The following is a 57,671-nucleotide window of genomic DNA, read 5'->3' on the forward strand; positions in this document are numbered from 1 at the left end:
GCGATAACAGAGGATCATTTATTCAAAAAAACAAAAAAAAACAAGCATCCATTAGATACTTGATATTTGTGAAATATATGGCGGAGAGGGTGGGATTTGAACCCACGGAAGAGTCCCCCCTTCGCTGGTTTTCAAGACCAGTGCCTTAAGCCGCTCGACCACCTCTCCTTGCGTCACAAGAAGTATTGTAACACAGATCTTTTACTAAATGCAAGTCTTATTTTATAGAAATTTCACTTACATGATTCATGTATGGTTGAAGTACTTCTGGAATTTTTACAGTACCGTCTGACTGCTGATAATTTTCTAATATGGCAGCAACTGTTCTGCCAATCGCTAAACCAGAACCATTTAATGTATGAACAAATTCTGGTTTGGATTTATGATCCCTACGGAAGCGAATACCAGCTCTTCTAGCTTGATAATCTTCACAGTTGCTACATGAAGAAATTTCACGGTACATATTACTTTGTGGCAACCACACTTCTAAATCGTAGGTTTTAGCCGCTGTAAAACCGATATCTCCTGTACATAAAGATAAAATACGATATGGCAATTTAAGAAGCTGTAAAACTTTCTCTGCGTTCTCTGTGAGCTTTTCAAGCTCATCGTAAGAATCCTCTGGTTTAACAAACTTTAATAATTCTACCTTATTAAATTGATGTAAACGAATTAAACCTCTTGTGTCTCTACCTGCTGAGCCAGCCTCAGACCTAAAGCAAGCACTATAGGCTACATAATTTTTAGGAAGATCATCTGCTGACAAAATTTCTTCTCTATAAAAGTTCACTACAGGTACTTCAGCAGTAGGAGTCAAAAAGTATTCATCATTTTCTAACTTAAATGCATCTTCTTCAAACTTAGGTAATTGCCCAGAACCAACCATGCTGTCGCGATTCACAACCATTGGTGGTAACATTTCTTCATATCCATGCTCCGTACAATGTAAATCCATCATAAAGTTGATTAGAGCGCGTTCCAATCGGGCACCTAAACCTTTATAAAATAAAAATCTAGAACCAGATACTTTAGCACCTGCTTCAAAGTTTACTATATCAAGTTTGGTAGCAATATCCCAATGAGCCTGTGGTTCAAAATCAAATGTTGGAATATCCCCCCATTTACGTATCTCTACATTATCATCTTCATCTTCTCCAACCGGAACGGAGTCATGTAGAATATTGGGTAACGTTAATAAGAGTTGCTCTAGTTGTGACTCAATTCCTCTTAACTCTTCATCTAACGTTTTAATTTGATCAGAAACCTCTCTCATTTCTTTGATGAGATCATCAGCATTTTCCCCAGCTTTTTTCTTCTTTGCAACATCTTGTGAAACAACATTGCGTTGGTTTTTCAACTGTTCAACTTGCTGAAGCAACTCTCTTCGTTTAATATCTAATTCCGTAAAACTACCCAAGTCATCCAGTGGATGACCACGATGTTTCAATGCAGTCTCTACTGTTTCAAGATCATTTCTAAATCGTTTAATATCTAACAAAAAAACCCTTCCTTCCACAAATAGCATTTACTTCACTAAGGAAAATTGTTTCACCATATTAATAAAATAGCTATGCAAACGAAAATCATCCGTAAGTTCTGGATGAAAGGAAGCAGCTAATAGGTGCCCCTGTCTAGCTGCTACAATTTTTCCGTTATATTCTGAAAGCACTTCAACCTCTGAACCTACTTTTTCAATTAAAGGAGCGCGAATAAATACCGCTCTAAGTGGTGATTCAAGACCTTTAATTGGTAAGTCAGCTTCAAAACTTTCTCTTTGACGCCCAAAAGCATTTCTAGCTACTTTCATATCCATTAACCCTAAATGATTCTCGCTTTTTCCCACAACTTCTTTAGCAAGTAAAATCATACCGGCACATGTACCAAAAATAGGTTTTCTTTGTTTAGAGAACTCATTTAACTTCTCAATAAAACCATATAATTTCATTAAACGACCAATTGTTGTACTCTCCCCACCTGGAATGATGATTCCATCAATCTCATCACATTGATCTGCTGTTTTAATGACAATCGCTTCTGCACCGGCATCTTCTATCATTTTCAAATGTTCTTTTACTGCTCCCTGGAGAGCAAGTACACCTATTTTCACAGCTGTCCCTTCTTTCTTGCATGAAAAAAAATAAAGTGTTAATTACCAACCGCGTTCTTGCATTCTTTCTGATTTATCAAGTTTTGAAATTTCGATTCCCTTCATAGGAGTACCAAGATCTTTAGATACTTTTACTAACAATTCATAATCAGTATAATGTGTAGTCGCTTCTACAATCGCTTTTGCAAACTTTTCAGGATTATCTGATTTAAATATACCTGAACCTACAAATACACCGTCTGAGCCAAGATGCATCATTAGAGCAGCATCAGCTGGAGTTGCAACACCACCTGCAGCAAAATTAACAACAGGAAGTTTGCCTGTTTCATGTACTTCAAGGATTAACTCATAAGGAGCACCTAAATTTTTAGCTTCTGTCATTAATTCATCTTTTGACATATTTTGAACTTTACGTATTTGTGAAACCATCATTCTCATATGACGAACAGCTTCAACAATATTTCCTGTTCCTGGTTCACCCTTTGTTCGAATCATGGATGCACCTTCTCCAATACGTCTTAGCGCTTCCCCTAAATCTCTAGCTCCACAAACGAATGGTACAGTGAATTCACCTTTTTGAATATGGAATACTTCATCGGCAGGAGTCAGTACTTCACTTTCATCAATATAATCTACTCCCATTGCTTCTAACATTTTTGCTTCAACAAAATGTCCAATACGAGATTTCGCCATAACTGGTATAGAAACAACCTTCATGACTTCCTCCATAACTGTTGGATCCGCCATTCTAGCTACTCCGCCAGCTGCACGAATATCAGATGGTACTCGTTCTAATGCCATAACTGCTGATGCTCCAGCAGCTTCTGCTATTTTTGCTTGCTCTGCATTCATAACGTCCATAATGACGCCACCCTTTTGCATATCTGCCATACCTCTTTTAACACGTGATGTACCTGTTTCCATATTCTTTCCTCCCAATATATATAAATAATAAAATTAACATAAATCTCTAAAAAATAATTTTACCTTAAGCCTTCTCATTATACAACTAAACAGATTATTTATATTTGTTTAATTGATTAAAAAATACCTTTTATTCCTTCAAAAATATCTGCAAAAAAGTCTTTAATTGCTCTTAGTAAAAGTCTAAACCAGCTTGCCTTTTCTACATCCTCTGCAGCGATTAGATTAATCGTACCTTCAAAAGGTTCAGATAACTTATCATATTTTACTTTTAATGTTCCTACTACTTCACCTTGTTGAATAGGAGCAATCAAATCTTCTTCAGGAAGTATTGTAGTTTCAAATTGAATATTCTCCATGGATTCACCTTTTTCAACAACTAATTCCATGCCAGATTCAGTTTGGATCGCAACTTCCAATTCAACCCCTTTTTTTACAGGAACTGTTTTAATGTCATCCAATTCACTTTTTGCAGCAACTACCGTTTTAATTTCAAAATTGTTAAAACCATAATCCATGAGCTTTCTTGTTTCTTCAAAACGGGCTGGCTTTGATTCAGCATTCATTACAACACTAATTAATCGAATACCATCACGTTCAGCCGTCCCTGTAAAACAAAATCCAGCCTCTGTTGTAGAACCAGTTTTTAAACCGTCTAAACCTTCATAAGCAATGCTGCTAAAGTTATTATTATAAGATTTCCAACCTTCAAGCATCCAGTTCCAATTATCAAATTGGCGTGTACTGTTATCCCCTTTTCTTAAATAAGCTTTTGGAGTGCTTGACACTTCTAATGTTTCTGGGAAATCTAACACAATTCTTCTTGCTAATTTAGCTAAATCCTTAGCAGATAAAATAGTTTTGCCTGTTGTAGGAGCTAATTCTTTTAATTCTTCATTGGGCAGACCTGTTGCATTCGCAAAATATGCTGCGTCAGACATGCCCATTTCTTTTGCCTTCTGATTCATCATATTCACAAAGTTCTCTTCTGATCCCGCAATAAATTCAGCTAATGCTACTGCACCATCATTCCCTGAATAAATTGCCATGTATCTAAATAAATCTTCAACTGTATAAGTATCACCTTGTGCTAATAATGCACCTGATCCTGGTATTGCATCAGCATTAGAAGAAATGGATACTGAATCTTCCCACTGAATTTTACCTTCTTTAATACTTTCTAATACTAAGTATTCTGTCATCATTTTTGCCATGCTTGCAGGAGGTAAGGCTACGCTTGCGTTGTTCTGGTATAACACTTGTCCAGTGCTTGCTTCGATCAAAATAGATGATGCTGCATTAATATTTAGTGGTGGTTGAGTATTTTCTTCAGCATAGGACGCAGATCCTGAAAACATAGACAACACAAAAAGATTTAACATTAAGGATAAACATAAATAAATTTCAATTTTTTTAAGTACTAACGATTTCAAATGTGTCACTTCCCCCATAAGCATTTTTCTACATCTTTTTCATTGTATCATATGGATATGCACAAAAAAAGACAGGTACAATGCCCTGTCTAAAAGAATATAACGGTAATTTATGGTTGAGATACTTTTCTCTCTTTTTTAATTAACTATCATAGTATTTTAAAGTGAATAATTTGGAGCTTCTTTCGTAATCTGTACATCATGAGGATGGCTTTCTCTTAGTCCTGCCCCTGTTATTTTAATAAACTGTGCATTGTTTTTTAACTCTTCTATGCTTGGTGTACCACAATATCCCATACCTGAACGCAATCCGCCAATAAGTTGATATATTGTATCTGCTAATGGTCCTTTATATGCAACACGTCCTTCAATACCTTCTGGAACTAGTTTGCTTTCATTTTCTTGGAAGTATCGATCTTTACTCCCCTCTTTCATAGCACCTAATGAACCCATACCACGATAGACTTTAAATCTTCTTCCTTGGAAAATTTCTGATTCTCCTGGACTTTCTTCTGTACCAGCAAACAAACTACCTATCATCACAGCACTAGCACCTGCTGCAAGTGCTTTTACAATATCGCCTGAATACTTTAGTCCCCCATCTGCAATGATAGGCACATTGTATTCTCTAGCCACCGTAGCACAATCATAAACTGCTGTAATTTGAGGGACTCCAATCCCAGCAATTACACGTGTTGTACAGATCGAACCTGGACCAATACCTACTTTTACCATAGTAGCTCCTGCTTCGATTAAATCCTTAGTTCCTTGACCTGTGGCTACGTTACCTGCACAAATAGGCAGTTCAGGATACTTCTGACGAATTTCTTTCACTGTGTTTAATATATTAATATGCTGACCATGAGCGGAATCCACTACAATCAGATCAATTCCAGCTTCGACTAAAGCAGCCGTTCTCTCCTTCACATCACTTGAAACACCAACAGCAGCAGCACATAATAATCTGCCTTGTTTATCTTTCCCAGCGTAAGGGAATTGAATGGCTTTCTCAATGTCTTTTATCGTTATAAGACCCTTTAAGACGTTATGATTGTCAACTAGAGGTAGCTTTTCAATTTTATGTTTCTGCAACAATACTTCTGCATCCTGAAGTGTTGTTCCAACTGGTGCTGTGACTAAATCTTCCTTTGTCATCACTTCACTAATTTTAATAGAATAATCATGAACAAATCTCAAATCACGATTCGTTAAAATTCCAACCAGTTTATTTGATTCATCTACAATTGGAACTCCAGAAATTCTATACTTGCTCATTAATTCTTCCGCATCATAGACATGATGATCTGGTGTTAAAGAGAAAGGATTGGTAATGACTCCACTTTCAGAACGTTTGACTCGATCAACTTCTAAAGCTTGTTTATCGATTGACATATTTTTATGAATAACCCCTATACCACCTTCTCTAGCAATAGCAATAGCTAACTTAGATTCTGTCACTGTATCCATTGCTGAGCTTATAAATGGTATATTGAGCTGAATAGGTCCAAGTTTAGTTTTAATATCAATTTCTTTTCCAAAAACCTCTGACTTAGATGGTATTAGCAATACATCATCAAAGGTTAAGCCTTCTTTTGCAAACTTTGTTTCCCACACGATTATAAAATCCTCCTTAAAATTAAATACCTTCCCGTAAGTATTGTTACATATCATAACAAAATGGCATTTTTAATGTCAAGATCTTTTCAAATCAGGATGATTTGATGCATCGTTGACCACACGGATATGGTCGATCTTAGATGTAATCCTTCAGATAGGTTGTAGATTAATCCTATACCATTTGCCGAGCATTAAGCCAACATGAAGATGGATAGTTTTACTCCAATAACAAAAAAGACACCATAGTGAAAGTATCACTACAGTGTCTTTGGTTAGCTTGGCAACGTCCTACTCTCCCAGGACCTTGCGGTCCAAGTACCATCGGCGCTGGAGGGCTTAACGGTCGTGTTCGGTATGGGAACGCGTGGTACCCCTCCGCCATCATCACCAAACGTGTAAATAATTAATGAAGGTCGACTAAGTTCGGACACATCCATGTGACCAACGTCGACATCAATTCATCCTTGAATTGAAAAACTAGATGCGAAACAAAGATAAGCATGGAATCTTTTCCCTAAGCAATGTTTGCTCGGGGTACCCGAAAAAGTACTCGAATTCACCTGTAAAGGTTAATCTCCACTTTTTGGGGTATATCTTGGATAAGCCCTCGACCGATTAGTATTCGTCAGCTCCATGCATTGCTGCACTTCCACCCCGAACCTATCAACCTCGTCGTCTTCAAGGGGTCTTACTAAATTGGGAAATCTCATCTTGAGGGGGGCTTCACGCTTAGATGCTTTCAGCGCTTATCCCTTCCGTACTTGGCTACCCAGCTATGCTTCTGGCGAAACAACTGGTACACCAGCGGTACGTCCATCCCGGTCCTCTCGTACTAAGGACAGCTCCTCTCAAATTTCCTACGCCCACGACAGATAGGGACCGAACTGTCTCACGACGTTCTGAACCCAGCTCGCGTACCGCTTTAATGGGCGAACAGCCCAACCCTTGGGACCTACTTCAGCCCCAGGATGCGATGAGCCGACATCGAGGTGCCAAACCTCCCCGTCGATGTGGACTCTTGGGGGAGATAAGCCTGTTATCCCCAGGGTAGCTTTTATCCGTTGAGCGATGGCCCTTCCATTCGGTACCACCGGATCACTAAGCCCGACTTTCGTCCCTGCTCGACCTGTACGTCTTGCAGTCAAGCTCCCTTATGCCTTTGCACTCTTCGAATGATTTCCAACCATTCTGAGGGAACCTTAGGGCGCCTCCGTTACGCTTTAGGAGGCGACCGCCCCAGTCAAACTACCCGCCTGACACGGTCCCCGACCCTGATTCAAGGGCCTAGGTTAGAACTCGAATACGATCAGGGTGGTATCCCAAGGGCGCCTCCACCGATGCTTGCGCACCAGCTTCCAAGGCTCCCACCTATCCTGTACAAATCGTACCCCAGTTCAATATCAGGTTGTAGTAAAGCTCCATGGGGTCTTTCCGTCTTGTCGCGGGTAACCAGCATCTTCACTGGTATTAAAATTTCACCGGATCTCTCGTTGAGACAGCGCCCAAATCGTTACGCCATTCGTGCGGGTCAGAATTTACCTGACAAGGAATTTCGCTACCTTAGGACCGTTATAGTTACGGCCGCCGTTTACTGGGGCTTCGGTTCATAGCTTCGCCTAAAACGGCTAACCATTCCCCTTAACCTTCCAGCACCGGGCAGGCGTCAGCCCGTATACTTCGCCTTACGGCTTCGCACAGACCTGTGTTTTTGCTAAACAGTCGCTTGGGCCTTTTCACTGCGGCTCCCTCGGGCTATACACCCTAACGGAGCACCCCTTCTCCCGAAGTTACGGGGTCATTTTGCCGAGTTCCTTAACGAGAGTTCTTCCGCGCGCCTTAGAATTCTCTTCTCGCCTACCTGTGTCGGTTTGCGGTACGGGCACCTTCACCTGGCTAGAGGCTTTTCTTGGCAGCATGAGTGCGAGTTCTTCGGTACTACAATTTTCCCTCCTCATCACAGCTCAGCCTTATCAGTGTGCGGATTTGCCTACACACCAGCCTTACTGCTTGAACAGACTTATCCATCAGTCTGCAACTGTTCCCTTCTGCGTCACCCCAATTGCTCATAACGGTTTACGGTGGTACAGGAATTTCAACCTGTTGTCCTTCGATTACGCCTTTCGGCCTCACCTTAGGTCCCGACTTACCCTGAGCGGACGAGCCTTCCTCAGGAAACCTTGGGCTTTCGGCGGACAAGATTCTCACTTGTCTTTTCGTTACTTATACCGGCATTCTCACTTGTGTACAGTCCAGCACTCCTTACGGTATACCTTCAATCCATACACAACGCTCCCCTACCCCTGATACCATTGTATCAAGCCATAGCTTCGGTGGTGTGTTTAGCCCCGTTACATTTTCGGCGCAGAGTCACTCGACCAGTGAGCTATTACGCACTCTTTCAATGGTGGCTGCTTCTAAGCCAACATCCTGGTTGTCTGTGCAACTCCACATCCTTTCCCACTTAACACACACTTGGGGACCTTAGCTGATGGTCTGGGCTGTTTCCCTTTTGACGATGGATCTTAGCACTCACCGTCTGACTCCTGGGGTTTAAAGTCTATGGCATTCGGAGTTTGACTGAGCTTGGTAACCCTTGACGGGCCCCGCACCCAATCAGTGCTCTACCTCCACGACTCACCCCCAAGGCTAGCCCTAAAGCTATTTCGGGGAGAACCAGCTATTTCCGAGTTCGATTGGAATTTCTCCGCTACCCCCACCTCATCCCCTCATTTTTCAACATAAGTGGGTTCGGGCCTCCAGTGAGTGTTACCTCACCTTCACCCTGGACAGGGGTAGATCACACGGTTTCGGGTCTACGTCAACATACTCATACCGCCCTATTCAGACTCGCTTTCGCTGCGGCTCCAGCTCTTCACTTTAACCTTGCATGCTAACGTAACTCGCCGGTTCATTCTACAAAAGGCACGCCATCACCCATTAAACGGGCTCTGACTTCTTGTAAGCACACGGTTTCAGGTTCTATTTCACTCCCCTCCCGGGGTCCTTTTCACCTTTCCCTCACGGTACTGCTTCACTATCGGTCGCTAGGGAGTATTTAGCCTTGGCAGATGGTCCTGCCAGATTCATACGGGGTTTCACGTGCCCCGCACTACTCGGGATCCACTCCGGAGAGAATGATTTTTTAGTTACAGGACTTTTACCCTCTTTGGTTCGCCTTTCCAGACGCTTCACCTAAATCATTCCTTTGTAACTCCATGTGGAGTGTCCCACAACCCCAACAGGCAAGCCTGTTGGTTTGGGCTAATCCGCGTTCGCTCGCCGCTACTGACGGAATCACTTTTGTTTTCTCTTCCTCAGGGTACTTAGATGTTTCAGTTCCCCTGGTCTGCCTCCGCTAGACCTATGTATTCAGTCTAGGGTACGTACCTATTACAGTACGTGGGTTCCCCCATTCGGACATCCCCGGATCGAGGTCTGCTTACGACTCCCCGAGGCATTTCGTTGTTCGCCACGTCCTTCTTCGGCTCCTAGCGCCTAGGCATCCTCCGTGTGCTCTTAATAGCTTAACCATTAAGTTCGATGTTTTATATGATCACTCATAATTGAGAATTCCATTTGCTAATTAATGCTTCTTTGCTTTCGCTATCTAGTTTTCAAGGAACAATTCTTACTTTGAGAGCTTGCACTCTCAAAACTGAAAACGAGTGAACTATTTTCTCCATAGAAAGGAGGTGATCCAGCCGCACCTTCCGATACGGCTACCTTGTTACGACTTCACCCCAATCATCTACCCCACCTTCGGCGGCTGGCTCCCCAAGGGGTTACCTCACCGACTTCGGGTGTTGTAAACTCTCGTGGTGTGACGGGCGGTGTGTACAAGACCCGGGAACGTATTCACCGCGGCATGCTGATCCGCGATTACTAGCAATTCCGACTTCATGCAGGCGAGTTGCAGCCTGCAATCCGAACTGAGATCGGCTTTGTTGGGATTGGCTCCACCTCGCGGCTTCGCTGCCCTTTGTACCGACCATTGTAGTACGTGTGTAGCCCAGGTCATAAGGGGCATGATGATTTGACGTCATCCCCACCTTCCTCCGGTTTGTCACCGGCAGTCACCTTAGAGTGCCCAACTTCACTTGCTGGCAACTAAGATTAAGGGTTGCGCTCGTTGCGGGACTTAACCCAACATCTCACGACACGAGCTGACGACAACCATGCACCACCTGTCTCCTCTGTCCCGAAGGAAAGCCATATCTCTACAGCGTTCAAAGGGATGTCAAGACCTGGTAAGGTTCTTCGCGTTGCTTCGAATTAAACCACATACTCCACTGCTTGTGCGGGTCCCCGTCAATTCCTTTGAGTTTCAGTCTTGCGACCGTACTCCCCAGGCGGAATGCTTAATGTGTTAACTTCGGCACCAAGGGTATCGAAACCCCTAACACCTAGCATTCATCGTTTACGGCGTGGACTACCAGGGTATCTAATCCTGTTCGCTCCCCACGCTTTCGCGCCTCAGCGTCAGTTACAGACCAGAGAGTCGCCTTCGCCACTGGTGTTCCTCCACATCTCTACGCATTTCACCGCTACACGTGGAATTCCACTCTCCTCTTCTGCACTCAAGCTCACCAGTTTCCAGTGCGACTCGGAGTTGAGCTCCGAGTTTAAACACCAGACTTAATGGGCCGCCTGCGCGCCCTTTACGCCCAATAATTCCGGACAACGCTTGCCCCCTACGTATTACCGCGGCTGCTGGCACGTAGTTAGCCGGGGCTTTCTTCTCAGGTACCGTCTAAGCAAATGCAGTTAACATCTGCCTTCTCTTCCCTGGCAACAGAGCTTTACGATCCGAAAACCTTCTTCACTCACGCGGCGTTGCTCCGTCAGACTTTCGTCCATTGCGGAAGATTCCCTACTGCTGCCTCCCGTAGGAGTCTGGGCCGTGTCTCAGTCCCAGTGTGGCCGATCACCCTCTCAGGTCGGCTACGCATCGTCGCCTTGGTGAGCCCTTACCTCACCAACTAGCTAATGCGCCGCAGGTCCATCTCTAAGCGAGAGCTTACACCCTCTTTCTTCATCTCATCATGCGATCAAATGACCTTATCCGGTATTAGCTAATGTTTCCACTAGTTATCCCAGGCTTATAGGCAGGTTACCTACGTGTTACTCACCCGTCCGCCACTAAGAACATTAAAAAGCAAGCTTTTTAATCTCTTCGTTCGACTTGCATGTATTAGGCACGCCGCCAGCGTTCGTCCTGAGCCAGGATCAAACTCTCCATTAAAGGTTGCAATCTCTCGATTACAACTATGTTAGAGCGCTTGGCTCATTCTTTGTTACATGTTATATCCGGGTTCCCAAAAGTTTAAAACTTTTGAGCTATTTGTTTGGATTCCTGAAAAATTTCAAGTCTCCGTAAGTTCACTCGTTATTCAGTTTTCAAGGTGCAAGTTGTTTTACTTTTTTGTCGCTATTTGTTTTATGGCGACTAAATCATTGTATAACATTTACCCGATTGTTGTCAAGGTTTTTTTATTTGTATCTGCCGTCTCAGCGGCGACTTGATAAATATACCACGAATGAATGAGTTAATGCAAGAATTTTTTTAAAAAATTACAATCTACCTATTATTTTGTGCTTATTATGTATTTTACTATATTTTAGTCTATTACATTTTTATTAAACCAAGTCACTTATTTTTCTTTAAATATTGTTCAATATACAAATCACGTTCTTGATCTAAATTAATAATTTGTCCTTCTACATTAACCCAAGGCCTTGTTGGATTGTTTTGATCAAAAAAGACGATTTCCCCAATCATTTTATTATTTAACTTTACTATACTCCCACTTTGAAATTCAGTTAGTTTTTTGATAAAGGTATGGACCAAGCTAGGATCCAATTTCCCAAAGGACAACTTTTGAATTTCCTCTAATGCTAGATATGGTGAAATCTTTTCTTTATAGTTCTTATTACTAGTCATTGCATGAAATATATCTGCTACTGCTACAATTTTCGCATATAGATGTATTTTGTTTTTATCAGAACCCAAGGGATACCCGCTGCCATCACTTTTTTCGTGATGTTGAAGAGCTGCTAACTTTACTCCTTCATTAATCCCAGTGACATCTTTAAGGATATGATATCCATGAATAGTATGTTTTTTAATCTCTTGAATCTCCTCGGAAATTAATCTCCCTGACTTATGTAATATAGCAGGATCAATTTTTGTATTCCCTATATCATGAAGTAACCCTGAAATACTAACTTGAATCCATTCTCTTTGAGGTAAATTACTCCATTTAGCTAGTAAATAAGAGGTCATACTTACTTTGATGCTTTTATGAATAAAATAATCTGTAGAATCTGTTATTGGTGGTGCAAATGATAAAATATCATATTGATCAATTAAGGAAATGAGTGACTCTAACTTTGTGCGCACTTCTAATAAGGGTATGTTGTCAGAGTGAACATTCAAAAACACTTTTTTAATAAAAGAAAATACCTCTTGATATTCATATGTCAATTCATTATTGAGTATGGATAATTCCTCATCGTTTATCTCTTCATCTTGTTCCATTTCTACAACCACGTTATTCACTAAAAATGCAGTTAAAATCTCAATCTCTCTATCTCGTAAAATAGTCCCCTTATGAAATAAAGTTCCACCTAGCATTGTAGTCACATCTTCTACTAATTGATCTCCCTGTTGTATTTGCGATACACCTACTCTTTTCATTAAAATTCAACACCCCTTAACTGACTTTAAGGACAGAATAAATAAATATTCTGTCCTTTGTTTTTTAAACTTCTTAAGCTATATTAAAACCTTTTATTCCGTTGCTTCTGAATCAACTTCTTCATTTTCTTCACTTTTTTCGACCTGAGTTACCGTAGCTACTTGGTCTTCTTCTCTGATATTAATCAATCTAACACCCTGAGTGTTCCTACCCATTGTTGAAATCTCTGACATACTTGTACGTATGATGGTACCAAGAGAAGTGATAATCATTAAATCCTCATCATTATGGACAATTTTCAAACCAACCACTGAACCATTTTTGTCGGTTACATTGATTGTTTTTATACCTTTACCACCTCTAGTTTGAGATCGGTATTCAGACATTGGAGTTCTTTTACCGTAACCTTTTGCTGTGACAATCAATACATCATTGTCATCATCTACAACATCCATATCAATGACTTGATCATTTTCTGAAATCGTTATTCCTTTTACACCTGAAGCTGAACGCCCCATAGTACGAACATCTTTTTCAGAGAAACGAATGGACATTCCTTGCTCAGTACCCATTATAATCTCTTGATTCCCATCTGTAAGTTTTACTCCAATTAGTTCATCGTCTTCACGAATGGTAATCGCAATGAGCCCACCTTTACGAATATTTTTATATTCTTCAATATTCGTTTTCTTTACAATCCCTTTTTTCGTAGCGAAGAATAGGTGGTGATCACTTTCAAAGCTTTCAATCGGGAATACAGCATTCACATATTCACCAGGTTCAATTTGCATTAAGTTAATAATCGGTGTTCCTTTCGAAGTCCTGCTTTGTTCAGGAATTTCATATCCCTTCAAACGATATACCTTTCCTTTATTGGTGAAAAACATTAAATAATGGTGGGTATTGGTTGCAAACAGATGTTCAACAAAATCATCATCTTTTGTTCCCATTCCAATTACACCTCTACCGCCTCTTTTTTGGCTGCGATAAGTTGTAACAGGTATTCGTTTAATATAACCAGTATGTGAGATAGAAATAAGAACATCTTCTTGTGGGATTAGATCTTCATCTAGAATATCTAAATCACCAGCTATAATCTCGGAGCGTCTTTCATCTCCAAATTTATTTTTAATTTCTAATAATTCTTCACTAATAATGTTTAACACCAATTGCTCATCAGCTAATATTGCACGTAATTCTGCAATTTTCTTTAAAAGTTCCTGATACTCGTCTTCAATTTTATCTCTTTCTAAGCCTGTTAAACGTTGGAGACGCATATCCAAAATGGCTTGAGACTGCTCATGACTCAAGTCAAATTGAGTCATTAAGCCTTCTCTAGCTTCTTCTGTTGTTCTGGAGGAACGAATTAATGCAATCACTTTGTCTAAATGATCTAACGCAATTCGCAATCCTTCTAAAATGTGCGCTCTTGCTTCTGCTTTCTTTAAATCAAATTGCGTTCGTCTTTCAATTACTTCTATTTGATGCTGAATATAGTGATGTAAAATATCTTTAATATTTAAAACTTTTGGTTCACCATTAACTAAAGCCAACATATTTACACCAAAATTAATCTGCATAGACGTTTGTTTATATAAGTTATTGAGAATAACATGAGGGTTTACATCTCTGCGAAGTTCTATTACGATTCTCATTCCATTTCGATCTGACTCATCTCTAAGATCAGTAATACCTTCTATTTTTTTCTCTCTAACTAACTCAGCAATTTTTTCTATTAATCTTGCTTTTATGACTTGATATGGTAATTCGTTTATAATGATTTTTGCTTTATTTGTACTCTCATTCTCTTCAATTTCTGCCTTTGCTCTCATAGTAACTGAGCCACGACCTGTTGTGTAAGCTTGTCTAATTCCTTGTCTTCCTAAAATATAACCACCTGTAGGAAAATCAGGACCGTTTATATACTCCATTAAATCTATTGGAGTTAGATCAGGATTTTTAATTAATTCCAGTACACCATCAATCACTTCACCAAGGTTATGAGGTGGAATGTTTGTAGCCATTCCTACAGCAATTCCTGAAACTCCATTTACTAATAAAGTTGGAAAACGAGCTGGTAAAACAACAGGTTCTTTTTCTTCACCATCATAATTGTCAGCATAATCTACGGTTTCTTTATTGATATCTCTTAACATTTCCATTGCTATTTTTGAAAGCCGTGCTTCTGTATAACGTTGGGCTGCAGCAGAATCTCCATCAATAGAACCAAAGTTTCCATGTCCTTCAATTAGCATATACCGAAGTGAAAAGTCCTGTGCCATCCTCACCATAGTTTCATAAACAGCGGAATCTCCATGTGGATGGTATTTACCTAAAACCTCACCAACTATACGAGCAGATTTTTTAAAAGGTTTGTCAGGTGACATCCCCAGTTCAGACATTGCATATAATATTCTTCTATGAACAGGTTTTAAACCATCCCTTACGTCTGGTAAGGCTCGGCTTACAATAATACTCATCGCATAATCCATAAAGGAGGTTTGCATTTCTGTACGAATATCCCTATTTTCTACATTTGAACGTATTTCATCAGCCATGTTCTCACCATAACTTCCTAATTTTAGATATCTATATTACTAACATACTTAGCATGTTGTTGTATAAAATCTCTTCTTGGTTCTACATTGTCTCCCATTAATGTATCAAATACAGCGTCCGCGTCCATTGCATCTTCAATTGTTACTTGTAATAATGTTCGACTTTCTGGATCCATCGTTGTTTCCCACAATTGTCCAGCATCCATCTCTCCAAGACCTTTGTAACGTTGAATGTTTACTTTACCGCTTAATTTCTCAATGATCTCATTCTTCTGAGTGTCATTATACGCGTATTGAATGACTTTTCCTTTTTCTATTTTAAATAAAGGAGGTTGTGCGATATAGATGTACCCTGATTCTATAACAGGTCTCATATATCGATATAAAAAAGTCAATAGTAATGTGCGTATATGTGCACCATCTACATCGGCATCAGTCATGATAATGATTTTATGATACCTAGCTTTTTCTATATTAAATTCTTCACCAATCCCTGTACCTAGCGCGGTAATAATAGCGCGAATCTCTGCATTTCCTAAAATTCTATCTAACCTTGCTTTTTCAACATTTAGTATTTTTCCTCGTAAAGGCAGTATCGCTTGAAAATGTCGGTCTCTTCCTTGTTTGGCTGAACCCCCCGCAGAATCTCCCTCAACGATATACAACTCACTAATGGAAGCATCTTTGGAGGAGCAATCTGCTAATTTACCTGGTAAGGAACTAACCTCCAATGCACTTTTTCGTCTAGTGGCTTCTCTTGCCTTTCGTGCAGCTTCTCTTGCTCTAGCAGCTTGAAGTGATTTTTCAATAATTTGTTTGGCAATTGAAGGATTTTCTTCTAGAAACTCAGACAACTTTTCAGAAAAAACAGATTCAACAATACTTCTCGCCTCACCGTTACCTAGTTTAGTTTTAGTTTGTCCTTCAAACTGAGGTTCAGGAATTTTCACGGAAATAATGGCTGTGATTCCTTCACGAACATCATCTCCAGAGAAATTAGCATCATTGTTTTTTAATAATTGATTTTTTTTAGCATAGTTATTTAAAATTCTAGTTAACGCACTTTTAAAACCTGACTCATGTGTCCCACCTTCGTGAGTATTGATATTATTGGCGAACGAATAAATATTTTCACTATAACCATCGTTATACTGAAGGGAAATCTCAACATTAATGTGATCTTTTCCACCTTCAACGTAAATAGGCGGTTCATGTATTGGTTCTCGATTTCGATTTAGATATTCAACAAACGAAATAATTCCACCGTCATATTTATAAGAATTTTCTTTATCAGTACGTTTATCTATTAAATTGATTTCAATGCCTTTGTTTAAAAATGCTAGTTCACGAATTCGAGATTGTAAAATATCGTAATCATATATTGTGGTTTCTTTAAAAATTTCATCATCTGGTACGAAAGTAGTTTGGGTCCCCGTTTCTTCTGTTTCACCAACGATCTTTAAATCATATTGAGGAACACCGTAACGATATTCTTGTTGATGTATTTTACCGTCTCTTCTAACTTGCACTATGACTGATTTGGAAAGTGCATTCACGACTGATACACCTACACCGTGTAACCCTCCAGAAACCTTGTATCCTTCACCACCAAACTTACCTCCAGCATGCAATACCGTCATAACAACTTCTAAAGCCGGACGTTTCATTTTTGGATGTTCACCGACAGGTATACCTCGTCCATTATCCTTTACGGTAATACTGTTATCTTCATTAACGATAACGTCTATCTTTGTACAAAACCCTGCCATAGCTTCATCAATACTGTTATCAACAACTTCCCATACTAAATGGTGAAGTCCTTTCACTCCAGTTGAACCGATATACATCCCAGGTCTTTTTCTTACAGCTTCAAGACCTTCTAGTACTTGAATTTGATTTTCATCATACGTATTTTGTGGTTGATTCAATGACATTTTGCTTCACCTACTTGTGTAGAATAAAAAACAACTTAAATATGTAAAAAATTTGCTCTTTTTTTTAATGTTGCAGAAGAAATGGGTGAATAATATATTTTTGTAGTTGAAATGATCAGTGATTTTGGTTTTTCTTTAGATATCTTTTCAACTCTATTTAGTAATGTAAAATGATTGATAAAAGGTTCTAAAACAACAAATGATTTATCAATGGATAAATCAAATATAGCAACTAACTCGGATGCCTTTAGAATCTTATCTCCTCCAAGGTGAATAAACAACCTCATCACTCCAATCCTAAACAGTCACTGTGCCTTCTAACACATGAAATAATTTGGCTTCATTTAGTTTAGATAAATTCACACTTTCAATACCTGTAGTAGTAATAAAGGTTTGAACTTTGTCTTGAAAAGTTTCAATGAGTTGTGTTTGACGATATTGATCAAGTTCTGACAATACATCGTCTAATAGAAGAAGAGGATATTCACCAACTTCTTCGTGTATGAGTTCAATTTCTGCAAGTTTTATAGATAATGCTGTTGTTCTTTGTTGACCTTGGGATCCGAATGTTTGAACCTCTTTATCATTAATTAAAAAAAGAAGATCATCACGATGTGGCCCTATCAGGGTGACTCCCCTCTTTATTTCCTGTTCTCGCATCTTTGTTAACTTTAACATAAATTGATTAAATAAAACAGTTTCATCATCAAATTGTTCAAATTCAAATGAAGGTTTGTAAATTACTTTTAAATTCTCCTTCCCATTTGTAATACTTGAATGAATTTGTTCAGTCCATATTTGTAATTTTTTTATAAAGTGTTGACGTTTTTTGATGATTTTAATACCAAACTGCACGAATTGTTGATCCCAAATTGTTAATAAATCGTTTAAACGCTTGTCCTCTGCACTATGATGCTGCTTTAATAAATTATTCCTTTGATTTAATATTTTTTGATATTGCTGTAAATCATAAATATAACTGGGATGAACTTGACCTAATTCCATATCAATAAATCTACGGCGTATTTTAGGTGATCCTTTTACAATTTCTAAATCTTCAGGTGCAAACATGACGACATTTAATACCCCAATAAAATCACTAAGCTTTCTTTGCTCAAGACCATTCACCTTTACTTTTTTCCCTTTTTGAGAAAGATGAATTTCTAATTTATTATTTCCATATTTTTTTTCAATCTCACAATATAATGTTGTTTCATCACTACCCCATCCAATTAATTCTTTATCGGTGTTTGTGCGATGGGATTTGGTTAGAGCCATAACGTAAATAGCTTCTAGTAAATTCGTTTTTCCTTGTGCATTTGGACCTATAAATATATTGATATTATGATCAAGATTAATCTCTATAGATTGATAGTTGCGATAATTGTTTAAAGTTAGTTTTTTTAAAAACAAAAAGATTCCTCCTGAGTTACAAATTCATCACTTTGTAATCCCCAGATTCATTGATTTTCACTTCATCGCCTGGAACGATTTTTCTACCTCTTCTATTATCAAGAGATCCATTGATGTATATTTTATTTTCTTGTAAAAATGGTTTAGCTTGTCCTCCAGTAGAAATATGATTTGTTAATTTCAAAAATTGCCCTAATGTAATATATTCGTCTTTAATTTTTATGATTTCCATTCTGATTTATCCTTTCAAATCGTCTTTGTTTTTATCAGTTTGTTGTGCGATAAGGTAAAATTAGATGGAGCATGTTGGTATTGTCACTAGGTTTAATAATAATAGGACTCATTGTGCCTGTAATACCAATTTGAATATGATCGCTGTCGATCACTTTTAAGGCATCTAGCATATACTTGGAGTTAAAAGATATTTGTATTAATTCTCCTTCAATTTTTTCTGCTTTTACTTGTTCTGTTATTTTACCTAAGGAAGTTAAACTTGATGTAATTTCAATTTTCTCATGATCTTTAACAATCATTTTAACAATATTTGTTTGATTTTCTTTTGATAATAAATAAGCACGATCGATTGCTTCTAAAAACATCTTCGTTGGTACTTTAATTTCTGTTTTGAATACTTGTGGAATGATTTTTGAAGTATCTGGATAAATTCCATCTAATATTCGAGTATAAAATAATATCGAATCAATTTTAAATAATACTTGATTATTGGCAAATACAATGTGAATCATATTATTTTGATCAGGTAATAATTTATTTAATTCATTCAACGTTTTTCCCGAAATAACAATGTTTTGAAGGTTTAAATCTAAGTTCATATCTATATTCGAAATTTCTCTGCTTGCTAAACGATGGCGATCGGTAGCAACAAATTTTAAGTTTTCATTGGAAACACTCCATAAAATCCCTGTTAAAATCGGTGTGCTTTCATTGGTTGATATTGCAAAAGAAGTTTGTTTAATCATGGATTTTAATAAATCACTTGCTAACATGATCGAATTGTTTTCTTCCACAGATGGGAGTACAGGATATTCTTCTGGGTCAAGACCAATGATTTGAAGCTCTGATGTTCCTGATTTAATGATGGTTTGAAATTGTGAATTTACTTCAATTTCTACATATTCCCCTGGTAGTTTTCTTATAATTTCTACAAAAAACTTAGCAGGTAATACTACACTGCCTTCTTTTTTTATTTCGATAATTTGATTTTCTTTTTCTTCTTTAGGAATGAAACTTTGTATTGAAATTTCTGTATCACTTGCTGTTAAAATAACCTCTTCATCATGAGCATCAATCTTTATCCCACTTAAAATGGGGATTGTTGTTCTGTTGGTTATTGCTTTTGAAACATGTTGAATGGACTCATGCAGTTTATTTTTTAAGATTTTAAATTCCATATTGCCATCTCCAAACTAATTTTTCTGATCTTATATTAATCATTTATTTCAAGTATAAATTTAGTGAATGTGTAAGATATAATTTTTTTAAAAAAAATAGTATTTATAATATTATATTTTAATTATTTTTTAGTATAAGTAGTAGGGACACTGAATATGTGGATAACCTGGTTTTGTGTACAATTTTTCAGCCTATTCACATGTGAGTAAATTGTGCATAGGCTGATGATATTATGAAGGGTTTTTAATTTTACTTGTGATATTGTGGACAACTTTATATAGTTCCTGATCACTTTTTAATGATTTTGAAATTTTATCATAAGCATGTATTACAGTTGTATGATCTCTTCCACCAAAGGCTTCTCCTATTTTAGGAAGGGATAAGTCTGTAAGTTCCCTTGACAAGTACATAGCGATTTGTCTTGGAAATGCTAGTGATTTTGTTCTTTTTCTAGCTTTAAAATCTTCAATATTTAAACCGTAGTGTGCTCCAGTTATTTTTTGAATATCTTCTACAGTAATGACTCTTGGACGACTGGACGGTATGATATCTTTTAATGCATTTCTAGCTAACTCTGCTGATATATCTTCGTTTATTAGTGAAGAGTAGGCTACAACTCGTATTAATGCACCTTCAAGTTCTCTAATGTTAGTATCAATCTGATTTGCTATATATACCATTGCTTCATTTGGCACATCTAAATTTTCAGCTTTTGCTTTTTTTCTAAGTATGGCAATTCTTGTTTCTAAATCTGGAGGTTGAATATCTGTAATAAGTCCCCATTCAAATCTAGAACGAAGTCTTTCTTCTAGTGTTGGAATTTCTTTAGGTGGTCGATCACTAGATATAATAATTTGCTTTGATTCTTCATGTAGTGCATTAAATGTATGGAAAAATTCTTCCTGTGTTTGTTCTTTACCTGCTAAGAATTGAATATCATCAATTAATAATATATCGATGTTTCTATATTTATTTCTAAAAGATTCTCCACGATTATCGCGAATAGCATTAATAAACTCATTGGTAAATTTTTCAGATGAAATGTATAGTACTTTGGTTTTAGGGTGATGTTCAATAATATAATGTCCAATTGCATGCATTAAATGAGTTTTTCCCAATCCAACTCCACCATATAAAAATAAAGGATTATAGGCTTTTGCTGGTGCTTCAGCTACAGCTAAGGAGGCAGCATGTGCAAATCGATTTCCAGAACCAATGACAAACGTATCAAATGTATATTTAGCATTCAGCATTGGTGGTAAAGACTCTTCATTTGTTGTAATATTTTGTTTTGTCTTTTTTTTCGGCACAGGTAAAACGTCAGGAATGACTTCCTCGTCTTCAATCACTATTTTTACCTCTACTTTACGGCCAGTACTTTCATAAACCGCGTTGCTAATTAATTTTATGTAGCGATTTTCCAGCCACTCCTTTGCAAACATATTAGGTGCGCAAACCAACAATACGGATTCATTAAATACTTTTACTTTTGTTGATTTTAACCAAGTATCGTAACTAGGTTTACTCACTTTTGTTTGTAATATGGATAAAATTTCTTGCCAAAGCTGATCAGGATAATCTTCCATGAATGCGTTCACTCCTTTAACCCTTAAAAAATCTTTTATGGAAGAGTTGTTGTAAAGAATAATTTGATGATTGCATATATTATGTTTCCACTAATTTATGAAAAACGAACAATGGTTAATGTATTAAATTTATACAAGTATTGAAATTTAATTGTGGATAATCATTTTTTATAATTTTATAAGAGGAGAGCTCTTATTATGTCGAAAAACTTATTTTACCCACAAAAAAATCCATTCTAGGGATAAAATATTCACAAATATATAAGTTGTTCACAACTATATCCACAGAATGTTGATAAATGGTATGGTTTTTAGGACATATCCACAAGATAGAGCATTTTCATCATAGCAAATAAATCTTTATATTTCAATCAATTTCTGAATATTATCCACAAGTGCACATCCTGTGCATATTTTTTTATTTACATAGCGACAAAATGTTCTTATATTGTTGATGAATCGACAATTTTCAAAAGTTGCTTTTTTATATCCACATAAAGAAATATTTGATCAGATGAGGTTTTCATAAAGAATTATTTCTTTACTTTGCCCACATGTTAATAAAATAAGTAAAGTAAAAGAAAACAAAAAATGTTAAAGTTGACTTTTTGAAAACAAAATGATTTAATGTATAAGGATTATTATGCGAAATGCAATTCCTTAAGGGGGTGCGATAAATGAAACCAACTTTTCAACCAAACACAAGAAAGCGTAAAAAAGTGCATGGATTCCGTAAAAGAATGAATTCAAAAAATGGACGCAAAGTTTTAACTGCTCGTCGTAGAAAGGGTAGAAAAATTTTAAGTGCGTAAAATGAACTTTACTTATCACTATGATAAATGAAATAGGATTGAGTAAAGTATTGAGATGACCACTTACTGTGGTCTTTTTCTTTTTTGGTTTAAATATGGATTGAAGTGTGAAAAATATTAACATTTAGATTACATTTCTACATGAAATGATGATATATGGAGCGTTAAATATGGAAAATAAATTTCGTCTAAAAAAGAAGGAAGATTTTAATTTCATATATCGTTATGGGAAATCTACCGCGAATCACCAGTTTGTGGTTTATTATAAACAAAATTCAATTCATCATTTTCGATTAGGTATTTCCGTAAGTAAAAAAATAGGAAATGCCGTAGTTAGAAATCGTATGCGCAGAATGATTAAAGAAATTGTAAGGCATCATGCAGATAAAGTAGACTCTCGGCATGATTTCATTATTATTGTTCGAAAACCCGCAATTCATATGGATTATTATCAAATGGAAAAAAGTATCTTACATGTCTTACGTAAATCATCTTTATTAAAGAAAAAAGCTAGAGGAAATTAGAAGGAAGATTCTCATATATAATCCTTTCTAGATCTAATTACTATATTTAAAATAGCTGAAGCTACCAAGTGAATTGGTCTTGTTTATTTGTTTATTAAACTATGATATAGTTTATATTGAAACTTATTAAGATGTGGGTAGTAGGTTAGGAGGAATTTAATTTTGTCACGTCGTTTGCCATTACTTCTTGTATTGTTATCTTTAACAGTTTTGCTAGCTGGATGTAGTATGGAGGACCCCATTAATCCTAGTAACGGGTTTTGGGATAAGTATTTTGTTTACCCTCTTTCATTTACTTTAGATTGGTTTGCAGATCTACCTTATAGTAACTATGGTATATCTATTCTTATCGTAACGATTATTATAAGATTTTTGATTTTGCCACTTACTTTAAAACAGATTCGCAGTTCCAAACAAATGCAAGAAATACAACCTGAAATAAAAAAATTAAAAGAAAAATATAAAACAGATCCGAAAAAGCAGCAGGAAGAAACCATGAGATTGTTCCAAAAACATGGGATAAATCCATTGGCAGGTTGTTTACCACTTATTGTGCAAATGCCTATTCTAATCGCTTTATATAATGCAATCATGAGAAATGATTTAATTAGTAACAGTACATTTTTATGGTTGCAATTAGGTGAAAGAGACCCATATATTTTACCTATATTAGCTGCAATAACAACATATCTTCAAAGTAAGATGATGTCGGCTCAAATGAGTAACCAAATGGCAGGTATGCAAGGGATTATGATGATCTTCCCTGTATTAATATTTGTAATGGCATTAACATTCCCATCCGCCTTACCTTTATACTGGGTGTATGGTAATATATTTACAATTATTCAATCTTATTTTATATACGGAAACAAAAAAAGTAAGGCTCCAAAAGAGGGAGGTCTTTCTAAGTGAAAAAAATTTCTGTAACTGGTAAAACGATTGAAGATGCTGTTCAATCTGGTTTAGCGCAATTGAATACAACAGAAGACAAAGTTAAGGTACATATTCTTGAGGAACCTACAAAAGGATTTTTGGGTTTAATCGGTTCTAAGGATGCAAAGGTTGAGTTAGAGTATATTTCTGATGTCGTTGATGAAGCCTTTGAATTTTTAAAAGATATTGTGGACAAGATGAAGTTAGATGTCAGCGTTGAAATTGGGCAAAAGCAAGATGAAGGAAAATTTATTAATCTTACTGGATCAGAAGTCGGTATTTTAATTGGTAGAAGAGGGCAAACATTGGATTCATTACAGTATTTAATTAATATTGTAGCCAATCGATATTCTAATTCATACCATAGAGTTTTACTTGATGCAGAAAACTTTCGCGAAAAAAGGAAGAATACACTTGAGCAATTGGCTGGTAAAATTGCTGACCGAGTGATTAGGTATAAAAGAGATGTTTCTCTTGAGCCAATGCCACCACAGGATCGTAAAATTATCCATACGTATTTGCAGGAACATCCTAAAATAAATACTAAAAGTGAAGGAAAAGAACCTAATAGGTATGTGGTAGTTACTTTAAAATGAGAAATTTTCTTTGATTAAATTATGGATATATATTTTCTGCAATGGTTTATTATTTCATGTAATGAGCCATTGCTTTTTTACCATTTGAGCAAGTAATTCAAATATTTAATTGTACCATTTTAATTGAGTTTGAATTGAAGAAGATAATATAATTTTAAAGTTTGCAAGTGAATATATGAATGATAAATTGATAAAAGGTAATATTACGGGATAAAGAGGTGTGTTCATGATTTCCGATACAATTGCGGCCATTTCAACACCGCTTGGTGAAGGTGGAATTGCAATGATCCGTATTAGTGGTCCCGAAGCCGTTTCCATAGCGGATACCATTTTTTATGCAAAACAGAAATGTTCCGATATGAAAACTCATACTGTGCAGTATGGCTTCATAAAAGAATCTGAAACAGGGTTAAAAGTGGATGAGGTTTTATTAACTGTGATGTTAGCCCCAAGATCTTTTACAAAAGAAAATATCGTTGAAATTAGTTGTCATGGCGGTTTAATAGCAGTTAAAAAAACATTGGAGTTATTGTTGCTAAATGGAGCTCGCTTAGCAGAACCTGGAGAGTTTACTAAAAGGGCTTTTTTAAACGGTCGAATTGATTTAACACAAGCCGAGGCAGTGATTGATCTCATTCGCTCTAAGTCAGATCGTGCTTATTCTGTTGCCATGAAACAAGTAGAAGGTTCATTATCAGATAAAATTGTGAATTTAAGAAACTTACTTATTGAATTAATGGCTCATATTGAAGTGAATATTGATTATCCTGAACATGATGTTGAGGATCTTACTTACGCTTATATTACAGATAAATGTGAACAAGCAATTTCAACTATTGATGAATTATTAAAAAATGCAAATCAGGGAAAAATTTTGAGAGAGGGAATTGTAACAGCTATTATTGGCAGACCCAATGTGGGCAAATCTTCTTTATTAAATTTATTAGCAAGAGAAAATAAAGCCATTGTTACCGATATTCCTGGAACGACAAGAGATGTGATTGAAGAATATGTTACAGTTGGTGGAGTTCCATTAAAATTATTAGATACGGCGGGTTTGCGAGAGACTAGTGATATTGTTGAAAAAATTGGGGTTGAAAGATCTAAAGAATCGTTAAAAGAAGCGGAATTAGTCTTATTTGTAATCAATCAAAATGAACCTATACATGATGATGAATTGAAGTTATTTCATGAGGTTGAAAATAAGCAGGTTATAGTCGTTTTAAATAAAACAGATTTACCTAACAAAATTGAATTAAAGCAGTTGACGAATCAATTTTCTAAAGAACAGATTGTTAAAATGTCTATTAAAAATGAACAAGGGCAATCCGATTTAGAGAATGTCATTGCTAACATGTTTTTTGATGGAAAAATTGAGTCTACAGATTCTTCTTATGTAAGTAATGTAAGACACATTCATCTTTTAAATAAAGCAAAGAGATCATTAGAGGAAGCATTAAGAGGATCAGGTGAGATTCCAATTGACATGCTTCAAATTGATATTAGAAATGCTTGGGAAGATTTAGGTGAAGTGATTGGAGATTCAGTGAGTGAATCTTTAATTGATCAAATTTTTTCCCAATTTTGCCTGGGTAAATAAATATAAATGGATAAATATAAAATGATAGGAGGGTTTAATAATGGGGTATCAAGCTGGTGATTATGATGTTATTGTTATCGGAGCTGGTCATGCTGGATGTGAAGCAGCATTAGCTGCTGCTAGAATGGGATGTCAGACATTATTAATCACGATTAACTTGGATATGGTTGCATTTATGCCATGTAATCCTTCTATTGGGGGACCAGCAAAGGGGCATGTTGTTAGAGAAATTGATGCTTTAGGTGGAGAGATGGGTAGAAATATTGATAAAACTTATATCCAGTTAAGGATGTTGAACACTGGAAAAGGACCTGCTGTCCATGCTTTGCGAGCCCAAGCAGACAAGTTTTTTTATCAGAATGCTTTAAAAGAAACGATAGAAAAACAAGATAACCTAACATTGCAACAGGGAATGGTAGAGGAATTAATTGTTGAAAATGGAGTTTGCGTTGGTGTTGTTACGAAAACAGGAGCCGAATTCAGAAGTAAAACGGTTGTTCTTACTACAGGTACTTATTTGCGTGGTAAAGTCATCATGGGTGAGGTTATCTATGAAAGTGGCCCCAACAATCAACAGCCTTCTATTAAGCTTTCTGATTGTTTAAAATCATTAGGTTTTGAATTAGTTCGATTTAAAACAGGCACACCACCTAGAGTTCATAAAGATACGATTGATTTTTCCAAAACTGAAGAGCAGCCAGGGGATGTAAATCCTAAACATTTTTCTTTTGAAACAACTAAAGGTATAAACAAAGAACAATTACCTTGTTGGTTAACCTATACATCGAGGGAGACACATGAAACCATAAACCAAAATTTATCTCGTGCTCCTATGTATTCTGGAGTAATAGAAGGAACAGGGCCGAGATATTGTCCATCTATAGAAGATAAAATTGTGCGTTTCAGCGATAAACCTAAACACCAAATATTTTTAGAGCCTGAAGGCAGGTACACCACTGAGTATTACGTACAGGGATTATCAACTAGTATGCCTGAGGATGTGCAGTTAAAAATATTACAGTCCATTCCTGGTTTAGAAAATGTTCAGATGATGCGAACTGGATATGCAATCGAGTATGACGCTATTGTTCCTACTCAGCTGTGGCCTACTTTAGAAACTAAAAGAATTTCTAATTTATATACAGCGGGTCAAATTAACGGAACTTCTGGATATGAAGAAGCAGCAGGACAGGGAATTATGGCTGGGATTAATGCGGCTAGAAAAGCAAAAGGCGAGGAACCTGTTATTATTCAGCGCTCTCAAGGTTATATTGGGGTTCTAATCGATGATTTAGTAACGAAAGGAACAAATGAACCTTATCGTTTATTAACTTCACGTGCAGAATATCGTTTATTGTTAAGACATGATAATGCTGATTTACGTTTGACCCCTACTGGCTACGAAGTTGGATTAATACCGGAAGCAAGATATTCTAAATTTGTGGAAAAAAGCAAAAAAATAGAAAATGAAATTATTCGACTAAAATCGACAAAAATCAAACCTACCTCTTTAGTACAGAAAAAATTGGAAGAAATAAATTCCACAATTTTAAATAATTCAGTGGATGCAGCATCGTTATTACGAAGACCAGAAATTTTATATCAGCATATTGAATTATTTTCACCTTCTGAAATTGAATTAACTGAAGAAGAAAAGGAACAGGTAGAAATACAAATCAAGTATGCGGGCTATATTGATAAACAACTTATTCAGGTAGAGCGGTTAAGAAAAATGGAGAAGAAGAAAATACCTTCTGATATCGATTATGATGATGTTCAGGGGATAGCTATAGAAGCGAGGCAAAAGCTTTCTGATATTAGACCTATTTCTATTGGGCAAGCTTCAAGAATTTCTGGAGTAACACCTGCTGATATTTCTATTTTATTAGTTTATTTAGAGCATTATAATAAAGTTGTAGCAGCGAGAAGAGGATAATATGAATTTAAAACAATTTTCTGTATTGTTAAAAAATAATAATATGAGCATTTCTTCTGAACAGTGGGATTTATTTGAAAAATATTTTCTCACATTGGTGGAATGGAATGAGCGTATGAATTTAACTGCAATTACAGATAAGGAACAGGTTTATATAAAACATTTTTATGATTCTATATCCTTATCTTTTTATGTATCTATGTCGCAAATCAATACTTTAGCAGATATAGGATCTGGTGCTGGATTTCCTAGTATTCCGTTAAAAATCATGTTTCCTCATTTAAAAATATCAATTATAGATTCATTAAATAAAAGAATAGGTTTTCTGAATCACCTCACTTCGGAATTACAATTAAATGATGTGAAATGTATCCACGGTAGAGCTGAAGAACTTGGACGCAATCAAAATCTTAGAGATCATTTTGATCTAGTGACTGCTAGAGCTGTAGCTAAGTTAAATGTTTTAAACGAATATTGCCTTCCATTTGTGAAAGAAGGAGGAAGTTTTGTTGCAATGAAAGGACCTAATACTTCTGTAGAGATAAATGAGGCAAATAATAGTTTAAAGCAATTAAAGGGATCGTTACAAAAGGTAGTTAATTTCCAGTTACCAGATCATTCTGATCGAAATTTTATATTTATTCATAAATCAGGTTTAACTCCAAAAAAATATCCTAGGAGTCCTGGAATACCAATCAAAAAACCATTGATTTAAATTGATTAAGAGGCTAAAGATAGGATGTTCCACGTGGAACATTCTTGAAGATTATATCAACTATTTTAATTTGTTTTCATATTTAAAGGTGATAGATTTGATATATTTGCAGGAATATTGAAATGAATGGAGAAGTAATATTAATAAATATTTTCTTACATATAATATCCTAAATAGTAGTAACTTACACAATATGCGATTTAAGCAGTTTTTAATAAACAATCATCTTACGGAATAAATTTCATAAGGTTATTTTTGTTGATTAAATAGTTAACCCTAACATTTATAATTTCCATTGAGGAGTATGATTTAAACAAAAGTGTGGTCACAGCTAGTAGGAGAGATAGGTGGTAATTAAACAATGAAAGATCAGTTTACAAAGTTACTTGGATTTTCAGATCGAAATAATGGTGCTGAGGTTAAAGCAATTTCAATAGAAGAGATTGTTCCTAGTCCATATCAACCTAGGGAAGTTTTTGATGATGACAAAATTGATGAATTATGTCAGACGATTAAAACGCATGGTGTTATTCAACCTATCGTTGTACGAGTAAGGGATAATAAATTTGAAATTATTGCAGGTGAGAGAAGATTTAGAGCTGTTAAAAAATTAAACTTAGAAACGATTCCAGCAATTATTAAAGAGTATAATGATTCTCAAGCTGCTTCAATTGCATTAATTGAAAATTTACAACGTGAAGGACTAACTTCTATAGAAGAAGCTATTGCTTATCAGAAACTAATTGAAATACACCAACTGACACAAGAAAGTTTAGCTCAAAGAATCGGAAAAAGTCAATCTACGATAGCTAATAAACTTCGATTGCTAAACTTATCAGAACCTGTAAAATCTGCTTTGTTAACTAGGTCCATTACTGAGAGACATGCAAGAGCTTTGCTTTCATTGGACAGCGATGAGCTACAAATTAAACTATTAGATGAAATAATTAATAAAGATTTAAATGTAAAACAAACTGAAGCTAGGGTTAATCTATACAAGGAAATTTCTAAAACAAAAAAATCTAAGAGAGTCTCTTTTTCAAAAGACATTCGTTTGGCAGTAAATACAATACGCCAGTCATTTGACATGGTTGTTGATTCAGGATTAAAGATTACAAAAGATGAAAAAGATTATGATGATTATTATGAAATATCTTTTAAAATACCTAAAAAAAATTGAATATTAATATAAAATCAAGAAGATATGTAAAATAATGATTTATTTATGAGTACAGAATAGATAAAACTTCCATGTTATAATAAGGGTGGAAGTTTTATTTTTATCGCCTATTTCTAAAAATATACTTAAATGTTTTAATTATTCTATCAGAACCATTTCTTCAACAATTAATCATGTTATAATGTAATAGATTTCAATCTATTAGAAATTCAACTCAGAACTTTATTGTTAATCGTAAAATTACTTTTAAAGATGCTTTTTTATGAATAAGGGAATGAGAATATGAATTAAATGCAGCCATTTTACTTTGAATGGTCTTTAGAGCACTTAATATTGAGTTTTATATAATTTATTGTGTTTATTTTTATATAGTTTTAAATTATTTTATGAGGTGAAAGAGTATTGTCTAAAATAATTGCAATTACAAATCAAAAAGGTGGGGTTGGAAAAACAACAACCTCTATAAATTTAGGAGCCTCTTTAGCCACCTTAGGTAAAAAGGTATTATTGGTAGATATTGATCCCCAAGGAAATACAACAAGTGGTGTTGGAATCAACAAAGCAGATGTAGTTCACTGTATTTATGATGTGATTATTAATGATGCTCATCCTAAAGATGCAATTTGCAAGTCTGAGATAGAAAATCTAGATATCATACCTGCAACTATTCAATTAGCAGGTGCAGAAATTGAATTAGTACCTACCATTTCTAGAGAAATTAGGTTAAAAAAATCTATTCAACTTGTGAAGCATCTTTATGATTATGTATTAATTGACTGCCCACCTTCACTTGGTATTTTAACAGTTAATTCATTAACAGCTGCTGATTCTGTAATTATACCAATTCAATGCGAGTATTACGCACTAGAAGGTTTAAGTCAGTTATTAAACACAGTACGTTTGGTACAGAAACATTTGAATACAAACTTGCAAATTGAAGGTGTATTGTTAACAATGTTAGATGCAAGAACAAATCTTGGCATTCAAGTAATTGAAGAAGTGAAAAAGTATTTTCAAGAAAAGGTATATAAGACAATTATCCCAAGAAATGTTAGATTAAGTGAAGCACCAAGTCATGGTAAGCCTATCATTACATATGACGCAAAATCAAAAGGAGCAGAAGTATATTTGGAACTTGCTAAGGAAGTGATTTCAATTGACTAAGCGTTTAGGTAGAGGTCTAGATGCTTTAATTCCAGCGCTAGAATTAAAAGAAGATGATAAAGTGATTGAGATTGGTTTGTCCAATTTACGTCCTAATCCATATCAACCTCGCAAAAATTTTTTAGAGGATAAAATTGATGAACTAGCATTATCCATCAAAGAACATGGTGTAATTCAACCCATTATTGTACGACAAGTCTTAAGAGGGTATGAAATTATTGCAGGGGAGAGAAGATGGCGAGCTTCAAAAAAATGTGGATTAAAAACGATTCCTGCTGTAGTTCGCTCATTTACAGATCAACAGGTAACGGAAATTGCATTGATTGAAAACTTGCAGCGTGAAGATTTAAATCCGATGGAAGTTGCTGTTGCGTATCAATCATTGATGGACCAGTTTGAAATTACACAAGAAGAATTATCAGTTAAAGTTGGGAAATCAAGATCTCATATAGCTAATTTTTTACGTTTATTACAATTACCGAATGAAATAAAACAATATGTTTCACGTGGAACATTATCCATGGGACATGCAAGAGCGATAGTTGGATTGAAAGATAACGACTTGAAAAAAGAGATGACAAATTTAACAATCAAAAATGAGTGGAGTGTTAGGGAATTAGAAAAAGCGATACAAAACACACAAGAAACAAAAAGCAAGAAGAAAAAAACAAAAACTAACAATCCATTTATTACTCAACTAGAGGGTCAACTTAGAGAAAAATATAAAACATCAGTAAAAATTAAAAATAATCAAAATGATAAGGGGATTATTGAACTTTCTTATTATTCAAAAGATGATTTACAAAGATTGTTAGATTTGTTGTAAAATATGGTTCATATATGTGAATATGATAAACATACCATTTCAATTCGATGAAAGACCTAAGGAATGATCGGTCTAAAATGATTGATTTTAGGTATGTTTTTTTATACTCTGAGAATAACTAATTTAAAATAGGATTAAATAAAAAAATGAAAAGTGAATAATATTAATAATTATATTATGATGGATAAAAATAAAATAAAAAAGGAGAGATATGATGCGATTACGATACTTTGATAATGCAGCATCATCTTGGCCTAAACCAACAAAAGTTGTTGAGGCAATGAATGAAGCAGTTGTGAATTTTGCCGCAAATCCAGGTAGAGGTAGTCATCAAATGGCAGTACAGGCAAGTAGAGTATTGTTTCAAACAAGGAAACAATTGGCGAAATTGTTTGGCATACAAGACCCAAATCATATTTCATTTTGTCTAAATACAACAGAAGCCTTAAATATGGCGATTAAAGGATTGTTAAATGAAAATGAACACGTCATTTGTACAAGCGTAGAACATAACTCTGTAAGGCGACCGCTGGAATATTTAAAAAAGAAACTAAATTTAGAAATCACATATTTAAAAACAAATGCCCTAGGACAAATTGAACTAAAGGATGTAGAAAATTCAATTCAATCAAATACAAAACTAATGATTTGTAATCATAGTTCTAATCTTCTAGGGAGTATATTACCTATTGAACAAATAAATAACATAGCAAGGAAAAAAGGAGTAATCACATTAGTAGATGCAGCCCAAACTGCTGGACTTATTCCAATAGATGTTGAAAAAATGGGAATAGATATATTGGCTTTTCCAGGTCACAAAGGTTTATTAGGGCCACAAGGGACAGGTGGGATCTATATTCATTCAAGCATTGAAATTGAACCGTTAATCCATGGTGGAACAGGGAGCCAATCAGAAAAAATAGAACAACCAACTGTTAGACCTGATCGTTATGAATCAGGTACACAGAACACACCAGGGATAGCTGGATTAAAAGAAGGAGTGAGTTTTGTATTAAATGAGAGTGTAGAGAAGATCCATGCAAAAGAATGGAATCTTACACAAAGATTAATGGAAGGTTTTTTAAAAATTCCAAAAGTAAAAATATTAGGACCAAGGTTAGGGGATAATAAAACAGGAATTACTTCTTTTAATATAGAAGGAATGGAAGCTTCCAACGTGGCATTTATCTTAGATAAAAATTATAATATTGCAGTTCGATCCGGTTTTCATTGTTCACCATTAGCACATGAAACTGTAGGAACTCTTGAGGACGGTGCAATAAGAGCTAGTGTTGGATATTTTACAACGGACGAAGAAATTGATTTTATATTAAAGGCAGTGAAAGAAATATCGCAAAAAAATTAATAACTAAGAGATACTGATTAAATTGTACGATTAAAAGACTTGTGCTTTAAATATTGGGTGGAACAATGAATTGAATCGGCAATAATTTTAGACATCTCTACAACTAAATTTAAGCGAGTATTTTGTAAAACAAAATATTCCATAAAACCACTGACATTAACAATACCAGTTACATGAATATTGCCTACAGAGGGTAAACTTTTATTTACACCTGCTCCAGGTTTTAATGGACCACTACCAACTTGGATATGTCCAACACTTGTGAGTTTTCCAAGACAGGCATCTACAGCGATGATAAAAGGATTGTGATAATTCTTATTGATTTCAGCTAACTTATCATTTAAATTTACAGCATGTACAGGCTCTTCTAAAGTTCCAAATATATCGAATGTGCAATCTTTAAAATGGCTAAGATGATATCCTACAAGCGGTCCTAAAGAATCTCCAGTAGAACGGTCCGAACCAATACACAATACAATGATTTTACGATCTGAAACTTCAGTTGACAACAATTGAAATACACCATTTGTTAGCTGCTTTTTATGATTTGGGTCCTTATATGATACTTTATATGATTTTGGGATTGATTTAGTGCTTCTAATGCCTAATTTCATAATAGTCCTCCTATAAAATATAATTATCTATTTAACCGTCAAGGAAATCATCGAAGAAGAAATTACTTTACTAGTATACGAATGTAATCTATGATTTATACTACTTTCAATTAAAAAAATGAGGTTGTTATGAAATGGAAATGTTGATTGCTTTTGATTCAACACAACAAGCATTACGAGCTGAGATGCTTTTGGAGTATGCAGATATAGAGATTGATACTTGTCCGACACCAAAAGAAATCACAGCAGGATGTGCTCTATCAATAGAGTTTAATAAAGAAGATTTACAACAGATTAAAAATATCATTCTTTCAGAAAAAGTTGATATAAAGGGGATATTTGAAAAGAAAGATCATCAATATGAAAAAGTGCTTTAGAATGAAAAATGTGAGAGGTGTGAAATTAGATGGAGAATAATCAATTTCAGATGGGTGATATAGTACAAATGAAAAAACAACATCCATGTGGAACAAATGAAATGCAAATTATAAGAATGGGGATGGATATTAGAATTAAATGTTTAGGATGTCAACATAGTGTTCTCATGCCAAGAAGTAAGTTTGTAAAAAGAATGAAAAAAGTAATAAGGTCAAAAGAAGAGTGAACTTCACATAAGGAATATGAATATAACCAGTATGACTCCTAAGAGAGCTCTTTATCCAAAAATATTTTGCGTACAGACTCCCACCTCTATAGGTGGGATCTTCAAATCAGGTGGAGTAAAGTCTCCATCTGATTTCTCGATGTTTAAGCAAAGCTTAAACGAGTTCACTATGAAATTTCTCACTCAAAAGTGTAAAGCTGAATAAGTTAAAGTATAGTTCAGACTTTGAGGGAGATTTAAATTATGAACACTAACGATGAGAAAAATAATGGGAAGCAAAAATTTAATACAATACACATTATTGCTTATACATGTGGCGTCCTTGTAGGATATATAGTAGGATATTTACAGCATTCATAAGTGAACTAAAAAACCGATGAAATAAAGATCGGTTTTTTAGTGAGAAATTATTCATTTTTTGGTGCACGGCTCCACTTGCGATTATGATTTTCATTTTGCGGGAAATGATCTCCCTTTTTTAAATTAACGACTTTAGGATCTGTGATTCCCATATGAAAGGACTTTTCACCAATCTCAATGTATTTTCCATCGTTAGGAACCTTGTCACCAGGTTCAAATTCTGTTTTTTCTCCCAATTGTAATCCCTCCATTTTTTTGAAGATCAATTATAAATTTCCCTAACATTTATAAATATATTAATAACTGATTTATCCAAATCAATCTACACTTACTAATTGATTACAACTCATACATGATGAATACATATAATTAATAAAAAAGAAATTAAGAATAAGAAATTAAAATATGTTGAATTAAAAACAAATTTTTGATATATTATTCTAAGTGCGAGTAAATAAGCTAGTCTCGCTCCTTGCTCCTTTTTAAAGGGGCCGTTAGTCCAAGAGGAGGTGAAATAAACATGCGCAAATATGAATTAATGTACATTATCCGTCCTGACATTGAACAGGAAGCGGTAGATGCAACAGTAGAAAAGTTCCAAGGTATCATTAATAATGGTGGCGGAGAAATCACGAAACATGATGTGATGGGAAAACGTCGTCTGGCGTATGAGATCGATAAATTCCGTGATGGGGTCTATGTTCTTGTTAATTTTACAACTGAATCAGCAGTTGTTGATGAACTTGATCGCGTGATGAGAATTTCGGATGAAATCATCCGTCATTTGGTCGTTAATGATGTTGCGTAAGATGTGTTTGAAATCTGAGAGGGGGTTGAGCTGATGAATCGTTCTATTCTAATAGGTAGATTAACAAAGGATCCTGAACTTCGCTATACACCATCAGGTGTTGCGGTAACTCAATTTACTTTAGCAGTAGATCGTCCTTTTACAAATGGTCAAGGTCAAAGAGAAGCTGACTTTATCAATATTGTAACTTGGAGGAAGTTAGCTGAAACTTGTGCAAATTATTTGCGTAAAGGCCGGTTAACAGCAGTTGAAGGAAGAATTCAGGTTCGAAATTATGAAAACAATGAAGGAAGACGTGTATATGTCACTGAAATTGTTGCAGATAATGTTAGATTTCTGGAATCCGCAAATTCACAACGCGATGATCAGCATAACCAAGATCCTGGTATGCCAGTTGAACCTACAAGAAAACCAATGAATCAAGATCCTTTTTCAGATGATAGTAAACCCATCGATATATCAGATGATGACTTACCATTTTAATATTTAAACATACCTTGGAAGGAGATGAAAACTCAAATGAGCGAAAATAAAACTGAAGAACGTACTGAACAAAGATCTGAACGTCCTGATCGTCCAGAACGCAGAGAGCGTAAGTTTGGCGGCGGAGGTCGTAGAGGTGGAAGAGGCAAGCGCCGTAAAGTTTGTTATTTCACAGTAAATAAAATCAAACACATTGATTATAAAGATATAGATACGCTAAAGAAATTTATCAGCGAAAGAGGCAAAATATTACCTCGTCGAGTAACTGGTACTTCTGCAAAGTATCAACGTGAACTAACAATTGCGATTAAACGTGCTCGTCAAATTGCATTGTTACCATATACAACGGAATAGTATTAATAAAAAAGACATTGAGGGCGATCCTTATTGTCTTTTTTTTCTTAGGTAAACAAGCATATCTCATATTTATGATATAATAAGATAACCCTTATGATAAACTATGGTAGTGCTTATATCTGACTAGAAATAACATAAAAACATGAGGTGAAAACATTGATAAAATATAGCTGGAAATCTTTTCTCTGGAGTATAGCCTACATATTAATCTTATTATCTTTATTTACTCCGCTAAGTATTATAACTTTTAGTATTATGTTAGTTCCAGCCCTTATTTTAGCTGTTACCTTAAACCGAAAGACTCTTGTGATACAATATATTATTAGTATTCTTATTTGTAGTTTTATATTTCCATCTTTATCAATTGGTATTGTACTATTATCTTTGTTTACGTTAATACCATCTATTATCATGAGTACTTTTTATAAAAAAGAATCTGCATCTGTGACACTTCTCATAGGTATTATCACGATGTTGGTATTATTTGTTTCAGCTTTATTTGCCGGTTCTTTAATGGAACTAAATATTTCAACTGCTATGGAAGAACTAGTAAATGAAGTTATGAGTCAATATCCAGAGTTAAACCAAGTAGCTACGGAACAAACATTGATGATGCTCAAATATATGCTACCATTTTATCTCATTATGAGTTCCTTATTTATTGTAGTTGTTTCCCATTGGTTAAGTCGTGTAATACTTGAAAAAATGGATATTCAGATTCCTAAGATGAAACCGATAAAGGATTGGAAATTGCCTAAATCATTAATTTGGTATTATTTAGGGGCATTGTTTTTACAATTATTTATGAATCCAGAAGAAGGTTCATATACTATGTTAATTACTGTAAACTTAATTCCATTATTAACATTTATTTTTTCTATACAGGCGATTTCATTTTTATTTTATGTTGCAGACATAAAAAAATGGAGGTTTCTTCCAATCATTGGGGTTATTTTATTTCCATTTTTGCCCTTAGTATATAGTTTTCTTGGAATGTTAGATATTGCTTTTGATATTCGCAAAGGATTTATCTCGTGATAAGAAGTTTGAAATAAACATAAGGAGCGATATTGATATGCCGAAGTTTCTTATGAATCGATGGCAAAACCTTCATACCATATTTAGTTATATTTTATTTTTTGCTCTCATTATTGTTCTGTTCATTTATGAATGGATGATAGCTATCATTGCTTTAGCGATAGGCACTATTTTGTTGTTATTATCTATAAGAGCAGACAAAACATTTCATAAAGATCTTCACAACTATGTCATGACTCTTTCACATCGAGTCAAAAAAGCTGGAAATGAAGTGATTCATGAATTGCCTATAGGAATGCTTTTATATGATGATGAAAAAAAGATTGAATGGCACAATCCATATATTGCACAAATGTTAGATAAGGAATCTGTCATTGGAGAATCTTTGTTAGAGTTTTTTCCTGCTTTGGAAGAAGAACAAGAAGATAATGAGTTTGAGTTATTTATCAACGATGAGTATTATCAAATCTTGAAAAAAGATGATGAAAGATTAATTTACTTTACAAACATTTCTGATCTTAAAAATCTAACAGTAAAACATGAAGAAGAAAAACTGGTTATGGGTATTATCATGATGGATAATGTGGACGAAGCAACTCAAGGTATGGATGATAAAACAAGAAGTTTGATTTTAGCTCAAATCATTAGTGAACTTACGGAATGGTCCAATCAATTTGGTTTCTATATGCGCAGGATTTCATCAGATAAGTTTTTGATGATCATGAATCAAAAAGTATTACAATCATTAGAGGGATCTCGCTTTGAGATATTGGATACCGTCCGTGACATAACTGCAGATCTTAAAATACCTTTAACATTGAGTATAGGTATTTCCTCTGGTGTTGAAAATGTAATAGAGCTAGGATCAATTATGCAAACAAGTTTAGATATTGTACTAGGTAGGGGTGGAGATCAGGCCGCCGTCAAAGCGGGGGAGAATCTTACATTTTATGGCGGCAGATCTAATGCAGTTGAGAAAGGGACTAGGGTTAGAGCAAGAGTGATTTCTCATGCCCTAAGAGAGTTAATTAGAGATAGTGAAAATGTGATGATTATGGGGCATATATATCCAGACTTGGATTCGATTGGTGCTGCCATCGGTCTCTTAAAAGCAGCTCGCCTTAGTGATAAAAAAGCATATGTCGTTTTGGAGGATGCCAATCCTTCCATACAATCTTTAATGGATGAAATTGGAGATCATGAAATTTTAAAAGATAGCTTTATTTCACCAGAACAAGCATTGCAACTCATAGATAAACACACTTTAGTTTGTGTTGTGGATACCCATAAAGCTTCAATGGTTCCAGAACCAAAACTACTTCAAATTTCACAGCGAATTTTTGTTGTAGATCACCATAGAAGAAGTGAGGAATTTATTAACGATGCAACACTTGTGTATATTGAGCATTATGCTTCATCTACATGTGAGTTAGTTACTGAAATTCTACAATATTTTCACGATAAAATATCACTTGATAAATTAGAGGCAACGGCAATGCTAGCAGGGATTGTTGTAGACACAAAAAGTTTTTCACTACGAACTGGAGCAAGAACGTTTGAAGCTGCTTCATTTTTACGTAGAAATGGAGCTAATTCCTCTACCGTACAAAGAATGCTGAAAGAAGATTTACAAGACTACTTACAACAAATTGAGATTATAAAAAATGCTAAAATTGCTTACGATCATATTGCTATAGCGGTTGCAAAACCAAATCACAAAAATTCACAGTTGATCATTGCAAAGGTAGCTGATACATTGTTAAATATGACAGATGTAATGGCTTCTTTAGTCATAAGTGAACGACCTGATGGAAAAGTTGGGCTAAGTGCCAGATCATTAGGAGAAGTGAATGTTCAGATCCTTATGGAACGAATGGGGGGCGGAGGCCATTTTTCCAATGCGGGAGCACAGGTTGAAGGCAGTGTCGAAGAAGTCTCTGAACGGTTAGAGCAAGTGTTGTCTGAAATAATTAAGGAAGAGGGGTTATTAAAATGAAAGTAATCTTTTTACAAGATGTCAAAGGACAAGGTAAAAAAGGTGAAGTTAAAAATGTATCTGAAGGATATGCTAGAAACTTTTTAATTCCGAGAGGATTAGTAAGTGTAGCTACAGGGTCTAACGTAAAACAGCTAGAACAAAAGAAGAAATCAGAACAAAAAAAGAAGGATCAACAAAAACTAGATGCTGAGTTGCTTGCTAAAAAAATAGAGTCCGCGACGATAGAAATGAAAACAAAAGCTGGTGAAGGCGGGCGTTTATTTGGTTCTATTACAAATAAACAAATTGCAGAAGAATTAAAAAAACAGAAAATAGTTGTGGATAAACGAAAGATAGAATTAGATTCTCCTATACGTACACTGGGCGTTACAAAGGTGCCGATTAAAATACATCCAGAAGTTACAGCAGTCGCTAAAGTACAAGTGACAGAAGAATAATCGAAATAGATCAAAGGGGAAGTTCAAGATGACTGGTGAGACATTTTTTGATCGTATACCTCCGCAAAATATTGAAGCAGAGCAGGCTGTATTAGGAGCGATTTTATTAGATAGTGAAGCATTAATTACTGCTTTGGAAATCATTAAAGAAGAGGATTTCTATAAAACCTCCCATCAAAGGATTTTTCAAATTATTACTTCTTTAGGGGAGGATCAGGAACCCATAGATTTAGTTACCGTTACTGCTAGATTGCAAGATCAACAGTGGTTAGAAGATGTGGGAGGAGTTAGTTATTTATCTGAGCTTGCAAATGCTGTACCAACCTCAGCAAATATTGATTATTATGCTAAAATAATTGAAGAAAAGTCTATTCTAAGGAAATTAATTAGAACAGCAACACAAATCGTTAGCAATGGATATACAAGCTCTGAAGATATCAGTAATTTATTAGGTGAAGCAGAGCAAAAAATATTAGAGATTTCCAATCGAAGACAAAATAATGGATTTGTTGCGATCAAAGATGTATTGATGGACGTGTTTGAACAAGTTGAATTTTTATATCAACATAAGGGTGGTATTTCAGGGGTACCCTCTGGATTTACAGACTTAGATAAAATGACAACAGGGTTTAAACCCAATGATTTGATCATTGTAGCGGCACGCCCATCTGTAGGGAAAACAGCGTTTGCTTTAAACATTGCACAGAATGTCGGAGTGCGGGCAAAAGAAACAGTAGCCATATTCAGTCTTGAGATGTCTGCAAGCCAATTGGTTCAACGTATTATTTGTGCTGAATCTAATGTAGACGCTGGTCGTCTAAGGACTGGTGCTCTAGAAGAAGATGATTGGGAGAAAATGACGATGGCGATTGGCGCTCTTTCTGAAGCAAAAATCTTTATTGATGACTCTCCTGGTTTAACCGTTTCTGAAATACGTTCCAAATGTCGAAAATTAAAACAAGAACATGGATTAGGTATTATTCTTATTGATTATTTACAATTGATTCATGGTAGAGGTAATGGAGACAACAGACAACAAGAAGTTTCTGAGATATCTAGAAATTTAAAGGCTTTAGCTAGAGAATTAGAAGTACCTGTTATTGCATTATCGCAGTTAAGTCGTGGGGTAGAACAAAGGCAGGATAAGAGACCGATGATGTCAGATTTACGTGAATCGGGATCTATTGAGCAGGATGCGGATATTGTTGCCTTTTTATACAGAGATGATTATTATGACAAAGAATCAGAAAAGAAAAACATTATTGAAATTATCATTGCTAAACAACGTAACGGGCCCGTTGGCACTGTAGAGCTCGTATTCATGAAAAACTATAATAAATTTGTTAATTTAGATCGATCACATGAAGTACCTGATGCAATGGCTCAATAATTTGATAATAGAGTTTTCGATATATTTCCGAACAATTTTATTTTTATTAATAGAATTGTTCGTTTTTTATTGACTTTAATAGCCTACATTGCTAAACTTAGGATGCTGATTAAAGGAAATTTAAAATTATAGCAAGTTTTACTCTATATGAGTAACTCAATATATAGGTATATCATCTACTGGGAGGTAATTATTCATGTCTACTGTAGTTGTTGTTGGAACGCAATGGGGAGATGAAGGAAAAGGTAAAATTACAGACTATTTAGCCGAAAGTGCAGAGGTTGTTTCCAGATACCAAGGTGGGAATAATGCTGGACATACCATTATTATTAATGGTGAAAAATATAAACTTCACCTTATACCTTCAGGTATTTTTTATGATGATAAAGTATGTGTGATAGGAAATGGAATGGTGATTCACCCTGAGGCTTTAATTGAAGAAATTAACTATATACATGAAAATGGGTTTAAGACAAATAATTTAAAAATTAGTGACCGTGCCCATGTTATTATGCCTTATCATATTCTTCTAGATAAACTTGAAGAGAAACGTAAAGGAGATAATAAAATTGGCACAACAGGTAAAGGTATCGGTCCATGTTATATGGATAAAGCAGCACGAAATGGAATTCGTATATCTGATTTAATGGATGGAGAATTATTTGAAGAAAAGTTAAGAAGAATGGTAGCTGAGAAAAATCAAGTCATTGAAAGTGTATTTGGAGAGCAGCCTTTGAATGTTGAAACCATTTTAGCACAATATAAAGGATATGCAGATACTATACGCCCTTATGTAACAGATACTTCTGTTGTATTAAATGATTTGATCGATGAGGATAAAAAAGTATTATTTGAAGGAGCGCAAGGGGTTATGTTAGACATTGACCAAGGTACATATCCATTTGTAACCTCTTCAAATCCAAGTGCTGGCGGTGTATGTATTGGTTCAGGAGTTGGACCTACTAAAATTAACCAAGTCATTGGGGTGGCAAAAGCTTATACAACTAGAGTAGGAGACGGACCATTTCCAACCGAGTTAAACAATAACATTGGAGATTTTATTCGTGAAACGGGAAAAGAGTATGGTACTACAACAGGTAGAGCTCGAAGAGTAGGGTGGTTTGATAGTGTTGTTGTTCGCCATGCAAAAAGGGTAAGTGGAATTACGGGCTTATCGCTTAACTCCATTGATGTATTAACAGGTTTGGAAACATTGAAAATATGTACGGGATACAAGTATAAAGGTGAAATAATAAAACATTATCCAGCTAATTTAAACATGTTAGCCGATTGCGTAGCAGTATATGAAGAACTTCCAGGTTGGAGTGAGGATATTACTAGTGCAAAAACATTGGATGATCTGCCTAAACAAGCTAGAGATTATCTTGCTAGAATAGAAACTTTAACAGGTATTCCCATTGCGATCTTCTCAGTTGGACCAAATCGTGAACAAACGAATCAAATAAAACCGATTTATTAATCATAGAATTATAAAATAAAAGTATGACTATAAACCCGGCATTGGTCGGGTTTTTTGGCATATTTTTAAAATTTATAATTTATAGAAATCATTCTGATTTGGGTTGGCAAATAGATTGAATTAAAAATTAAGAGGGTTTTGAGAAATATAGGAATTAAATTTTGCCTTTTTAGTCAATACTGTGATGTATAGTTGCAAAATCGTAGTTTTGGCAGGAGGATAAAGATGAAATTCATAGGTTGGTTAAGTAAAACATTGTTTCAAACTATATTAGTAAGTGTTCTAACTTTATTTATTGCTTGGTTTATGGTCAATTTATATGTTGACCGATTAATGGGTCAATTGGATACAGAAAATACATTGCCAAAGATACAAATATCAGATGTGTTATCTTACTTTGTGAATCAAGACAATTTTACAAACACCCAAAAGGAATCAAACTCTTCGTTAGAGGAATTTATTAATGAACATGAAAAGCAGAACACAGAGCCAGAAACAGTACAAAATGAAGTACTTGATAGTGATAATTCTCAAGAAAATGATGTCGATGCTGTTGAGGTATGGAATCAACAAGATAATGTTTCAGGCACCGAAGATATGGTCTCAGATGAAGTTTTATTTACAGCAGAAGCATTTACACAAACCAAGGATTTACTTTCTGATGAGGATAAAATGGTGATTTTTTCTCTGATAATATCCAACTTGCCTCAAGAAGAGCTTCAGAAACTATCAACTATGATGGAAGAAGGAATTACTTTAAATGAGTTACTAGCAATAGAATCGATAATGAAAGAGCATCTAGACGAAGCAGAATATAAACAATTGGTCACAATATTGGAAAAATATTAAACTATCAATAAGTTGATAAAGGGAGGTAAGCTATGGTAAAGTAGAAAGAAAATGATATGAGGGGACTTAATGTATGAAGTTAAAATTGGGACAAAAAGAGAGAAAGACAGGCCCAGGCTTACCCAGAAAGTCGAATCATAAAATACAAGATGTTGTATCCATCGCTAAAAATGAAGTTAGTAATTTGCATTTCTGGCTCATAGCAATTGTTATAGCTGCACTTTTTATATCCGTAAGCATAGCATCTATATATTTTTATATACATAAAAATACAAACCAAATCTACCATGTGTATTTTGGGGAAGATGAAGTTGGAACTGTATCGGATCAGCAACCTATAAATGATTTAGTAGCTGAAAGACAGGAATCGCTAAATAATCAAAACCCCGATTTTGACGTGCAATTAAATTCAGATCAAATTCGTTTTGAAAGTGAAACAGGTTATAAACTAGTAAGTGAAGATAAAGAAGCACTTGCGCAAGTTTCAAGAAGATTGCAGTCGCATGTTGTAGGTATTGAGTTGGTGGTAGATGGTAAATCTATAGCTATCGTTAAAGATGAAGAAACAGCCCAACAAATTTTAGAAAAGATTAAAAGTAAATATACTGTAAAAGAGCCAATAGAAAAAATGGTAAATGAAGTTGCTGTATTATCAACAAATCAAACAGATGAACCCCAAATCAAAACTACTTTAAAAGAAGTTAACTTTAAAGAAGAAGTTGAACTTAAAGCCGTTGATACCCAACCTGAAAGCATTAAAAATCCTGAAGCTGCTCTTATTTCTTTGCAAACCGGTGATAATGTAAAGAAAAAATATACTGTAGTAGAGGGGGATTGTATATCTTGTATTGCTACAAAGTTGGATATACCTTCCTGGGTTATCTATGAAAATAACAATTTGAGTGAAGATAGTATATTGAAAATTGGTGATGAGCTGGATGTAACAGTAATAGAGCCAATACTTTCTGTGGAAACGGTAGAGGAAATAGTTGAAGTAATAGATATTGGTTATAAAACAGAACCTATATATGACAATACATTGAAAGAAGGAAAAACTGTAGTTGTTACAAAAGGAAAACCTGGAAAAAAAGAAACTATTTATAAAGTATTCAAAACAGATGGCAGAGAACTAAATCAGAAAGCAAGAGAAATAATTAGTGAAACTGTTTTAATAGAACCCGTGAATGAAGTTGTAAGAAAAGGAACAAAGGTCGTTCCTGGGGCTGGTACTGGTAACTTTAGATGGCCACTAGTTAGTCCTTCGATCACTAGTTATTATGGATATAGATGGGGTAGGCTTCATGCCGCATTAGATATGGTATCAGGAAATAAAAAGATTCTTGCAGCAGATACAGGTACTGTCGTTTCTGCAGGATGGAATGGCTCTTATGGGAATGCCATTGTGATTGATCATAATAATGGATATAGAACACTTTACGGACATCTAAGCTCAATTCATGTGTCTGCAGGTATGAACGTTGAAAGAGGAGAACAAATTGGTGTAATGGGAAGTACTGGAAACTCTACAGGACCTCACTTGCATTTTGAAATTATAAAAAATGGAGTTCAGAAGAACCCTCTAGTGTATTTAAATTAATAACAATATAAAATATAATGATAGATAGTGAGGAGCATATATGTATTGGCCCCACTATCTTTTTTTTATAACATATGAATTTATAAGTTTTATAAAAATTTAATGTTTCAACATAAACTACCCTGTCACTGGATGAACTGGTGCCAGAATTGTCACATTAAGGTGACGGTTTTTGTTTATGAAATTGAAGTTTAGATAAAAGGCAGGTGTCAGTATGTTTGGAAAAATATTAGTTGTTGATGATGAACAGCCTATTGCTGATATATTAAAATTTAATTTAGAAAAAGAAGGGTATCAGGTAGTGTGTGCATTTGATGGAAATACCGCAGTCAAAATGGCATACGAAGAAAAACCGGATCTTGTATTGTTAGATTTGATGTTGCCTGAAAAAGATGGCATGGATGTATGTAGGGAAATTAGAATGAAGTTGAACACACCCATCATCATGCTTACAGCAAAGGATACGGAGTTAGATAAAGTGCTTGGGTTAGAAATGGGAGCAGATGATTATGTAACCAAACCTTTTAGCACAAGGGAGATTTTAGCCAGAGTAAAAGCTCATTTACGCAGACAGTCTAAATCAGTGGATCAAAACAACAATCAAAATCAAGGGTTAAAAATTAATAATCTGTTTATAGATACAGAAATGTATGTTGTATATAAGCATAATACCGCTTTAGATTTAACACATCGAGAGTTTGAGCTGATTCATTATTTGGCAAAAAGTAAAGGGAAAGTGATGACAAGAGAACATTTATTGCAAGCGGTGTGGGGATATGAATATCTAGGAGAAGTTCGAACAGTAGACGTCACTATTCGTCGTTTAAGAGAGAAAATAGAGGATGATCCTAGTAAACCAGAGTATATTATTACCAGAAGAGGTTTAGGCTATATAATGCTCAATCCTCAAACAGGAGGTTCCTGATGAATGAAAGGAACACGTTTCTTTCAAACTATACAAGTTAAATTAATTATTATTTACGTACTGCTCATTTTAATTGCGATGCAGTTGATTGGAATTTATTTTATTCGTACGATGGAAAATTCATTTATAAATAGTTTCACTAAATCTTTAACCGATACGGTTGACTTGTTATCTAATACTGTTCAAAATTATTTAGAACCAAGTAATGATGACACAGGTTTAAATGAAGAGGACTTTCATACTATTGTTGAAAATTTCAGCACTATTAGTGGATCGCAGATCCAAGTGATTGATGCCGATGCTATTGTGTTAAGTTCCTCAAATCAACCGGATAAAGTTGGTCAAAAAATTACACAACCTACTGAAGTTATTCGTGCTATTAATGGGATACAGGTACCTTTGTGGGATGTGGAAGATAGTAGAAAAGCAATTGCTAAACCTGTTAAAAATAATGATAATAAAGTCATTGGTGCGATCTATATTTCTGCTTCAACTAAAGAGTTATTCGAAACGATTAATAATATTAAACAAATTTTTATAGCAGGGACAATTATTGCTCTTGTTCTTACAGTAATGTTAAGCATTGTATTGTCCAACACGATTACACAACCTATTAAAATGATTACAAAAAAAGCAAAGGCATTAGCTGAAGGAAGGTATAATCAAGAAGTTGTTATTCAAAGCAGTGATGAAATAGGACAGCTAGGTTATGCTTTTAATTATATGGTACAACGTCTAAAAGATGCTCTTTCTTCAAATGAAGAGGAAAAAAATAAAATTGCATCGATATTGTTAAATATGAGTGATGGAGTTATTGCCACAGATGATAAGGGTAAAGTGATTGTCATTAATTTGCGTGCAGAACAAATGTTGGATATCCATGAAGAAGATGTCATAGGGAGAGAAATAGCAGAGATTCTAGGTACTTCTAAAGAAGAAATTGGACGGTATGTTTTAGGAGAACAGAACTCTGACATGATAGAGTTACCTCGCCATGATGAAGCTGAGTCTTTACAAGTTAAAGTTACTTTTACACCTATTCAGCGTCGAGGAAGAGGGGTTACAGGAACCATTATTGTTTTACAAGATGTTACTGAGCAAGAAAAACTAAATCAATCTAGAAGAGAGTTTGTTGCTAATGTTTCTCATGAATTGAGAACACCTCTAACAACGATAAAAAGTTATTTAGAGGCTTTAGAGGATGGGGCTTTAAATGAGGCTGATCTTGCAAAACGTTTTGTAGGTGTGACCCGTAATGAAGCAGATAGAATGATTAGACTTGTTAATGATTTGCTTCATTTATCTCGATATGATTCAAATCAAATGGTTGTGATGAAAAGAGAAACAGAAATCAAGCAAACGTTAGAGGATGTTGTTGATCGTTTTTCCTTTCAATTAAATCAGCGAAATATTAAATTATTGCTTTCAATAGACCCTTCCATTCATACCATCATGATCGATCCTGATAAAATCGACCAGGTATTGGATAATTTAGTATCAAATGCGATTAAATATACAGCTGATGAAGGGGAAATTGAAATTAACTGTAGAAGAAAGGGTCAGGATTGGGTTGAGATTTCAGTTCAGGATAATGGCTTAGGAATTCCTAAGAGAGATATTCAGCGTATTTTTGAACGATTTTACAGGGTGGATAAAGCCAGATCACGTAATATGGGGGGAACTGGATTAGGTCTTTCTATTGCAAAAGAAATTATAAACGCACATGGTGGAGAAATCACCTTAGAATCAGAGCTTCATAAAGGAACTAAAGTGACTTTTGTTATACCGACTTTTCATCTGGAAGGTGAGCAGCAATGATGGAAAAAATAAAATCGCTCATACTCACTATACTAGTTTTTTTTAGTTTGTTTCAAAGTTATTTATTAGTATATAGTAAGCCTGATATTAATCTAGTGAGCCAAGATGAGTATATTGATACAAGATTAAATGGATCTCAGGAAAATGTAGTGAATATGCTTTTCCCAAAACACATGATATTACATTTTGGTGATGACAAGCATACGATGGTATATCCAAACTTTAAGTTCTATAATGATATTTATAAAAAAATTACACAAAGAAGCTTTGAAAGCTTCAGACCTGTCACTATCTCACCAGTTGAAAAGGTGAAAATGAGAGAGTATCAAGGGATTGAATTAGAATTTATGGATGGGATTCCTGTGCAATGGTTGGAAAATACGATGCAGGTTAATTCTGAAAGTATCAATCGCAAAGCTAACGTTAATAAAATATGGATTTATGTGACTGAAAATCAAGAAATAAGAACTTTATTTTTCGATAACTCTACATTAAAGGTTTATGAAGCAACAAAAGTAGACCTAAAAGTTGAGGACATTCAGGAGTTTGTCGGTTACGGTGAATTCCTACCTAGTTATCATACGAATAACGGCATATATTATGTACCTGATGAACCGTTGCAAATGATTAGATTAACAGTGAGTTACAGTTATTTTCAAAAAGATCAATTAGTTGCTAGTCTATTCGTTGATCCAAATATCAGTCGTACAGTAGTTGATAGTGAAGGACGAGAAATTATATCAGATGGAGCAATTGTTTTAGAACTGAATGATAATCAAAATTGGATGAGTTATTATGATCCTGAGATTCCAGTAGAAAGCTCATCTGATTTGATGGATGATTTATTAACTTCTATAAAATTTGTAAATCAACATGGGGGATGGAGTAGAACTCATTTAATTAGAACTATTCCTGATGAAAATGAAGAGCAATTTTTCAGGTTTCAACAATATGTAAAACCAGCACCTAATGTTCAAGCTCTTCCTATACTTCCATCTGAGAAGCTTAAACTAGGTTACGTGGATATTACGATGCAAAATGGAGTAGTCAGTGATTACGAACGGTCATTAATCAATCTGAGCAACGATATCATTCAAAGATCTACGTATCAATTACAAGGTGGAGAGGTACTGGAACAACTTATTCATAAATACGAACAGGATTTTAACATAATTAATATTTTTCCAGCATACTATCCAATTTTTAAAGAAGAATATATTGATTTAATTCCACTCTGGGCTTATGAATTATCAGACGGAACGTTTGGGTTACTTATACAATGAGATTATAAAAAGAGACTATAGTTTTAAATGTAAGGAGTGAATGACATGGAATGGGGTCGAGCGAAATCTATTTTAATTTTTGCATTTTTATTGTTAAATCTATTGTTAGGATATCAATTATGGATTAATAATATTAACTTGTTAAACCCATTCTTTGGAGGCAACGAAATTATTCAGGAAACAAGGAAACTTCTAGAAGAGAAGGGGATTGTGCTTGAAGAGGAAATACCAGTAGATACATTAAGCTTAAAACAAATTACAATTGATTTTGAAAATAAATATGAACTAAATGAGGTGGGTCTAACCCATCCAATTAAAATGGATCAGATCATTACGAAAAGGGCATCTAAAGAGATTTCCCAGGAAATTATAAACTTTGATCAATATCAGGTTGATGAAATATTAAGTGATGAGAATTACAAAGTTTTTAATCAATTATATGAAAATTTGCCGCTATTTGATGTACAATTAACTTTATACGGAACAGAAGACCAGCTAACTCACTACAATCAGAAAGCTGCAATTGTCATACCGGATATGGTTCAAGAAGAGCAAGAGGTATTAGCTGCTCCTTTAATTATTAATCTTTTGGCAGAGGATTATATGAAACAAGGTGAGGTCATAGAGGATATTCAGTTAGGTTATCAAGGTTTTGAAAGTAACCCGCAGGTGTTATTTCCAAAATGGAGAATTGCCATGGACAGCGGGGATATTTATTATGTGCATGCTTTTACTGGAAAAGTTGAGGTTATTCAATCAAAGTAACCATCTAATGATAGCAATTGAAGGAGCAAAATTACAAATATGGGGATTAAATTTAGTGTACTAGCAAGTGGTTCAACAGGTAATGCAATGGTTGTGCAATCGAATGAAACTCAGCTACTCATTGATGCTGGATTAAGTGGTAAAAAAATAGGAAGCTTGATGCAGGAAAGAAGCACATCTTGCGCTGATTTAGATGGAATTTTAGTTACACATGAACATTCTGATCATATCAAAGGACTAGGTGCTCTATCAAGAAAATACAAACTTCCTATCTATGCAAATCAAAAAACTTGGGATGCGTTAAATAGATCCGTTGGAAAAATAGAAGATAAATATCGGAAAGTGATACAAACACAAAATCAGATTGACTTTGGTTCCTTAAAGGTAGATTCCTATTCAATATCACATGATGCAGCAGAACCAGTAGGTTATTGCTTTAGTGAAGATCAGCAAAAATTAAGTCTAGTTACAGATATCGGGTATATGAGTCAGAATGTGAAAGATAAAGTGGTAGATTCTGATGTCATTATTATTGAATCAAACCATGATATTGAGATGTTAAGAATGGGAAGATATCCTTGGAATATAAAAAGAAGAATCTTGGGAGATTTAGGACACCTCTCCAACGAAGCCGCAGGAGAGGCTTTATGTGAAATCATTTCTATGAAAACAAAACGAGTTTATTTAGCTCACTTAAGCAGAGACCATAATTTAATGGATTTAGCTAGGTTAACTGTGGAAAACGTATTAAATGAAAATGAGATAAGCTTAAAGGAGCTTAAAATCAAATTAAAAGATACATATTTTGATCGAGCTACTGAATGGGATGATTTAAGTATAAGTTAGTTTTCGTGAGGTACATCTGTGTCTAGTTGTTTCATTTTTAAAAGTACTTCATCATAAGATAGAATGTTTTTTTCTAAAAGCAGCTCCATTATGGAATTAATCAGTAATGTATTTTTATAATGTTCTTCTTTTAAATCGGCTAGTTTAGCAATCATATCGACTTCATCTAAGGGGGAAAGCGTTTTACTCATAAAACAAACTCCTCTCTTTTTTGGATCGTTTATTATGATAATCGACCCATAACCATTCTTACATGATATGTGTACGTTTAAGGGTATACTATTGTATCAATATCTAAATGAAAACATCTAGTAAGTTTATTTATACTTATTTTAGACTCAATATTTGGAATTTATTCCTAAATATAATTTATAAATTTAAACACTTATGTATAATGAAATGTAACTATAAATATACACGAACAAACGTTCCAAGTCAATTATGGCTTTAATAATTTAATTACTCCATTCATGTCACATATTCCTGCAAATAAATAAAAAATTCACAGTTAGAAAATAAAGATGATATCGTGATTGCTCTTTCTTGTTACATCTGCAAGATGCAGGCTTGTCCATATAATATACATATGATGAAAGGTTGAAGATAGAACATGCAAATTCAATTTGTAACCGTAGGGAAATTAAAAGAAAAATATTTTGTTCAAGGTATTTCTGAATATACGAAACGGTTACAGCCATATGTAAAGGTAAAAATCATAGAAGTGTCAGATGAAAAAGCACCAGAACAATTAAGTGAAGCAGAAGCCAAACAGGTAAAAGAGAAAGAAGGCAAACGTATCCTAACGCAAATTAAACCAGATCACTATGTATTTGCCTTAGCGATTAACGGACAATTGTGGTCTTCAGAGCAACTAGCTGAAAATATTGAAAAACTAACGACTTATGGTCGTAGTCAACTCACCTTTGTGATTGGTGGTTCATTGGGGTTATCTGATGAAGTATTAAATAGAGCGGATCAGAAGCTTTCTTTTGGTAAAATGACCTATCCGCATCAGTTGATGCGTTTGATCTTGGTGGAGCAGGTTTATCGGGCGTTTAAGATTAATCGGGGGGAACCGTATCATAAGTGATTGTCGGTTTTTAAGGAGAGTGTAAATTGCAAGATGCTAGTTTCCTGAAGGATGTACTGAAGAATTACTTGGAAGTTTACTTGCTAGATGATACTCATGACTTCAAACTTGTCAATAATAATCTCGATAAGGTAAGCTATTTTTATATAAAAAAACGCACCTTAATTATTATAACAATTAAGGTGCAGTTACCTAGGAATCAGACGTGCTCCTTATTCAAATTTTTTTATTTCAAATCAAACCTATCAGCATCCATTACCTTCACCCATGCTGTAATAAAGTCACGTACAAATTTTTCTTGATTATCGTCTTGTGCATACACTTCAACTATTGCACGAAGAACTGAGTTTGAACCAAATACCAGGTCAAAACGAGATGCAGTACGTACTACTTCTCCTGTTTTACGGTCGTAGCCTTCATATTTGTTAAAGCCTGCTGGTTTCCATTCAATCCCCATGTCAAGCAGGTTTACAAAGAAGTCATTTGTTAAGGTACCATCCCGGTCAGTAAAAACTCCATGTTCTGTACCACCATGGTTTGTGCCGAGGACACGCATGCCGCCAAGCAAGACTGTCATTTCTGGTGCAGTTAAGCCTAGTAGTTGTGCTTTGTCTATCAGCATTTCTTCTGGGCTGATAGAGTATTCTTTTTTCTGGTAGTTACGGAATCCATCAGATACCGGCTCTAATACTTCAAAGTTTTCTACTTCTGTTTGTTCGGTGGTTGCGTCGCCACGACCAGGTGAGAATGGGACCGTTACATCAAAACCTGCATCTTTTGCTGCTTTTTCAATAGCTGCGTTTCCACCCAGTACGATTAAATCAGCAAGGCTGACTTTCTTATCAAACTTGCTTTGAAGGTCCACGTAGACTCCTAGGATTTTTTCTAGTTGTTCAGGTTCATTCGCTTCCCAGTCTTTTTGAGGAGCTAAACGGATGCGTGCACCGTTCGCACCTCCTCTCATATCAGAACCACGATATGTGCTTGCTGAAGCCCAAGCTGTTTTCACGAGTTCGCTTACGGTTAATCCTGTTTTCAGGATTTTTTCTTTTAGGTCAGTGATTTCGGCATCGGAAAGTTCGTAATTGACAGCTGGAATCGGATCCTGCCAAATTAACTCTTCTTTTGGAACCTCTGGACCCCAGTATCTTTCTTTAGGTCCCATGTCGCGGTGAAGTAATTTAAACCATGCACGAGAGAATGCATCCGCAAACTCTTCCGGATTTTCATAAAAACGACGAGAAATTTTTTCATATTCCGGATCCATACGCAAGGCCATATCTGCTGTTGTCATCATCGTTTTTACACGGATGGATGGATCTTCAGCATCAGGAGCCAAATGCTCTTCCTTCATATTGACAGGCGCCCATTGTGAAGCGCTTGCGGGACTCTTAGTCAATTCCCACTCATACCTGAATAACAGATCAAAGTAGCTATTATCCCATTTAGTAGGATTCGTTGTCCATGCACCTTCAACACCACTTGATATCGTATCACGGCCTTTTCCGCTCTTGTATGTGCTCTTCCAGCCAAACCCTTGTGTTTCAAGTGTCGCAGCTTCCGGGTCGTCGCCTACATTAGAAGCATCCCCTGCGCCATGTGCTTTACCAAATGTGTGTCCACCAGCAATAAGCGCCACTGTTTCTTGGTCATTCATCCCCATGCGTTCGAATGTATCTCGAATATCACGGGCACTTCCAAGTGGATCTGGATCTCCGTTTGGACCTTCCGGATTTACATAGATTAGCCCCATCTGTACAGCAGCAAGTGGATTTTCAAGTTCACGGTCACCAGAGTACCTGTTGTCTGCTAACCATTCTTTTTCTGAACCCCAATATACATCTTCCTCAGGATGCCAAATGTCCTCACGTCCTGCACCAAAACCAAACGTTTTCAATCCCATAGATTCAAGTGCCACGTTACCAGTTAACACAAGTAAGTCCGCCCAGGAAATTTTGTTTCCATACTTTTGTTTAATAGGCCATAACAGACGGCGAGCTTTATCAAGATTGACATTATCGGGCCAACTATTTAGAGGTGCAAAGCGCTGTGATCCAGATGAACCACCACCGCGTCCATCAGCCGTTCGATATGTACCTGCAGCATGCCAAGACATACGAATAAAGAATGGACCGTAGTGACCGTAGTCAGCAGGCCACCAATCCTGGCTATCTCTCATCAAAAGATGGAGATCTTTCTTTAGAGCATCATAATCGAGCTTAGAGAATTCTTCTTTATAATTAAAGTCTTCTCCCATTGGGTTGGATTTCTTGTCATGCTGGTGAAGAATGCCCAAGTTCAACTGGTTTGGCCACCAGTCTTTATTCGTTGTACCTCTAGGAGCTGTCGTTGTCGTGATTGCACTATCTTTGTGATGGGTTACAGGACATTGACCTGCAGATGCAGCTGTGTGCTCCTTTTGGTCAGGGTAATTGTTGTTCTCCATTCATCATTCTCCTTTCTATTTTTGGACATTAATCCAAGGTAATATTACATTTTGCCACAAATAGGTGTTAGAATATTTTAGTAATTATCACCATTTATTATAATGGATAGAAAGTTTGATTCAAAGGGTAATGTATTTCATAATGTTTACTATTTAATATTGTTTATCAGACTAATCACCTCATAATAAGTTATTCCACAGAGTCACTTTTAGAAGACAGGTGAAGAACTAATATTATTTTAAATATTAATTTGTGTTGGATTTGATGAAATGATGAAATTCTAACGCGTTTGTCGGGCATTTATGATTAATGGAATGGAACCGGATCATATTGACAATTTCTAGAATATTTCTATAATAATTAATCCATACTGGATATATAATTCTTCAATTTGACAAACTCAATTCATCTTTTATGTATTACTAATGTAGTAAAATAAATATATACAAACATGATTTCAGTTAGTCATTTTTATTTAGATTCCCTTAATCATAATTTTGGATTGTCTTTTATAGAAAATAGGGAGGGCTGCATCATGTATAAACCAGAACGTTTGAAAGTAAGTGTAGTTATTTTTCTACTCTTTATTTTGTTGTTTAGTTTTCCATTTTACAATATGGTTTCAGCAAATGGTCTAACAAAAGATTTTGAATTTGGAACGTGGCAAATGATTGTTGATGGAGAGTCTGGAGAAGGGGCATTTTTTTATCGATTTAATTTCAAAGACGAAGGTAAAGTAACTGTCATCAAACAATATGGTGGAAATAATATTGAAGAAGAAAAAACTTGGCAGCTTCATGAAAACATTCTTAGTATTACTAGTGATAGTGGTGCATTGATTACAGACTTTGATAATATTCCATTTACGGTTACTGAAGACGGTGATCTATTATATAAGAATGGTTTTTATGTAGGCGTTGCCAAAGAACATAATAGCCCATTATCGATATTTCATTGGGTTATGATTTTAGTCGTTTTAATGGGATTGAATGAACTGTTCCGAAAGTCAAAATGGGCAGGAATTATTTTTTATTTTATTTTACCTATTGCGTTATTGCCAATTTGGACAAGTTATGGTGTTACGTATTGGTTTAAGTGGGTAAAAGTATATTCAGTTGTAGGTGCTAGTGTTTGGTTTATATTGATGAGATATACTAAACTAGGTGGTTTAACATCAGCAAAACTTGTAGCTGCTTTATTTTTAGCACTAAATATTGGAGAAGCAGTTATGCAGGATTTTACAATGGGATATTTACCTAACGTTCTAAATGGAATAGCGGGTGTATTATCGATTGCTACTTTGTTTTACGGTTTTAAGGATATATATATTGAAGATACGAAAGAAAGAGATATGCTTTGGACAAAAATGCCTCTTTTATGGATTATAGCTTATGATATTTGGAACTGGGTTTTTGTTTATTTAAATTTCCCTGGCTCAGCATCTGCTCAATTTATGGTGTTGCTTTCATGTACAATACCTGCAATGTTTATAAAACAAGGGACTTGGTTACAAGCTCGGGCATTTACTTTAGCAGCTTGGTTCATGTACTATTTTACATTCCCGAGATTTACAGAGTCTGTAGAGTTACTAGTCCCACGAAACGACTTCTTAATGCTTTCTGTAGCAGTAATTAGTTTAATCGCAAATGCTGCATATGCTTATATTTATGTGAAACGTGTAATGAAATCGAAAAAACAAGGTAAACTTGCGCTTGTATAGATTATGAATTCACCTTTGAAAATATGGTGATGTGCAAAGTACCGCTCTAAAAAGGAGCGGTACTATTTTTCTTTAAATGCAGTAATCTTTAACTCACCATTCTCTAGGCTCATAATTCAGATCCTGGAATAACCGATTCTTTTCTTTTTTTGTTAAATCTCTCCACTGACCTAAAGGGAGATTTCCTAAATGAATATTCATGATTCTAGTTCGCTGTAGTCTGTAAACTTCGTAACCTAAAACTTCACACATTCGGCGTATTTGACGATTTAATCCTTGTGTTAATATAATTTGAAACTCAAACTTCGTTAGCTGTTTAACTTCACAAGGAAGTGTTTTTGTACCTAAAATTTTAACTCCTTCCGACATCTTTTTTAGGAACTCAGGGGTAATGGACTTGTCTACTGAAACTACATATTCCTTTTCGTGTTTATTTTCTACACGTAATATCTCATTTACAATATCTCCATCGTTTGTAAGAAGGATTAAACCATCTGAATCTTTATCAAGTCGCCCGATATTAAAAATTCTTAAAGGGTGATTAACCAGATCAATGATATTCCCTTTTACACCTTTTTCTGTGGTACTTGTAATTCCTGGTGGCTTATTTAGGGCGATATAGACGTTATTCCTAGCAATTCGGATAGGCTCTCCACTTACGACAACCTCATCTCCAGGCTCGACTTGACTGCCTATTTCAGCAACTTTGCCATTGATAGTGACTTTTCTTTCACGAATAAGCTTGTCTGCTCCACGTCTAGATGCTTTTCCAGTTTCACTAATATATTTATTTATACGCATGTTAACGACATCCTTAATTTAGAAAGTTATAGCTTTAAGAATACCCCAAATATCATTCTGTTTTCAAGGTTTCATCAAAATCAAAAACCTTTATTTAAAAATATCCAAATGGTAAAATTGTTGAATATAAAGAGGTAAGAGGTTGATGATAAGAAAGTATGTGTATTATTTGTAATGATGATAACAACTAGGAGTGGGATTCAATGCAAACTGTACAAAAGATTAAACAAATAGGAAAGAGATTCTACTATATGACACCAGTCTCAGAAACGGACCGACCGATTCTAGGGATGATTGTTGGAGATAAGAAGACATTGATGATTGATGCAGGAAACTCAGATGCACATACCCAATATTTTCTAAACGAGCTTTCAAAAAAACAAATATCTAAACCTGATATTGTAGTCATAACTCACTGGCACTGGGATCATATATTTGGTCTTTCGTCATTGACTAACACTGTTTCTATTTCTTCAAAAGAGACAAAAGAGGAGATGGAGAAATTAATTCCTCTCTCATGGTCAGATGAAGCGATTGATCAAAGAGTAAAAGAAGGGACAGAAATTGAATTTTGTGCAAACGCCATAAAAAAAGAGTTCGTAAATCATAGAGATATTACGATTAC

Annotated in this window: 49 protein-coding genes, 1 tRNA gene and 3 rRNA genes (1 of these 53 only partly in view); 31 read left to right on the plus strand and 22 right to left on the minus strand. The window is 35.1% G+C overall.

What is annotated here, in order from left to right:
• Positions 1 to 78 precede the first annotated feature (78 nt).
• The 17 genes from VQL36_RS00610 to dnaA form a co-directional block, all read right to left on the minus strand.
• Positions 79 to 168 (minus strand) — tRNA-Ser (locus VQL36_RS00610).
• 49 nt (positions 169 to 217) lie between these two features.
• Positions 218 to 1,498 (minus strand): serine--tRNA ligase, encoded by a 1,281-nt coding sequence (serS, locus tag VQL36_RS00615; RefSeq protein WP_349247452.1) that lies wholly within the window; start codon positions 1,496 to 1,498, stop codon positions 218 to 220.
• Between the two features lie 27 nt (positions 1,499 to 1,525).
• Complete coding sequence (gene pdxT, locus VQL36_RS00620) at positions 1,526 to 2,107, minus strand: pyridoxal 5'-phosphate synthase glutaminase subunit PdxT (RefSeq protein WP_349247453.1); 582 nt, start codon at positions 2,105 to 2,107, stop codon at positions 1,526 to 1,528.
• A 42-nt stretch (positions 2,108 to 2,149) separates the two neighbouring features.
• A complete protein-coding gene (gene pdxS / locus VQL36_RS00625) occupies positions 2,150 to 3,031 on the minus strand; it encodes a pyridoxal 5'-phosphate synthase lyase subunit PdxS (protein WP_349247454.1) in 882 nt (293 codons plus the stop codon).
• Between the two features lie 116 nt (positions 3,032 to 3,147).
• Entirely contained in the window at positions 3,148 to 4,464 is a 1,317-nt protein-coding gene (locus VQL36_RS00630) for a D-alanyl-D-alanine carboxypeptidase family protein (RefSeq protein WP_349247455.1), read from the minus strand.
• Between the two features lie 159 nt (positions 4,465 to 4,623).
• Entirely contained in the window at positions 4,624 to 6,078 is a 1,455-nt protein-coding gene (guaB, locus tag VQL36_RS00635) for an IMP dehydrogenase (RefSeq protein WP_349247456.1), read from the minus strand.
• A gap of 278 nt (positions 6,079 to 6,356) precedes the next feature.
• Positions 6,357 to 6,473: ribosomal RNA gene (rrf, locus tag VQL36_RS00640) — 5S ribosomal RNA — on the minus strand.
• 203 nt (positions 6,474 to 6,676) lie between these two features.
• A 23S ribosomal RNA gene (locus VQL36_RS00645) occupies positions 6,677 to 9,611 on the minus strand.
• A gap of 155 nt (positions 9,612 to 9,766) precedes the next feature.
• Positions 9,767 to 11,323, minus strand: a 16S ribosomal RNA gene (locus tag VQL36_RS00650).
• Together the 16S, 23S and 5S rRNA genes form the textbook arrangement of a ribosomal RNA operon.
• A 405-nt stretch (positions 11,324 to 11,728) precedes the next feature.
• Positions 11,729 to 12,778 carry an HD-GYP domain-containing protein gene (locus tag VQL36_RS00655; RefSeq protein ID WP_349247457.1) on the minus strand — a complete coding sequence of 350 codons (1,050 nt, stop codon included), beginning with the start codon at positions 12,776 to 12,778 and terminating at the stop codon, positions 11,729 to 11,731.
• Positions 12,779 to 12,871: 93 nt separating this feature from the next.
• Positions 12,872 to 15,337: a DNA gyrase subunit A gene (gyrA, locus tag VQL36_RS00660; protein ID WP_349247458.1), complete on the minus strand. Its 2,466-nt coding sequence runs from the start codon at positions 15,335 to 15,337 to the stop codon at positions 12,872 to 12,874.
• Between the two features lie 23 nt (positions 15,338 to 15,360).
• On the minus strand, positions 15,361 to 17,265 hold the full coding sequence (gyrB, locus tag VQL36_RS00665; RefSeq protein ID WP_349251087.1) for a DNA topoisomerase (ATP-hydrolyzing) subunit B: 1,905 nt from the start codon (positions 17,263 to 17,265) through the stop codon (positions 15,361 to 15,363).
• A gap of 41 nt (positions 17,266 to 17,306) precedes the next feature.
• Positions 17,307 to 17,552, minus strand: a complete 246-nt coding sequence (gene remB / locus VQL36_RS00670; RefSeq protein WP_349247459.1) for an extracellular matrix regulator RemB — start codon at positions 17,550 to 17,552, stop codon at positions 17,307 to 17,309.
• A gap of 16 nt (positions 17,553 to 17,568) precedes the next feature.
• Positions 17,569 to 18,684 carry a DNA replication/repair protein RecF gene (recF, locus tag VQL36_RS00675; RefSeq protein WP_349247460.1) on the minus strand — a complete coding sequence of 372 codons (1,116 nt, stop codon included), beginning with the start codon at positions 18,682 to 18,684 and terminating at the stop codon, positions 17,569 to 17,571.
• 16 nt (positions 18,685 to 18,700) lie between these two features.
• Positions 18,701 to 18,916 (minus strand): S4 domain-containing protein YaaA, encoded by a 216-nt coding sequence (yaaA, locus tag VQL36_RS00680; protein WP_349247461.1) that lies wholly within the window; start codon positions 18,914 to 18,916, stop codon positions 18,701 to 18,703.
• A 34-nt stretch (positions 18,917 to 18,950) separates the two neighbouring features.
• Positions 18,951 to 20,096 carry a DNA polymerase III subunit beta gene (gene dnaN / locus VQL36_RS00685; RefSeq protein ID WP_349247462.1) on the minus strand — a complete coding sequence of 382 codons (1,146 nt, stop codon included), beginning with the start codon at positions 20,094 to 20,096 and terminating at the stop codon, positions 18,951 to 18,953.
• 231 nt (positions 20,097 to 20,327) lie between these two features.
• On the minus strand, positions 20,328 to 21,683 hold the full coding sequence (dnaA, locus tag VQL36_RS00690; protein WP_349247463.1) for a chromosomal replication initiator protein DnaA: 1,356 nt from the start codon (positions 21,681 to 21,683) through the stop codon (positions 20,328 to 20,330).
• A gap of 677 nt (positions 21,684 to 22,360) precedes the next feature.
• On the opposite strand from dnaA, the gene rpmH reads away from it, so the two are divergent.
• The 11 genes from rpmH (at position 22,361) to VQL36_RS00745 (ending at position 33,335) form a co-directional block, all read left to right on the plus strand.
• A complete protein-coding gene (rpmH, locus tag VQL36_RS00695) occupies positions 22,361 to 22,495 on the plus strand; it encodes a 50S ribosomal protein L34 (RefSeq protein WP_160645993.1) in 135 nt (44 codons plus the stop codon).
• 170 nt (positions 22,496 to 22,665) lie between these two features.
• Positions 22,666 to 23,019: a ribonuclease P protein component gene (gene rnpA, locus VQL36_RS00700; RefSeq protein ID WP_349247464.1), complete on the plus strand. Its 354-nt coding sequence runs from the start codon at positions 22,666 to 22,668 to the stop codon at positions 23,017 to 23,019.
• 162 nt (positions 23,020 to 23,181) lie between these two features.
• The gene (gene yidC / locus VQL36_RS00705; RefSeq protein ID WP_349247465.1) at positions 23,182 to 23,931 is read left to right on the plus strand and encodes a membrane protein insertase YidC; all 750 of its coding nucleotides are present in this window, start codon (positions 23,182 to 23,184) and stop codon (positions 23,929 to 23,931) included.
• Complete coding sequence (gene jag / locus VQL36_RS00710; RefSeq protein ID WP_349247466.1) at positions 23,928 to 24,548, plus strand: RNA-binding cell elongation regulator Jag/EloR; 621 nt, start codon at positions 23,928 to 23,930, stop codon at positions 24,546 to 24,548. Before yidC ends, jag begins: the two co-directional genes overlap by 4 nt.
• Positions 24,549 to 24,774: 226 nt before the next feature.
• Positions 24,775 to 26,148, plus strand: coding sequence for a tRNA uridine-5-carboxymethylaminomethyl(34) synthesis GTPase MnmE (mnmE, locus tag VQL36_RS00715; protein ID WP_349247467.1), 1,374 nt, complete (start codon positions 24,775 to 24,777; stop codon positions 26,146 to 26,148).
• 40 nt (positions 26,149 to 26,188) lie between these two features.
• A complete protein-coding gene (gene mnmG, locus VQL36_RS00720; protein ID WP_349247468.1) occupies positions 26,189 to 28,084 on the plus strand; it encodes a tRNA uridine-5-carboxymethylaminomethyl(34) synthesis enzyme MnmG in 1,896 nt (631 codons plus the stop codon).
• A gap of 1 nt (position 28,085) precedes the next feature.
• A complete protein-coding gene (rsmG, locus tag VQL36_RS00725) occupies positions 28,086 to 28,799 on the plus strand; it encodes a 16S rRNA (guanine(527)-N(7))-methyltransferase RsmG (protein WP_349247469.1) in 714 nt (237 codons plus the stop codon).
• 361 nt (positions 28,800 to 29,160) lie between these two features.
• A complete protein-coding gene (noc, locus tag VQL36_RS00730) occupies positions 29,161 to 29,979 on the plus strand; it encodes a nucleoid occlusion protein (RefSeq protein WP_349247470.1) in 819 nt (272 codons plus the stop codon).
• Between the two features lie 402 nt (positions 29,980 to 30,381).
• Positions 30,382 to 31,143 carry an AAA family ATPase gene (locus tag VQL36_RS00735; RefSeq protein WP_349247471.1) on the plus strand — a complete coding sequence of 254 codons (762 nt, stop codon included), beginning with the start codon at positions 30,382 to 30,384 and terminating at the stop codon, positions 31,141 to 31,143.
• A complete protein-coding gene (locus VQL36_RS00740; protein ID WP_349247472.1) occupies positions 31,136 to 31,969 on the plus strand; it encodes a ParB/RepB/Spo0J family partition protein in 834 nt (277 codons plus the stop codon). Before VQL36_RS00735 ends, VQL36_RS00740 begins: the two co-directional genes overlap by 8 nt.
• Before the next feature lie 214 nt (positions 31,970 to 32,183).
• Complete coding sequence (locus tag VQL36_RS00745; RefSeq protein WP_349247473.1) at positions 32,184 to 33,335, plus strand: aminotransferase class V-fold PLP-dependent enzyme; 1,152 nt, start codon at positions 32,184 to 32,186, stop codon at positions 33,333 to 33,335.
• 17 nt (positions 33,336 to 33,352) lie between these two features.
• Here the strand turns inward: VQL36_RS00745 and yyaC are convergent, their stop codons facing one another.
• Positions 33,353 to 33,949, minus strand: a complete 597-nt coding sequence (yyaC, locus tag VQL36_RS00750) for a spore protease YyaC (RefSeq protein ID WP_349247474.1) — start codon at positions 33,947 to 33,949, stop codon at positions 33,353 to 33,355.
• Between the two features lie 140 nt (positions 33,950 to 34,089).
• On the opposite strand from yyaC, the gene VQL36_RS00755 reads away from it, so the two are divergent.
• Positions 34,090 to 34,326, plus strand: a complete 237-nt coding sequence (locus VQL36_RS00755) for a DUF3343 domain-containing protein (RefSeq protein ID WP_349251088.1) — start codon at positions 34,090 to 34,092, stop codon at positions 34,324 to 34,326.
• A gap of 29 nt (positions 34,327 to 34,355) precedes the next feature.
• Positions 34,356 to 34,553 (plus strand): DUF951 domain-containing protein, encoded by a 198-nt coding sequence (locus tag VQL36_RS00760; protein WP_349247475.1) that lies wholly within the window; start codon positions 34,356 to 34,358, stop codon positions 34,551 to 34,553.
• A gap of 407 nt (positions 34,554 to 34,960) precedes the next feature.
• Here VQL36_RS00760 and VQL36_RS00765 read toward each other — a convergent pair whose 3' ends face one another.
• Entirely contained in the window at positions 34,961 to 35,149 is a 189-nt protein-coding gene (locus VQL36_RS00765; RefSeq protein ID WP_349247476.1) for a YjzC family protein, read from the minus strand.
• 284 nt (positions 35,150 to 35,433) lie between these two features.
• Here VQL36_RS00765 and rpsF point away from each other — a divergent pair, with 284 nt between their 5' ends.
• The 15 genes from rpsF to VQL36_RS00840 all read left to right on the plus strand — a co-directional run bounded on the left by rpsF (position 35,434) and on the right by VQL36_RS00840 (position 50,988).
• A complete protein-coding gene (gene rpsF, locus VQL36_RS00770; RefSeq protein WP_349247477.1) occupies positions 35,434 to 35,721 on the plus strand; it encodes a 30S ribosomal protein S6 in 288 nt (95 codons plus the stop codon).
• Between the two features lie 30 nt (positions 35,722 to 35,751).
• Positions 35,752 to 36,204 (plus strand): single-stranded DNA-binding protein, encoded by a 453-nt coding sequence (ssb, locus tag VQL36_RS00775; RefSeq protein WP_349251089.1) that lies wholly within the window; start codon positions 35,752 to 35,754, stop codon positions 36,202 to 36,204.
• A 36-nt stretch (positions 36,205 to 36,240) separates the two neighbouring features.
• Positions 36,241 to 36,558 (plus strand): 30S ribosomal protein S18, encoded by a 318-nt coding sequence (gene rpsR / locus VQL36_RS00780; RefSeq protein WP_349247478.1) that lies wholly within the window; start codon positions 36,241 to 36,243, stop codon positions 36,556 to 36,558.
• A 150-nt stretch (positions 36,559 to 36,708) separates the two neighbouring features.
• Positions 36,709 to 37,599, plus strand: a complete 891-nt coding sequence (locus VQL36_RS00785) for a DUF2232 domain-containing protein (RefSeq protein ID WP_349247479.1) — start codon at positions 36,709 to 36,711, stop codon at positions 37,597 to 37,599.
• A 37-nt stretch (positions 37,600 to 37,636) separates the two neighbouring features.
• Positions 37,637 to 39,595 (plus strand): DHH family phosphoesterase, encoded by a 1,959-nt coding sequence (locus VQL36_RS00790; RefSeq protein ID WP_349247480.1) that lies wholly within the window; start codon positions 37,637 to 37,639, stop codon positions 39,593 to 39,595.
• Positions 39,592 to 40,035, plus strand: a complete 444-nt coding sequence (rplI, locus tag VQL36_RS00795; RefSeq protein ID WP_349247481.1) for a 50S ribosomal protein L9 — start codon at positions 39,592 to 39,594, stop codon at positions 40,033 to 40,035. The genes VQL36_RS00790 and rplI overlap by 4 nt, the downstream gene beginning before the upstream one ends.
• 28 nt (positions 40,036 to 40,063) lie before the next feature.
• A complete protein-coding gene (gene dnaB, locus VQL36_RS00800; protein ID WP_349247482.1) occupies positions 40,064 to 41,425 on the plus strand; it encodes a replicative DNA helicase in 1,362 nt (453 codons plus the stop codon).
• A gap of 196 nt (positions 41,426 to 41,621) precedes the next feature.
• Positions 41,622 to 42,905 carry an adenylosuccinate synthase gene (locus VQL36_RS00805; protein ID WP_349247483.1) on the plus strand — a complete coding sequence of 428 codons (1,284 nt, stop codon included), beginning with the start codon at positions 41,622 to 41,624 and terminating at the stop codon, positions 42,903 to 42,905.
• A 225-nt stretch (positions 42,906 to 43,130) separates the two neighbouring features.
• Positions 43,131 to 43,754, plus strand: a complete 624-nt coding sequence (locus VQL36_RS00810) for a hypothetical protein (RefSeq protein ID WP_349247484.1) — start codon at positions 43,131 to 43,133, stop codon at positions 43,752 to 43,754.
• 73 nt (positions 43,755 to 43,827) lie between these two features.
• Positions 43,828 to 45,351 carry a M23 family metallopeptidase gene (locus tag VQL36_RS00815; protein WP_349247485.1) on the plus strand — a complete coding sequence of 508 codons (1,524 nt, stop codon included), beginning with the start codon at positions 43,828 to 43,830 and terminating at the stop codon, positions 45,349 to 45,351.
• Positions 45,352 to 45,565: 214 nt separating this feature from the next.
• Positions 45,566 to 46,276, plus strand: coding sequence for a response regulator YycF (yycF, locus tag VQL36_RS00820; protein ID WP_349247486.1), 711 nt, complete (start codon positions 45,566 to 45,568; stop codon positions 46,274 to 46,276).
• Between the two features lie 3 nt (positions 46,277 to 46,279).
• Positions 46,280 to 48,094: a cell wall metabolism sensor histidine kinase WalK gene (gene walK / locus VQL36_RS00825; protein WP_349247487.1), complete on the plus strand. Its 1,815-nt coding sequence runs from the start codon at positions 46,280 to 46,282 to the stop codon at positions 48,092 to 48,094.
• Positions 48,094 to 49,377, plus strand: coding sequence for a YycH family regulatory protein (locus tag VQL36_RS00830; RefSeq protein ID WP_349247488.1), 1,284 nt, complete (start codon positions 48,094 to 48,096; stop codon positions 49,375 to 49,377). Before walK ends, VQL36_RS00830 begins: the two co-directional genes overlap by 1 nt.
• A gap of 45 nt (positions 49,378 to 49,422) precedes the next feature.
• Positions 49,423 to 50,142, plus strand: coding sequence for a two-component system regulatory protein YycI (gene yycI, locus VQL36_RS00835; protein ID WP_349247489.1), 720 nt, complete (start codon positions 49,423 to 49,425; stop codon positions 50,140 to 50,142).
• A 39-nt stretch (positions 50,143 to 50,181) separates the two neighbouring features.
• On the plus strand, positions 50,182 to 50,988 hold the full coding sequence (locus VQL36_RS00840; RefSeq protein WP_349247490.1) for an MBL fold metallo-hydrolase: 807 nt from the start codon (positions 50,182 to 50,184) through the stop codon (positions 50,986 to 50,988).
• Here VQL36_RS00840 and VQL36_RS00845 read toward each other — a convergent pair.
• Positions 50,985 to 51,179 carry a hypothetical protein gene (locus VQL36_RS00845; RefSeq protein ID WP_349247491.1) on the minus strand — a complete coding sequence of 65 codons (195 nt, stop codon included), beginning with the start codon at positions 51,177 to 51,179 and terminating at the stop codon, positions 50,985 to 50,987. The genes VQL36_RS00840 and VQL36_RS00845 overlap by 4 nt on opposite strands.
• Positions 51,180 to 51,598: 419 nt before the next feature.
• Here VQL36_RS00845 and rlmH point away from each other — a divergent pair, with 419 nt between their 5' ends.
• Positions 51,599 to 52,078, plus strand: a complete 480-nt coding sequence (rlmH, locus tag VQL36_RS00850) for a 23S rRNA (pseudouridine(1915)-N(3))-methyltransferase RlmH (protein WP_349247492.1) — start codon at positions 51,599 to 51,601, stop codon at positions 52,076 to 52,078.
• Positions 52,079 to 52,304: 226 nt separating this feature from the next.
• On the opposite strand, the gene katG is transcribed toward rlmH, so the two are convergent.
• Positions 52,305 to 54,524, minus strand: coding sequence for a catalase/peroxidase HPI (gene katG / locus VQL36_RS00855; protein WP_349247493.1), 2,220 nt, complete (start codon positions 54,522 to 54,524; stop codon positions 52,305 to 52,307).
• A gap of 536 nt (positions 54,525 to 55,060) precedes the next feature.
• Between katG and VQL36_RS00860 the strand changes: the two genes are divergently transcribed.
• Positions 55,061 to 56,245 carry a DUF5692 family protein gene (locus VQL36_RS00860; RefSeq protein WP_349247494.1) on the plus strand — a complete coding sequence of 395 codons (1,185 nt, stop codon included), beginning with the start codon at positions 55,061 to 55,063 and terminating at the stop codon, positions 56,243 to 56,245.
• A 93-nt stretch (positions 56,246 to 56,338) separates the two neighbouring features.
• Here VQL36_RS00860 and VQL36_RS00865 read toward each other — a convergent pair whose 3' ends face one another.
• Entirely contained in the window at positions 56,339 to 57,046 is a 708-nt protein-coding gene (locus tag VQL36_RS00865) for a pseudouridine synthase (RefSeq protein WP_349247495.1), read from the minus strand.
• A gap of 203 nt (positions 57,047 to 57,249) precedes the next feature.
• On the opposite strand from VQL36_RS00865, the gene VQL36_RS00870 reads away from it, so the two are divergent.
• Positions 57,250 to 57,671, plus strand: partial view of an MBL fold metallo-hydrolase gene (locus VQL36_RS00870; protein WP_349247496.1) — the start only. It continues 448 nt past the right edge of the window; only the first 422 of its 870 coding nucleotides appear in the window; its start codon is at positions 57,250 to 57,252; the stop codon falls past the right edge of the window.

The organism is Chengkuizengella sp. SCS-71B (assembly GCF_040100845.1).
Lineage (GTDB): Bacteria > Bacillota > Bacilli > Paenibacillales > KCTC-33759 > Chengkuizengella.

Bases quoted from the DNA above. Each gene is read 5' to 3' on its own strand.
- pdxS (WP_349247454.1), bottom strand. From the start codon at position 3,031: ATGGAAACAGGTACATCACGTGTTAAAAGAGGTATGGCAGATATGCAA.
- VQL36_RS00655 (WP_349247457.1), bottom strand. From the start codon at position 12,778: ATGAAAAGAGTAGGTGTATCGCAAATACAACAGGGAGATCAATTAGTA.
- gyrA (WP_349247458.1), bottom strand. From the start codon at position 15,337: ATGGCTGATGAAATACGTTCAAATGTAGAAAATAGGGATATTCGTACA.
- yaaA (WP_349247461.1), bottom strand. From the start codon at position 18,916: ATGGAAATCATAAAAATTAAAGACGAATATATTACATTAGGGCAATTT.
- dnaN (WP_349247462.1), bottom strand. From the start codon at position 20,096: ATGGAATTTAAAATCTTAAAAAATAAACTGCATGAGTCCATTCAACAT.
- dnaA (WP_349247463.1), bottom strand. From the start codon at position 21,683: ATGGAAGATTATCCTGATCAGCTTTGGCAAGAAATTTTATCCATATTA.
- rpmH (WP_160645993.1), top strand. From the start codon at position 22,361: ATGAAACCAACTTTTCAACCAAACACAAGAAAGCGTAAAAAAGTGCAT.
- rnpA (WP_349247464.1), top strand. From the start codon at position 22,666: ATGGAAAATAAATTTCGTCTAAAAAAGAAGGAAGATTTTAATTTCATA.
- mnmE (WP_349247467.1), top strand. From the start codon at position 24,775: ATGATTTCCGATACAATTGCGGCCATTTCAACACCGCTTGGTGAAGGT.
- mnmG (WP_349247468.1), top strand. From the start codon at position 26,189: ATGGGGTATCAAGCTGGTGATTATGATGTTATTGTTATCGGAGCTGGT.
- rsmG (WP_349247469.1), top strand. From the start codon at position 28,086: ATGAATTTAAAACAATTTTCTGTATTGTTAAAAAATAATAATATGAGC.
- noc (WP_349247470.1), top strand. From the start codon at position 29,161: ATGAAAGATCAGTTTACAAAGTTACTTGGATTTTCAGATCGAAATAAT.
- VQL36_RS00745 (WP_349247473.1), top strand. From the start codon at position 32,184: ATGCGATTACGATACTTTGATAATGCAGCATCATCTTGGCCTAAACCA.
- yyaC (WP_349247474.1), bottom strand. From the start codon at position 33,949: ATGAAATTAGGCATTAGAAGCACTAAATCAATCCCAAAATCATATAAA.
- VQL36_RS00755 (WP_349251088.1), top strand. From the start codon at position 34,090: ATGTTGATTGCTTTTGATTCAACACAACAAGCATTACGAGCTGAGATG.
- VQL36_RS00760 (WP_349247475.1), top strand. From the start codon at position 34,356: ATGGAGAATAATCAATTTCAGATGGGTGATATAGTACAAATGAAAAAA.
- rpsF (WP_349247477.1), top strand. From the start codon at position 35,434: ATGCGCAAATATGAATTAATGTACATTATCCGTCCTGACATTGAACAG.
- rpsR (WP_349247478.1), top strand. From the start codon at position 36,241: ATGAGCGAAAATAAAACTGAAGAACGTACTGAACAAAGATCTGAACGT.
- VQL36_RS00790 (WP_349247480.1), top strand. From the start codon at position 37,637: ATGCCGAAGTTTCTTATGAATCGATGGCAAAACCTTCATACCATATTT.
- rplI (WP_349247481.1), top strand. From the start codon at position 39,592: ATGAAAGTAATCTTTTTACAAGATGTCAAAGGACAAGGTAAAAAAGGT.
- dnaB (WP_349247482.1), top strand. From the start codon at position 40,064: ATGACTGGTGAGACATTTTTTGATCGTATACCTCCGCAAAATATTGAA.
- VQL36_RS00805 (WP_349247483.1), top strand. From the start codon at position 41,622: ATGTCTACTGTAGTTGTTGTTGGAACGCAATGGGGAGATGAAGGAAAA.
- VQL36_RS00810 (WP_349247484.1), top strand. From the start codon at position 43,131: ATGAAATTCATAGGTTGGTTAAGTAAAACATTGTTTCAAACTATATTA.
- VQL36_RS00815 (WP_349247485.1), top strand. From the start codon at position 43,828: ATGAAGTTAAAATTGGGACAAAAAGAGAGAAAGACAGGCCCAGGCTTA.
- yycF (WP_349247486.1), top strand. From the start codon at position 45,566: ATGTTTGGAAAAATATTAGTTGTTGATGATGAACAGCCTATTGCTGAT.
- walK (WP_349247487.1), top strand. From the start codon at position 46,280: ATGAAAGGAACACGTTTCTTTCAAACTATACAAGTTAAATTAATTATT.
- VQL36_RS00830 (WP_349247488.1), top strand. From the start codon at position 48,094: ATGGAAAAAATAAAATCGCTCATACTCACTATACTAGTTTTTTTTAGT.
- yycI (WP_349247489.1), top strand. From the start codon at position 49,423: ATGGAATGGGGTCGAGCGAAATCTATTTTAATTTTTGCATTTTTATTG.
- VQL36_RS00840 (WP_349247490.1), top strand. From the start codon at position 50,182: ATGGGGATTAAATTTAGTGTACTAGCAAGTGGTTCAACAGGTAATGCA.
- VQL36_RS00845 (WP_349247491.1), bottom strand. From the start codon at position 51,179: ATGAGTAAAACGCTTTCCCCCTTAGATGAAGTCGATATGATTGCTAAA.
- rlmH (WP_349247492.1), top strand. From the start codon at position 51,599: ATGCAAATTCAATTTGTAACCGTAGGGAAATTAAAAGAAAAATATTTT.
- katG (WP_349247493.1), bottom strand. From the start codon at position 54,524: ATGGAGAACAACAATTACCCTGACCAAAAGGAGCACACAGCTGCATCT.
- VQL36_RS00860 (WP_349247494.1), top strand. From the start codon at position 55,061: ATGTATAAACCAGAACGTTTGAAAGTAAGTGTAGTTATTTTTCTACTC.
- VQL36_RS00865 (WP_349247495.1), bottom strand. From the start codon at position 57,046: ATGCGTATAAATAAATATATTAGTGAAACTGGAAAAGCATCTAGACGT.